General features: G+C 54.4%; 51 protein-coding genes and 4 tRNA genes (1 of these 55 running past the window's edge). 44 read left to right on the top strand and 11 right to left on the bottom strand.

Features of this window, described 5'->3' with window-relative positions; genetic code table 11:
- The 3 genes from xni to queF all read right to left on the bottom strand — a co-directional run.
- Nucleotides 1–27, bottom strand: partial view of a flap endonuclease Xni gene (gene xni / locus AC1MDE_RS24035; RefSeq protein ID WP_058961520.1) — the beginning only. It extends 729 nt beyond the left edge of the window; the window shows 27 of its 756 coding nt (coding positions 1–27); its start codon is at nucleotides 25–27; its stop codon lies beyond the left edge, outside the window.
- 38 nt (nucleotides 28–65) lie between these two features.
- A complete protein-coding gene (gene ppnN / locus AC1MDE_RS24030; protein WP_058961519.1) occupies nucleotides 66–1421 on the bottom strand; it encodes a nucleotide 5'-monophosphate nucleosidase PpnN in 1356 nt (451 codons plus the stop codon).
- Between the two features lie 186 nt (nucleotides 1422–1607).
- A complete protein-coding gene (queF, locus tag AC1MDE_RS24025; protein WP_160833100.1) occupies nucleotides 1608–2453 on the bottom strand; it encodes an NADPH-dependent 7-cyano-7-deazaguanine reductase QueF in 846 nt (281 codons plus the stop codon).
- A gap of 62 nt (nucleotides 2454–2515) precedes the next feature.
- On the opposite strand from queF, the gene syd reads away from it, so the two are divergent.
- The 4 genes from syd to AC1MDE_RS24005 all read left to right on the top strand — a co-directional run bounded on the left by syd (nucleotide 2516) and on the right by AC1MDE_RS24005 (nucleotide 5218).
- On the top strand, nucleotides 2516–3064 hold the full coding sequence (gene syd / locus AC1MDE_RS24020; protein WP_058961517.1) for a SecY-interacting protein: 549 nt from the start codon (nucleotides 2516–2518) through the stop codon (nucleotides 3062–3064).
- 589 nt (nucleotides 3065–3653) lie between these two features.
- Nucleotides 3654–3980, top strand: coding sequence for a YqcC family protein (locus AC1MDE_RS24015; RefSeq protein WP_058961516.1), 327 nt, complete (start codon nucleotides 3654–3656; stop codon nucleotides 3978–3980).
- Nucleotides 3980–4759: a tRNA pseudouridine(65) synthase TruC gene (truC, locus tag AC1MDE_RS24010; protein ID WP_058961515.1), complete on the top strand. Its 780-nt coding sequence runs from the start codon at nucleotides 3980–3982 to the stop codon at nucleotides 4757–4759. The genes AC1MDE_RS24015 and truC overlap by 1 nt, the downstream gene beginning before the upstream one ends.
- A gap of 12 nt (nucleotides 4760–4771) precedes the next feature.
- Nucleotides 4772–5218, top strand: a complete 447-nt coding sequence (locus AC1MDE_RS24005; RefSeq protein ID WP_058961514.1) for a flavodoxin — start codon at nucleotides 4772–4774, stop codon at nucleotides 5216–5218.
- 118 nt (nucleotides 5219–5336) lie between these two features.
- On the opposite strand, the gene garD is transcribed toward AC1MDE_RS24005, so the two are convergent.
- Nucleotides 5337–6896 carry a galactarate dehydratase gene (gene garD / locus AC1MDE_RS24000; protein ID WP_479414366.1) on the bottom strand — a complete coding sequence of 520 codons (1560 nt, stop codon included), beginning with the start codon at nucleotides 6894–6896 and terminating at the stop codon, nucleotides 5337–5339.
- A 506-nt stretch (nucleotides 6897–7402) separates the two neighbouring features.
- Between garD and AC1MDE_RS23995 the strand changes: the two genes are divergently transcribed.
- The 6 genes from AC1MDE_RS23995 to AC1MDE_RS23970 all read left to right on the top strand — a co-directional run bounded on the left by AC1MDE_RS23995 (nucleotide 7403) and on the right by AC1MDE_RS23970 (nucleotide 14396).
- Nucleotides 7403–8749: an MFS transporter gene (locus AC1MDE_RS23995; protein WP_058961512.1), complete on the top strand. Its 1347-nt coding sequence runs from the start codon at nucleotides 7403–7405 to the stop codon at nucleotides 8747–8749.
- 9 nt (nucleotides 8750–8758) lie between these two features.
- Nucleotides 8759–10105 carry an enolase C-terminal domain-like protein gene (locus AC1MDE_RS23990; RefSeq protein WP_058961511.1) on the top strand — a complete coding sequence of 449 codons (1347 nt, stop codon included), beginning with the start codon at nucleotides 8759–8761 and terminating at the stop codon, nucleotides 10103–10105.
- Nucleotides 10106–10115: 10 nt separating this feature from the next.
- The gene (gudD, locus tag AC1MDE_RS23985) at nucleotides 10116–11447 is read left to right on the top strand and encodes a glucarate dehydratase (protein ID WP_058961510.1); all 1332 of its coding nucleotides are present in this window, start codon (nucleotides 10116–10118) and stop codon (nucleotides 11445–11447) included.
- Nucleotides 11448–11499: 52 nt separating this feature from the next.
- Entirely contained in the window at nucleotides 11500–12267 is a 768-nt protein-coding gene (garL, locus tag AC1MDE_RS23980) for a 2-dehydro-3-deoxyglucarate aldolase (RefSeq protein WP_058961509.1), read from the top strand.
- A 19-nt stretch (nucleotides 12268–12286) separates the two neighbouring features.
- Complete coding sequence (gene garR, locus AC1MDE_RS23975; RefSeq protein WP_034823058.1) at nucleotides 12287–13171, top strand: 2-hydroxy-3-oxopropionate reductase; 885 nt, start codon at nucleotides 12287–12289, stop codon at nucleotides 13169–13171.
- A gap of 85 nt (nucleotides 13172–13256) precedes the next feature.
- Entirely contained in the window at nucleotides 13257–14396 is a 1140-nt protein-coding gene (locus AC1MDE_RS23970) for a glycerate kinase (RefSeq protein WP_034823056.1), read from the top strand.
- A gap of 195 nt (nucleotides 14397–14591) precedes the next feature.
- Here the strand turns inward: AC1MDE_RS23970 and barA are convergent, their stop codons facing one another.
- Nucleotides 14592–17321 carry a two-component sensor histidine kinase BarA gene (gene barA / locus AC1MDE_RS23965; RefSeq protein ID WP_283215657.1) on the bottom strand — a complete coding sequence of 910 codons (2730 nt, stop codon included), beginning with the start codon at nucleotides 17319–17321 and terminating at the stop codon, nucleotides 14592–14594.
- Between the two features lie 91 nt (nucleotides 17322–17412).
- On the opposite strand from barA, the gene rlmD reads away from it, so the two are divergent.
- The 6 genes from rlmD (at nucleotide 17413) to queE (ending at nucleotide 26025) form a co-directional block, all read left to right on the top strand.
- Complete coding sequence (gene rlmD / locus AC1MDE_RS23960; protein WP_058961507.1) at nucleotides 17413–18729, top strand: 23S rRNA (uracil(1939)-C(5))-methyltransferase RlmD; 1317 nt, start codon at nucleotides 17413–17415, stop codon at nucleotides 18727–18729.
- A 32-nt stretch (nucleotides 18730–18761) separates the two neighbouring features.
- The gene (gene relA / locus AC1MDE_RS23955; protein ID WP_034823050.1) at nucleotides 18762–20996 is read left to right on the top strand and encodes a GTP diphosphokinase; all 2235 of its coding nucleotides are present in this window, start codon (nucleotides 18762–18764) and stop codon (nucleotides 20994–20996) included.
- Nucleotides 20997–21147: 151 nt separating this feature from the next.
- Nucleotides 21148–21939: a nucleoside triphosphate pyrophosphohydrolase gene (gene mazG, locus AC1MDE_RS23950; RefSeq protein ID WP_058961506.1), complete on the top strand. Its 792-nt coding sequence runs from the start codon at nucleotides 21148–21150 to the stop codon at nucleotides 21937–21939.
- A 251-nt stretch (nucleotides 21940–22190) separates the two neighbouring features.
- A complete protein-coding gene (pyrG, locus tag AC1MDE_RS23945) occupies nucleotides 22191–23828 on the top strand; it encodes a glutamine hydrolyzing CTP synthase (RefSeq protein WP_034823046.1) in 1638 nt (545 codons plus the stop codon).
- Between the two features lie 77 nt (nucleotides 23829–23905).
- Entirely contained in the window at nucleotides 23906–25201 is a 1296-nt protein-coding gene (gene eno, locus AC1MDE_RS23940; protein WP_034823037.1) for a phosphopyruvate hydratase, read from the top strand.
- A 149-nt stretch (nucleotides 25202–25350) separates the two neighbouring features.
- Nucleotides 25351–26025, top strand: a complete 675-nt coding sequence (gene queE / locus AC1MDE_RS23935) for a 7-carboxy-7-deazaguanine synthase QueE (protein WP_097117966.1) — start codon at nucleotides 25351–25353, stop codon at nucleotides 26023–26025.
- A gap of 142 nt (nucleotides 26026–26167) precedes the next feature.
- On the opposite strand, the gene AC1MDE_RS23930 is transcribed toward queE, so the two are convergent.
- On the bottom strand, nucleotides 26168–26767 hold the full coding sequence (locus AC1MDE_RS23930; RefSeq protein WP_479402465.1) for an inorganic diphosphatase: 600 nt from the start codon (nucleotides 26765–26767) through the stop codon (nucleotides 26168–26170).
- Between the two features lie 129 nt (nucleotides 26768–26896).
- Nucleotides 26897–27259, bottom strand: a complete 363-nt coding sequence (gene queD, locus AC1MDE_RS23925; RefSeq protein WP_176505758.1) for a 6-carboxytetrahydropterin synthase QueD — start codon at nucleotides 27257–27259, stop codon at nucleotides 26897–26899.
- A 294-nt stretch (nucleotides 27260–27553) separates the two neighbouring features.
- On the opposite strand from queD, the gene cysJ reads away from it, so the two are divergent.
- From cysJ to AC1MDE_RS23910, 3 genes are read left to right on the top strand one after another with little or no spacing between them, the layout of a single operon-like run.
- Nucleotides 27554–29359, top strand: a complete 1806-nt coding sequence (gene cysJ / locus AC1MDE_RS23920; protein ID WP_058961503.1) for an NADPH-dependent assimilatory sulfite reductase flavoprotein subunit — start codon at nucleotides 27554–27556, stop codon at nucleotides 29357–29359.
- Entirely contained in the window at nucleotides 29359–31083 is a 1725-nt protein-coding gene (gene cysI / locus AC1MDE_RS23915) for an assimilatory sulfite reductase (NADPH) hemoprotein subunit (protein WP_058961502.1), read from the top strand. Before cysJ ends, cysI begins: the two co-directional genes overlap by 1 nt.
- Nucleotides 31080–31814 carry a phosphoadenylyl-sulfate reductase gene (locus AC1MDE_RS23910; RefSeq protein ID WP_479402466.1) on the top strand — a complete coding sequence of 245 codons (735 nt, stop codon included), beginning with the start codon at nucleotides 31080–31082 and terminating at the stop codon, nucleotides 31812–31814. The genes cysI and AC1MDE_RS23910 overlap by 4 nt, the downstream gene beginning before the upstream one ends.
- A 100-nt stretch (nucleotides 31815–31914) precedes the next feature.
- Here the strand turns inward: AC1MDE_RS23910 and AC1MDE_RS23905 are convergent, their stop codons facing one another.
- The gene (locus AC1MDE_RS23905) at nucleotides 31915–32199 is read right to left on the bottom strand and encodes a YciI family protein (protein ID WP_038645154.1); all 285 of its coding nucleotides are present in this window, start codon (nucleotides 32197–32199) and stop codon (nucleotides 31915–31917) included.
- A gap of 9 nt (nucleotides 32200–32208) precedes the next feature.
- Nucleotides 32209–33228: an aminopeptidase gene (locus AC1MDE_RS23900; protein ID WP_058961499.1), complete on the bottom strand. Its 1020-nt coding sequence runs from the start codon at nucleotides 33226–33228 to the stop codon at nucleotides 32209–32211.
- A 248-nt stretch (nucleotides 33229–33476) separates the two neighbouring features.
- Between AC1MDE_RS23900 and cysG the strand changes: the two genes are divergently transcribed.
- The 13 genes from cysG to rpoS all read left to right on the top strand — a co-directional run bounded on the left by cysG (nucleotide 33477) and on the right by rpoS (nucleotide 44910).
- Entirely contained in the window at nucleotides 33477–34892 is a 1416-nt protein-coding gene (gene cysG, locus AC1MDE_RS23895; protein ID WP_058961498.1) for a siroheme synthase CysG, read from the top strand.
- A gap of 9 nt (nucleotides 34893–34901) precedes the next feature.
- Nucleotides 34902–35810: a sulfate adenylyltransferase subunit CysD gene (gene cysD / locus AC1MDE_RS23890; RefSeq protein WP_034823008.1), complete on the top strand. Its 909-nt coding sequence runs from the start codon at nucleotides 34902–34904 to the stop codon at nucleotides 35808–35810.
- 10 nt (nucleotides 35811–35820) lie between these two features.
- Entirely contained in the window at nucleotides 35821–37248 is a 1428-nt protein-coding gene (cysN, locus tag AC1MDE_RS23885; protein WP_480345146.1) for a sulfate adenylyltransferase subunit CysN, read from the top strand.
- Nucleotides 37248–37853 carry an adenylyl-sulfate kinase gene (gene cysC / locus AC1MDE_RS23880; protein ID WP_058961496.1) on the top strand — a complete coding sequence of 202 codons (606 nt, stop codon included), beginning with the start codon at nucleotides 37248–37250 and terminating at the stop codon, nucleotides 37851–37853. The genes cysN and cysC overlap by 1 nt, the downstream gene beginning before the upstream one ends.
- Nucleotides 37854–37909: 56 nt before the next feature.
- Nucleotides 37910–38230 (top strand): DUF3561 family protein, encoded by a 321-nt coding sequence (locus tag AC1MDE_RS23875; protein WP_058961495.1) that lies wholly within the window; start codon nucleotides 37910–37912, stop codon nucleotides 38228–38230.
- 171 nt (nucleotides 38231–38401) lie between these two features.
- Nucleotides 38402–38719: a cell division protein FtsB gene (gene ftsB, locus AC1MDE_RS23870; protein WP_007893240.1), complete on the top strand. Its 318-nt coding sequence runs from the start codon at nucleotides 38402–38404 to the stop codon at nucleotides 38717–38719.
- Between the two features lie 3 nt (nucleotides 38720–38722).
- Nucleotides 38723–39439, top strand: coding sequence for a 2-C-methyl-D-erythritol 4-phosphate cytidylyltransferase (gene ispD / locus AC1MDE_RS23865; RefSeq protein WP_058961494.1), 717 nt, complete (start codon nucleotides 38723–38725; stop codon nucleotides 39437–39439).
- Nucleotides 39439–39915: a 2-C-methyl-D-erythritol 2,4-cyclodiphosphate synthase gene (ispF, locus tag AC1MDE_RS23860; protein WP_045816453.1), complete on the top strand. Its 477-nt coding sequence runs from the start codon at nucleotides 39439–39441 to the stop codon at nucleotides 39913–39915. Before ispD ends, ispF begins: the two co-directional genes overlap by 1 nt.
- Before the next feature lie 2 nt (nucleotides 39916–39917).
- A complete protein-coding gene (gene truD / locus AC1MDE_RS23855) occupies nucleotides 39918–40961 on the top strand; it encodes a tRNA pseudouridine(13) synthase TruD (protein ID WP_058961493.1) in 1044 nt (347 codons plus the stop codon).
- A 217-nt stretch (nucleotides 40962–41178) separates the two neighbouring features.
- The gene (gene surE, locus AC1MDE_RS23850) at nucleotides 41179–41940 is read left to right on the top strand and encodes a 5'/3'-nucleotidase SurE (protein ID WP_480345148.1); all 762 of its coding nucleotides are present in this window, start codon (nucleotides 41179–41181) and stop codon (nucleotides 41938–41940) included.
- A complete protein-coding gene (locus AC1MDE_RS23845) occupies nucleotides 41934–42560 on the top strand; it encodes a protein-L-isoaspartate(D-aspartate) O-methyltransferase (protein ID WP_058961492.1) in 627 nt (208 codons plus the stop codon). Before surE ends, AC1MDE_RS23845 begins: the two co-directional genes overlap by 7 nt.
- Before the next feature lie 166 nt (nucleotides 42561–42726).
- Complete coding sequence (gene nlpD / locus AC1MDE_RS23840) at nucleotides 42727–43866, top strand: murein hydrolase activator NlpD (RefSeq protein ID WP_480345145.1); 1140 nt, start codon at nucleotides 42727–42729, stop codon at nucleotides 43864–43866.
- 51 nt (nucleotides 43867–43917) lie between these two features.
- A complete protein-coding gene (rpoS, locus tag AC1MDE_RS23835; protein WP_034822992.1) occupies nucleotides 43918–44910 on the top strand; it encodes an RNA polymerase sigma factor RpoS in 993 nt (330 codons plus the stop codon).
- Nucleotides 44911–45022: 112 nt separating this feature from the next.
- Here rpoS and mutS read toward each other — a convergent pair whose 3' ends face one another.
- Nucleotides 45023–47584 (bottom strand): DNA mismatch repair protein MutS, encoded by a 2562-nt coding sequence (gene mutS, locus AC1MDE_RS23830; protein ID WP_479399373.1) that lies wholly within the window; start codon nucleotides 47582–47584, stop codon nucleotides 45023–45025.
- Between the two features lie 348 nt (nucleotides 47585–47932).
- Here mutS and mltB point away from each other — a divergent pair, with 348 nt between their 5' ends.
- Together mltB and AC1MDE_RS23820 are read left to right on the top strand one after the other, a co-directional pair.
- Complete coding sequence (mltB, locus tag AC1MDE_RS23825; protein WP_058961485.1) at nucleotides 47933–49015, top strand: lytic murein transglycosylase B; 1083 nt, start codon at nucleotides 47933–47935, stop codon at nucleotides 49013–49015.
- 86 nt (nucleotides 49016–49101) lie between these two features.
- On the top strand, nucleotides 49102–49437 hold the full coding sequence (locus AC1MDE_RS23820; protein ID WP_034822198.1) for a zinc ribbon domain-containing protein YjdM: 336 nt from the start codon (nucleotides 49102–49104) through the stop codon (nucleotides 49435–49437).
- Between the two features lie 35 nt (nucleotides 49438–49472).
- Here the strand turns inward: AC1MDE_RS23820 and AC1MDE_RS23815 are convergent, their stop codons facing one another.
- The gene (locus tag AC1MDE_RS23815; protein ID WP_058961484.1) at nucleotides 49473–50360 is read right to left on the bottom strand and encodes a dihydrodipicolinate synthase family protein; all 888 of its coding nucleotides are present in this window, start codon (nucleotides 50358–50360) and stop codon (nucleotides 49473–49475) included.
- 167 nt (nucleotides 50361–50527) lie between these two features.
- Here AC1MDE_RS23815 and tam point away from each other — a divergent pair, with 167 nt between their 5' ends.
- The 10 genes from tam to AC1MDE_RS23765 all read left to right on the top strand — a co-directional run bounded on the left by tam (nucleotide 50528) and on the right by AC1MDE_RS23765 (nucleotide 57667).
- Nucleotides 50528–51304 carry a trans-aconitate 2-methyltransferase gene (tam, locus tag AC1MDE_RS23810; protein WP_058961483.1) on the top strand — a complete coding sequence of 259 codons (777 nt, stop codon included), beginning with the start codon at nucleotides 50528–50530 and terminating at the stop codon, nucleotides 51302–51304.
- A 102-nt stretch (nucleotides 51305–51406) separates the two neighbouring features.
- Nucleotides 51407–51901, top strand: coding sequence for a nicotinamide-nucleotide amidase (pncC, locus tag AC1MDE_RS23805; protein WP_058961482.1), 495 nt, complete (start codon nucleotides 51407–51409; stop codon nucleotides 51899–51901).
- 94 nt (nucleotides 51902–51995) lie between these two features.
- Nucleotides 51996–53066, top strand: a complete 1071-nt coding sequence (gene recA, locus AC1MDE_RS23800) for a recombinase RecA (protein WP_034822205.1) — start codon at nucleotides 51996–51998, stop codon at nucleotides 53064–53066.
- A gap of 109 nt (nucleotides 53067–53175) precedes the next feature.
- Nucleotides 53176–53691 (top strand): regulatory protein RecX, encoded by a 516-nt coding sequence (locus AC1MDE_RS23795; RefSeq protein ID WP_176505750.1) that lies wholly within the window; start codon nucleotides 53176–53178, stop codon nucleotides 53689–53691.
- A 134-nt stretch (nucleotides 53692–53825) separates the two neighbouring features.
- Nucleotides 53826–56453: an alanine--tRNA ligase gene (alaS, locus tag AC1MDE_RS23790; RefSeq protein WP_479399364.1), complete on the top strand. Its 2628-nt coding sequence runs from the start codon at nucleotides 53826–53828 to the stop codon at nucleotides 56451–56453.
- Nucleotides 56454–56703: 250 nt separating this feature from the next.
- Nucleotides 56704–56889, top strand: a complete 186-nt coding sequence (gene csrA / locus AC1MDE_RS23785) for a carbon storage regulator CsrA (RefSeq protein ID WP_004155916.1) — start codon at nucleotides 56704–56706, stop codon at nucleotides 56887–56889.
- Between the two features lie 303 nt (nucleotides 56890–57192).
- Nucleotides 57193–57285, top strand: a tRNA-Ser gene (locus AC1MDE_RS23780).
- 8 nt (nucleotides 57286–57293) lie between these two features.
- A tRNA-Arg gene (locus AC1MDE_RS23775) sits at nucleotides 57294–57370 on the top strand.
- A gap of 85 nt (nucleotides 57371–57455) precedes the next feature.
- A tRNA-Arg gene (locus tag AC1MDE_RS23770) sits at nucleotides 57456–57532 on the top strand.
- 58 nt (nucleotides 57533–57590) lie between these two features.
- A tRNA-Arg gene (locus AC1MDE_RS23765) sits at nucleotides 57591–57667 on the top strand.
- Nucleotides 57668–57671 lie beyond the last annotated feature (4 nt).

Below are 57671 nucleotides of genomic sequence, written 5' to 3'. Positions count from 1 at the left end.
ATCAATAATCAGAAGATGAAACGACATAGTGATAATGGCAGCCCGCAGGCTGCCTTCCTGATGGGTTATTTAATGATTTCGTAGCAGGGGATGTAGGCGCTGCCTGGTAACTTCATACGCTGCTGGGCGACGAAGCCCTGCAGCAGTTCATCCATGCGAAGCATAATGTCGGCGTCGCCGTGCAGTTTGTAAGGCCCCTTCTCGCGGATTTCGCGAATGCCGACCTCCTTAACGTTGCCGGCAACAATACCAGAGAAAGCGCGACGCAAATCAGCAGCCAGTTTTTCTGCTGGCTGGTTCGGGAACAGCTTCAAGTTAGCCATGTTTTCGTGCGTCGGTACAAACGGTACCTGCAACTCTGGCGCGATGCGAATCGACCAGTTAAAGCTGTAGGCATCGCCAGTTTCGCGGCGATACTCTTTCACCTGCGGCATGGCTTTCTTCATCAGGCGCGCCACTTCAGCAGCATCATCAATGATGATCTTGTAGTGCTTACGCGCGGTTTCACCCAGCGTATTAACAATGAAATCATCCAGAACGCGGAAGTAGTCGGCGCTCTCTTTCGGGCCGGTGAGAATCAGCGGCAGAACCTGATCGCTGTTGTGTGGATTCATCAGAATCCCCAACAGATACAGCAACTCTTCTGCGGTGCCAACACCACCCGGGAAGATCACGATGCCATGCGCAATACGCACAAACGCCTCAAGACGCTTTTCGATATCTGGCATGATGATCAGTTCATTCACCAGCGGATTTGGTGGCTCAGCCGCGATAATTGACGGTTCGGTCAGGCCAATGAAACGGCTGTCATGATAGCGCTGCTGGGCATGACCCACCGCGGCACCTTTCATCGGCGCTTCCATCACACCAGGCCCACAGCCGGTGCAGATGTTGAGTTCACGCAGGCCCATTTGCGTACCGACATTGCGGCAATACTGATACTCCACCGCGTTAATCGAGTGACCCCCCCAGCACACCACGGTGTTGGGATATTCGCCAATATGCAGCGCACGTGCGTTACGCAGAATCGAAAACACCTGATTCGTGATGTGAGCGGAATCATCAGCGTTTTTCTGATCGCTGCGCTCAAGCTGTCCATTCACAAACAGAATATCGCGCAACACGGCAAACAGGTTGGCCTGCAATGAGCGGATAATACGGCCATCAACAAAGGCTTCTTCCGGAGGATTAATCAGTTCGAGTTTGACGCCGCGTTCACGGCGCAGCACGTTGATGTCGAAATTTTCAAAACGGGAGAGCAGTTCCTGACTACTGTCGGTCTGGCTGCCGGAGTTGAGCACCGCGAGTGAGCAGTTGCGAAAAAGCTGGTAAAGGTCGCTGCTGGCCGTTTGCTTCAGCATGTCGACTTCCAACTGGGAGAGCAGATCCATTGAGCCAAGCGGGCTGATATGTGTAATCAAGAGAACTCCTTTACACGCAAATGCGTGGCGGGTGACGCTGCGCTTAACTTGCTGAACGCAGTGACGAAAATCCTTCGGGACGCAGGTTTAGACCTTAGCGCCTTTGACAGAGTAACGTTGTCCGCAGTGAATGCTCAAGTGGAACCGCGCATCCGTGCTGCGGCCTGCGAGGCGTCTCGCAATCTGTTACTGACGGACCAGGCGGGAAAACCCTGGAGAGAAGGGGACGTTGCTGCGCCACGGATTAATATCCAGTCCACCACGGCGCGTATAACGTGCATATACAGTCAGGGCTTCTGGTCGGCAAAAGCGTTGAATGTCGTTGAAAATGCGCTCAACACACTGTTCATGGAATTCATTGTGCTGACGGAATGAGATCAGGTAACGCAGCAGGGCTTCACGATCGATACGTGGGCCTTTGTAGCGAATCATCACAGAGCCCCAATCGGGCTGATGGGTGATCAGACAGTTGGATTTCAGCAAATGGCTCACCAGCGTTTCTTCCACAACTTCACTGCCCGCAGCCTGCACTAAATAATCGGCGTTAAAAGCATAGTCGTGAATCTCGATATCCTGCTCGTCAATGACATCGCCATTGAAATGGCCGATCGGCTGTCCTTCCACTTCGCCCAGACGGAACAGCGCCACGCTGACCTCGCCATTGGCGCAGGCGCGCAAATCGCGCTCGAGTGTCTGGCGCACTTCGCCCCAGTCAGCGAAACGCGTCTGGTTAAAACTGTTAAGATAGAGCTTAAAGCTCTTGGACTCGATCAGGTTTTCGCTGTCCGCGCGCAGTACCACTTCGCCTACCGCCACCTGCGGCACGCCTTTGCTGTTGAGCCAGGAGAGTTCGTACAGCGTCCAGATATCTGCGCCCTGGAACGGCAGATTATCCGGGTAGAGCCCCAGCGGTTCGCGATTCAGGCTGCGCGGCACCGATTGCAGCAGCGTGTTATCGTAGCGATCAACATAAGCCGTGGGCTTACCTAACGTCAGGCCGCTTAACGCCTGATCGCGGTTTTCAGAAGACATATCGGTTACCACTAAATTCCATCAAAGTGGCTAAGTGTAACCGATCACAAGCGAGAAGAAGAATGATGCAGCAAACCGCAGATGCCCTGCGTGAGTTTACCGCCCGTTATGTGCAACATTGGCAGCAGCAGGCTGGACATCTGCCCGCCAGTTCGGATCTGCTGGGTGTGCCATCCCCTTGTATTGTCAGCACGCTGGATGATTGTGTGCTGTGGCAACCACAGCCCTTCACCTTGCCAGCCACGCTGGAAGCCGTCGAGCGGGCACTGGATATTCAGTTGCAATCGGAAATCAGTGCTTTTTACACCTCGCAGTTTGCCGGCGATATGACCGCAACCTTTCAACAGCAGCCGATAACGTTGTTACAGGTGTGGAGCGAATCAGACTTTACCCGCTTGCAGGAGAATCTGATTGGCCATCTGGTCATGAAGCGCCGCTTAAAACAGAGTCCAACATTATTTATTGCGACTACTGAATCGGAGCAGGATGTGATTGCTCTGTGTAATCTTTCCGGTGAAGTGATTCTGGAACAGCCTGGTAGTAAAAAGCGTCAGGTGCTGGCGGCAAGCATTCAGACATTTCTTAATGATTTACAACCGGTTAAAGCCTGATTAGCAGATTTCACAGGTTAGGTTTGTAAGAGATCTCTCACATCAGGTGTGAGAGATCGCTAGATCATCTTGCAGCTATCCGGAAAACAAAGATGTAAAAATATTGTGAATCATAAGCTTATGGCATCACTCTTAAAATTAGTAGTGTGAGAAATCTATTAACGCGTCTTACTAACTTGTTATTACGATGGTTTCTGACAGAATAGTCACCACTGGCAGGATGCTGGGGATAAAGAGACGTTCAGGAGAATGTCAGCCAGGAGGCAGGAACGTAACGGAGTTTACGGCACATGGAAGGCTTCAGGATGAAGCAGGACACTCAGGATTGAGTCAGGGACACCTCCAGGACGGAGAATGAGAGCCACGTGGATGGTGGTGGGCCAGGATGCTAAGGATAACTGTCACGATGACAGGCAATGGAAAGCAGAGGACAAGTTGTCATGGATGAGCAGGGAGCACAGCGGTGGCGGGAATGCTGCGAACGAAACCGGGAGCACTGTAATCACAGTGCTCCCTTTTTTTATGCCTTTTTTGCACGTTGAACGACTAATGGTATGCTTGCCGCCCAATTTTTCTCTGGAGGTGGCGTATGTCGTCGCAAATGATTATTCAACAGCTGCAGCAGATCGAAGCGGTGATGCGCGAACACGGCCACTGGCAGACGCAATCCCCTGAGCCGGCAGCCTTCGCCAGCACCGAGCCTTTTTGCCTCAATACCATGGAGCCGCTGGAGTGGCTGCAGTGGGTACTCATCCCACGTTTCCATGCGTTAATCGAAGCCGGAGTGCCGCTTCCGCAAAATTTCTCTGTCACGCCTTACTATGAAGTGGCGTTACCTGCCACCACACCCGGCCATGCGGTCCTGTTGCTGACATTAGGCCAGTTTGATGCGCTTTTTCAGGACCCGACCTCTTAATGCTGGAAATCCTTTATCAAGATGAATGGCTGGTCGCCGTCAATAAACCGTCTGGTTGGCTGGTGCATCGTAGCTGGCTCGATCGCGACGAAAAAGTGGTGGTGATGCAAACGGTACGCGATCAAATTGGTCAGCACGTATTTACCGTGCATCGCCTCGATCGTCCCACCTCCGGCGTACTGTTAATGGCGCTCTCCAGCGAAGTGGCGCATTTGCTGTCACAGCAGTTCGAGCAGCATAAAATGCAGAAGACCTATCACGCAGTGGTGCGCGGTTGGCTGGATGGCAGCGCGACGCTCGATTATCCGTTGGTCGAAGAGCTGGATAAGATCGCCGATAAGTTCGCCACTCAGGAACGTACTGCACAGGAAGCCGTCACCGACTATCGCTCACTGGCGCAGGTCGAAATGCCTGTGGCGATCAGCCGTTACGACAGCGCGCGTTATACCCTGGTGGAGATGTCGCCGCATACCGGCCGCAAACATCAGCTGCGTCGTCATATGGTGCATCTACGTCATCCAATTATTGGTGACAGCGCCCATGGTGATTTGCGGCAGAACCGGGGTGCAGCAGAGCACTTTGGTATGAATCGATTGATGCTGCATGCCAGTGCGCTGAGTCTGACGCATCCGGTCACCGGAGAACCTCTGGTGATTCGCGCCGGGCTTGATCGCGTCTGGCAAGGCATGCTGCAACAGTTTGGCTGGCAGGATCAGATCCCTGAGGTTCCCAGGGTTGAGTTTGCCGACGAGGCAGTCCAGGATAAGCCAACAGAATAAAGGAGCGGCAAGATGGCAAAGATTGGCATTTTTACAGGTACGGTTTACGGCAATGCATTGCTGGTGGCGGAAGAAGCGCAGCCGGTACTGGAAGCGCAGGGCCACGAAGTGAAAGTTTTTGAGGATGCGTCACTGGCGGATTGGCAGGCTTACAGCAAGGAGGTCATTCTGATTGTCACCTCCACCACCGGCCAGGGCGACTTCCCGGACAATATTGCCCGCTTGTATGTGCAGATACGCGATGAAGTGGGTTATCAACCAGAGCTTCGCTACGGCGTGATTGCATTGGGTGATAGCAGCTACGATAACTTCTGCGGTGCAGGAAAAACCTTTGATGCCACCTTGCAGGAGCAGAGCGCCAAACGCATCGGTGATGTGCTGCTGGTAGATGCCACTGAAGATCCAGAGCCTGAGTCAGTGACCACGCCGTGGGTTGAGAGCTGGGGTAAGCTGCTTTAATTCTGCCTTCGCTTCATCTTTGGCAAGCGGTAATCTGAACGGCCTGAAAATAAGATGATGATGTTTCAGGCGCGCCAGATTGCACTCTCTCCCTTGTTGGGAGAGGGTGAGATCGCACTCAGGTCACCGGCGCCGGATTAAACACCGCCAGCTGATTGCGAATGCCCCAGCGATCAGACCAGGTTTGTTTGCGACCACTGGCAATCTCCAGTATCAACTCAAACAACCGCCAGCCCACCTGCTCGATACTCTCTTCACCCGTCGCAATGGTGCCTGCATTAATATCCATCAAATCGTGCCAGCGCTCCGCCAGCGCATTGCGCGTCGCCATTTTAATCACCGGAATCGCAGCCAAACCGTAGGGTGTGCCGCGCCCAGTAGTAAACACCTGCAAGGTAATACCTGACGCCATCTGCTGGGTGCCGCAGACAAAATCACTGGCCGGTGTCGCCGCGTAGATTAAACCGCGTTGAGTCGGGCGCTGCCCGGGTGACAGCACTTCTACAATCGGACTGCGTCCTGATTTGGCAATCGATCCCAGCGCTTTCTCCACCACGTTCGCCAGCCCGCCTTTCTTATTACCTGGCGAGGGATTGGCGCTGCGGTCGGTTTGGCCCTGGCTAAGATAATCGTCATACCACGCCATCTCTTCCAGTAGGCGTTTACCCACATTTTCATCGACCACGCGCGGCGTCAGCAGATGTATTGCATCGCGTACTTCGGTGACCTCGGAGAACATCACGGTGGCGCCGCAGCGCACCAGCAAATCAGAAGCAAAGCCGACTGCCGGATTGGCCGTCACGCCGGAAAATGCATCGCTGCCGCCGCATTGCGTGCCAACCACCAGTTCTGATGCCGGGCATGTCTCGCGCTGGCGCAGGTTCAGTTTTCTCAGATGACGTTCGGCGACCTGAAGGATCTCATCCACCATCGCGCCGAAACCAACATGCCGTTCATCCTGCAAACGCACAATGTCATGATCATCCAGCGAGATGGCCTGCACATCCGGCGTGCCGGTCAGCAGACGCTCCGGCTGTAATTTCTCGCAGCCGAGACTGACGATCATCACTTCGCCCCCAAAATTGGGGTTCAGCGCGAGGTTATGGATAGTGCGGATCGGCACCACCGCAGCGGGCGCATTGATCGCCACACCACAGCCATAAAGATGATTCAGTGCCACTACGCCATCAACGTTGGGATAGCGTGGCAGCAGATCGCGCTCGATCATTTGCACCACGTAATCCACGACGCCAGCCACACAGTGCACGCTGGTGGTGATACCGAGCAGATTGCGTGTTCCTACGCTGCCATCGGCGTTGCGATAACCCTCAAAGGTATAACCCTCGAGCGGTGGCAGATCAGGGGGAACATTGTTCGCCAGCGGCAAACTGTTAAGCGGAGGCGCTTCGGGTAGCGCCACCAGCGATTCTTCAATCCAGCTGCCCTGTGCAATCGGGCGCAAGGCGGTGCCAATCACTTCGCCGTAGCGCAGGATGACGCCGTTTTCAGGAATATCCACCAGCGCTACTTTATGTCCTTGCGGCACGTGTTCGGTGAGCTGCAGGCCATCCTCAAAGCGGGTACCCGCAGGCAAACCCTGATTATTCACCACGATCGCCACGTTGTCGGCGTCGTGTACTTTTATATAAAGCGGTTTCTCTGTTAGCGGTCGGTTCATTGCTCACCTTCCAGTTCGTCGCGCTGTACATGGCAGCGCGTTGTAAATGCTTCCGTCACGTCATCATTTTTTGCCAGCCTCAGTATATGCAGGGGTATTGGCCTGCGCATTGTGCAACTGACTGGCTTTTTGGGGTTTTATTACCTGAGTTTGGTTCGTTTATCCAAATACAAGTGAACAGACTCACAAAGCGCGCGTTGGCTGGCTGCTTCTTAATCAATCTACGGGTGAAAAATCAGGTTCCGTGAGCTACGCCGCAGGGATATGTGCAATTGCCATAAAATCAGCATGAATCAATGTTCATCATCATGCGTTCTTCCAATGCCTCGTGGTTTGGCTGTTCCTATACTGATTCTCGTTCTTCAACGTTTGGTTATTCGTCACGACGCATCATCGTTTTGCCATAACAACAATCGCCGTGTTTAACCCGACATCATTCTGATACCCAACGCGATGTGTATGCAGTCAGAGTGAATGTAGCGTTCGCTATATTTCAGGAGTGCATCATGAATAGTTTCAGCCAGACAGCGGAAGCGGTGCAAAAACGCACCAACGCCCGTTACTGGATTGTGGTGATGTTATTTATCGTCACATCATTCAACTACGGTGACCGTGCAACCATTTCGATTGCCGGTTCCGCGATGTCTAAAGATATCGGCCTCGATTCGGTCGGTTTGGGCTATATCTTCTCCGCCTTCTCATGGGCTTACGTTATTGGACAAATACCTGGCGGCTGGCTGCTTGACCGCTTTGGCTCAAAACGCGTTTACTTCTGGAGTATTTTCCTCTGGTCGCTGTTTACCCTGCTGCAAGGCTTTGTTGACCTGTTCAGCGGCTTCGGCATCGTCGTTTCACTGTTCCTGCTGCGCTTTATGGTCGGTCTGGCAGAAGCGCCTTCCTTCCCGGGTAACAGCCGTATTGTTGCGGCCTGGTTCCCGGCACAAGAGCGCGGCACCGCCGTGGCAATCTTCAACTCGGCGCAGTATTTCGCCACGGTGATTTTTGCCCCGATTATGGGCTGGCTGGTGGCCGAAGTGGGCTGGGCGCATGTGTTCTGGTTTATGGGTGGGCTGGGCATCATCCTCAGCTTCGTCTGGCTGAAGTTCATGCACGATCCGAACAACCATCCGGGTGTGAACAAAGCTGAGCTGGAGTACATGGAGCAGGGCGGCGCGCTGATCAATATGGATGCCAAAAAGGCCGACCGCAAAGTGAGCTGGGATGAGAAGTGGTATCAAATCAAACAGCTGCTTTCGACCCGCATGATGTGGGGTATCTATCTCGGACAATATTGCGTTAACGCGCTGACCTACTTCTTTATTACCTGGTTCCCGGTATATCTGGTGCAGGCGCGCGGCATGTCGATTCTTAAAGCGGGGATGATCGCCTCGATTCCGGCCATCTGTGGCTTCCTCGGTGGTGTGTTAGGTGGCGTGATTTCCGATTATCTGATGCGCAAAACTGGCTCGCTGAACGTTGCACGTAAGACCCCCATCGTGGTTGGCATGCTGCTCTCTATCAGCATGGTGATGTGTAACTACACCGAAACTGAGTGGGTAGTGGTGCTCTTTATGGCGCTGGCGTTCTTCGGCAAAGGTATTGGTGCGCTGGGCTGGGCAGTGATGGCGGATACCGCACCGAAAGAGATCAGTGGATTGAGCGGTGGCTTGTTCAACATGTTCGGCAACTTCTCCGGCATCGTGACGCCGATTGCTATCGGTTACATCATCGCCGCTTCTGGCTCTTTCGAAGGTGCGCTGATTTATGTCGGGATCCACGCCTTCGTCGCTGCGTTTAGCTTCCTGTTCATCACGGGTGATATCAAACGTATTGAACTGAAACACCGAGCATAAGGACGAACTATGAATACGCAAAGTAGCCCGGTGATCACCGATATGCAGGTGATTCCGGTTGCCGGTTACGACAGCATGTTGCTGAACATTGGTGGAGCGCACAACGCCTGCTTCACCCGCAACATTGTGGTACTGACCGACAGTGATGGTCATACCGGCGTCGGTGAAGCGCCGGGTGGCGAAACGATCTACCAAACGCTGGTGGAGGCGATTCCACAGGTCAAAGGCCAGCAGGTGGCGCGCATGAACCGCCTGGTGCAGCAGGTGCACAAAGGCAATCAGTCGGCGGATTTCGATACCTTTGGTAAAGGTGCCTGGACCTTCGAACTGCGTGTCAATGCGGTGGCGGCGCTGGAAGCGGCACTGCTGGATTTGCTGGGTCAATGTCTGGGCGTACCGGTAGCCGAGTTGCTCGGTCCGGGACAACAGCGTGATGAAGTCACCGTGCTCGGTTATCTGTTCTATCTCGGCGATCGTCGCAAAACCGATTTACCGTATCTGACGGGCGAAGGCGCCAGCCATGACTGGTATCACCTGCGTCATCAGGAAGCACTGACGCCAGATGCGGTGGTGCGCCTGGCGGAAGCGGCCCAGGACAAATACGGTTTCAAAGATTTCAAATTGAAAGGCGGCGTATTGCCGGGCGAGCAGGAGATGGAATCCGCGGCCGCGCTGAAAAAGCGTTTCCCGGATGCGCGTATCACCGTTGATCCCAACGGCGCCTGGACGCTGGATGAAGCGATTGGCTTGTGCAAAGGCATGGGCGAGGTGCTGACCTATGCTGAAGATCCATGCGGTGCCGAACAGGGCTATTCCGGTCGTGAAGTGATGGCGGAGTTCCGCCGTGCCACCGGCTTGCCGGTCGCCACCAATATGATTGCCACCAACTGGCGCGAGATGAATCACGCGGTGATGCTCAACTCAGTCGATATCCCGCTGGCCGATCCGCACTTCTGGACGCTGAGCGGTGCGGTGCGCGTGGCGCAACTGTGCGACGACTGGGGCTTAACCTGGGGTTGCCACTCTAACAACCACTTCGATATTTCGCTGGCGATGTTTACCCACGTTGGCGCTGCCGCACCGGGCAAACCGACGGCTATCGATACCCACTGGATTTGGCAGGAAGGCGATCAGCGCCTCACCAAAGAGCCGCTGCAAATCCGCAACGGCAAGATTGCCGTACCGGATAAGCCCGGCCTCGGCGTCGAGCTGGATTGGGATCGTCTGCATCAAGCCAATGCCCTCTACAAATCTCTGCCGGCAGGTGCGCGTAACGACGCCACGGCGATGCAGTATCTGGTTCCCGGTTGGTCATTCGACCGTAAGCGTCCGGCCTTCGGTCGCCGTCATGCATAAGGAGCAGGAAATGAGTCAGACACCAAAAATCACATCGCTACAGGTCATTCCGGTGGCCGGTCACGACAGCATGTTGCTGAATCTGAGCGGCGCCCATTCACCGTTCTTCACCCGTAACATCGTCATTATCAAGGATAACGCGGGCCACACCGGCGTGGGTGAAATTCCCGGCGGTGAGAAAATTCGTCAGACGCTGGAAGATGCGGCGGCGCTAGTGGTGCAGAAGACCGTGGGTGAGTACAAAAACATCCTTAACCTGGTTCGCAGTACTTTTGCCGACCGCGATTCCAGCGGACGCGGCAATCAGACCTTCGACCTGCGTACCACCATCCATGTGGTGACTGGCATTGAAGCGGCGCTGCTGGATCTGCTCGGTCAACACCTGGGCGTCAACGTTGCCTCGCTGCTCGGCGATGGCCAACAGCGTGACCGCGTGGAGATGCTGGGTTACCTGTTCTACGTCGGTGACCGCAAGAAAACCTCGCTGCCTTATCAGAGCCAGGAAACAGACAAGTGCGACTGGTATCGCCTGCGTCATGAAGAGGCACTGACGCCGGATACCGTGGTGCGTCTGGCGGAAGCTGCCTATGAAAAATATGGCTTCAACGATTTCAAACTGAAAGGCGGCGTGCTGCGCGGTGGCGAAGAGGCCGAAGCGGTCACGGCACTGGCGAAACGCTTCCCGCAGGCGCGCGTCACTCTCGATCCCAACGGTGCCTGGTCGTTGAACGAGGCGATTCTGCTCGGTAAACAACTCAAAGGCGTGCTGGCCTACGCAGAAGATCCATGCGGGGCCGAGCAGGGCTACTCTGGCCGCGAAGTGATGGCGGAATTCCGTCGCGCAACCGGCTTGCCGACCGCCACCAACATGATCGCCACTGACTGGCGTCAAATGGGCCACACGCTGTCGCTGCAATCGGTGGATATCCCGCTGGCGGATCCACACTTCTGGACCATGCAAGGTTCAGTGCGCGTGGCGCAGATGTGTCATGACTTCGGCCTGACCTGGGGTTCGCACTCTAACAACCACTTCGATATTTCGCTGGCGATGTTCACACATGTCGCCGCTGCCGCGCCGGGCGCGATTACCGCCATCGATACTCACTGGATCTGGCAGGAGGGCAATCAGCGCCTGACCAAAGAGCCGTTCCAGATCAAGGGCGGCATGGTACAGGTACCGCAAAAACCGGGTCTGGGTGTCGAGCTGGATATGGATCAGGTCATGCAGGCCAATGCGCTGTATCAGAAACACGGTTTGGGCGCGCGCGACGATGCGCAGGCGATGCAGTACCTCGTGCCGAACTGGACATTCGATAACAAGCGTCCGTGCCTGGTGCGCTAACGTTTCCGGCGCCCCGTGCGGGCGCCTGTTGTAACAGACAGGAGTAAAGACAATGAGCAATGCCTGGCCGAACCACTTTCGTCGCCGTTTGCAGGCAGGGGAAACCCTGATTGGTAGCTGGTGCGCACTTGCCAGCCCGATTTCCACCGAAGTTCTGGGTCTGGCGGGTTTTGACTGGCTGGTGCTGGATGGCGAACACGCGCCCAACGACATCACCACCTTTATCCCGCAGTTGATGGCGCTGAAGGGCAGCCACAGTGCGCCGGTGGTGCGTCCGCCGTGCAACGAACCCATCATCATCAAACGCCTGCTGGATATCGGTTTCTACAACTTCCTGGTGCCATTTGTGGAGACCGAGGAAGAGGCGATTCGCGCCGTGGCCTCAACGCGCTATCCGCCAGCAGGCATTCGCGGCGTGTCGGTTTCGCATCGCAGCAATATGTACGGCACGCTGCCGGATTACAACGCCACCATCAATGACAACATCACAGTGCTGGTGCAGATCGAAACGCAGCAGGCGGTGGATAACATCGATGCGATTGCTGCCGTTGACGGCGTGGATGGCATTTTTGTCGGACCGGGCGATCTCTCGGCGGCGATGGGCTATCTCGGTCAGCCTGCACATCCTGAAGTGCTGAAAGTAATCAAACACATCTTTGAACGTGCCAAAGCGGCGGGCAAGCCAAGCGGCATTCTGGCGCCGGTGGAAGCCGACGCGCGCCGTTATCTCGAATGGGGCGCCACATTCGTTGCCGTGGGCAGCGATCTCGGTATTTTCCGCAACGCCACGCAGGCGCTGTGTGACAAATTTAAGAAATAACTGACGAAGAGGAAAGGCAATGAAAATTGGATTTATCGGCCTCGGTATTATGGGCAAACCGATGAGTAAAAACCTGGTGAAAGCCGGTTATTCACTGGTGGTACGTGACCACAACGTCAGCAATGAAGCCGAGCTGGTGGAGCTGGGCGCTACCGTGGCGAAAACGCCAAAAGAGGTCGCCGAACAGGTTGATGTGGTGATCACCATGGTGCCGAACTCACCGCAGGTGAAAGAGGTTTGCCTCGGCGCCAACGGGATTATCGAAGGTGCGAAACCTGGACTGATTGTGATCGACATGAGTTCGATTGCGCCGCTGGCCAGCCGTGAAGTGCACGATGCGCTGGCAGAAAAAGGCATCAAGATGCTGGATGCGCCGGTCAGCGGCGGCGAGCCAAAAGCGATTGAGGGCACGCTGTCTGTGATGGTTGGCGGCGATAAAGCGGTATTCGACCAGTGCTATGACATCATGAAAGCCATGGCCGGTTCGGTGGTGCACACCGGCGATATCGGTGCAGGTAACGTCACTAAGCTGGCGAACCAGGTGATTGTGGCGCTGAACATCGCGGCGATGTCCGAAGCGCTGTCGCTGGCAACCAAAGCCGGTGTGAACCCAGAACTGGTTTATCAGGCGATTCGTGGTGGGCTGGCAGGCAGCACGGTACTCGATGCCAAAGCGCCAATGGTGCTGGATCGTAACTTCAAGCCAGGCTTCCGCATCGATCTGCACATCAAGGATTTAGCGAATGCGCTGGACACTTCACACGGCATTGGCGCGCATCTGCCGCTGACGGCTGCGGTGATGGAAATGATGCAAGCGCTGAAAGTCGACGGCAAGGGCACATCTGACCATAGTGCGCTGGCTTGCTATTATGAAAAATTAGCTCAGGTCGAGATCACCCGGTAGTTTGCCTGTCCGGTGTCTGCGGATGCCGGACAGCTTACTGCATTAGCAGGACGGAACTCCGTCATCCATCGCGCTCGGATTGCCTATGAAAATTGTCATCGCACCGGATTCATATAAAGAGAGTTTGTCCGCCCTGGAAGTGGCTGCGGCGATTGAAGCGGGATTTAGCGAAATTTTTCCCGACGCCGAATACGTGAAAATACCGGTCGCCGACGGTGGCGAAGGCACGGTAGAAGCCATGGTGGCGGCGACGCAGGGAAGTATTGTCAGATTGACCGTGACCGGACCGCTCGGCGCGCCGGTTGAGGCATTTTATGGATTATCGGGTGATGAGCGCAGCGCCTTTATTGAAATGGCGGCAGCCAGCGGCCTGGAATTGGTGCCGGCCGCGCAGCGTGACCCGTTGATCACCAACTCTTATGGCACTGGCGAGCTGATTAAAAACGCGCTCGATCGCGGTGTTGACCACATCATTATTGGCATTGGCGGTAGCGCCACCAACGATGGGGGATCCGGCATGATGCAGGCGCTGGGCGCTCGCTTGCTGGACCAGCAGGGCAATGAGATTGCCTTTGGCGGCGGCGCACTGCCGCAGCTGGCGCGGATTGAAATCGATCAGCTGGATAAACGTATTCAGCAGTGCCGCATCGAAGTGGCCTGCGATGTCACCAATCCCCTGACCGGAGAAGAGGGCGCCTCGGCGATTTTTGGTCCTCAAAAAGGGGCCACGCCGGAACTGGTGCAGCAGCTGGATAAAGCGCTGGCGCATTATGCTGAGATTATCCATCGCGATTTAGATATTGATGTGCTGCACATTGCGGGCGGCGGTGCGGCGGGGGGCATGGGCGCGGCACTGCATGCGTTTTGCCAGGCCGAGCTACGTCGCGGTATTGAGATTGTCACGGAAGCCCTTGGGTTAGCGGATCAGGTGCAGGATGCCGATCTGGTGATTACCGGCGAAGGGCGTATTGATAGCCAGACCATTAACGGCAAAGTGCCGATTGGTGTGGCGAAGGTGGCAAAGCAGTTTAACAAGCCGGTGATTGGCATTGCGGGCAGTTTAACCGCAGATGTTGGCGTGGTGCATCAGCACGGGCTGGATGCGGTATTCAGCGTGTTGTTTAGCATTGGCTCACTGGAGGATGCGTTAGCCAATGCGGCGCAGAATGTGCGACTGACCGCGCGCAATGTGGCGGCAACAATCAAGGTAGGGCAGGCCTTATAGATGCGGCTGATCGCGCGCAATGTCGTGGCAGCGAACAATGTGGGGCAGGCCTTACAGGCGCGCCCCTCTCATCCTAACCCTCTCCCGTTATTGGGCGAGGTGACCGTTGGTGGCGATGATTGAGACGACGAGTCATTCTTTAACCATGCTCGATTAGCGCTCTCTTGTGCTTAAGAGAGGGCATGAAACGTTCCGTTATCCCACGCCCAACACTTTCCTGGCCTCACGCGCCACGTTCGCCATCTCATCACTCAACTCCAGCAATTCCGGCTCCAGCGCTTCGATATCACTCTCCTGATGCAGACTCTTTTCCAGCTGCTGACACAGCTGTTTCAGTCTGGGCACGCCGCTGTAGCTGGCACTGCCGTGCAGCTTATGGATGATCTCGCGTAGGCCATTAACATCATTACTGGCCATGGAACCCTCCACGCGCGCTTCCACCTCCGGCAGGAAATCCAGCAGCATCTGCAGCAGATCGCGCGCCAGATCCGGTTTGTTGGCGGCCTGACGCAGTGCCAGCGCCCAGTCGAGCGACGGCGCAACATCCGGCAGTAGTGTGGATGCCGCCGTGGGGTTCGGGGCATAGCGCTGCAACAGCTGGCTCAGTTTGCCTTCGTCTATCGGCTTCGCCAGATAATCATTCATCCCGGCGCCAATCAGCTGCTGGCGCTCGCCATCCAGCGCATGCGCGGTCACCGCGACAATCGGGGTATTGGCATGCAGCGGCAGGCTGCGGATAATTTCACTGGCGCGAATGCCATCGATATCCGGCATCTGGATATCCATCAAAATCACATCCAGCTTGTGTAAACGCGCCTGGCGGATAGCCTGTTCCGCGTTGTCGCACAGAATGATGTGCTGAACCTGCTCCTCCAGCAGCGCACCGATTAACTTCAGATTGGCTGGATTGTCATCCACCGCCATCACCGTCAGCGGCTGACGGGTACTGTGCGGTAAGGCATCATTATGCAAACTGTGCAAATCCAGCAGCATCGGCAACAAGCGCGTCAGTGAGACAGGTTTGGCGATGCAGCCGGCGATGCCTCGTGCGCGCAAATCGTCGGCGAACAGCATCATCTCGCTGGGCAGCGCCAGCAGTACCGAATCGGCATGGGCGCGCAGCCGTTGAATTAAAGCATCTGGCAGTGTGGCGGGGTGAGGATCGTTCACCGGCAATCCCATCAACAACAGCGGGAAGCGGGTATCCGGCAGCGCTTCCAGTGAAGTGAAATGCTGAACCTGCAGCGGCGTGATGCTGAGCATCTCCTGCACTGCTTTCGCCACCGCGGCATGGGGTTCGATATAGGCTAACGGGATGGCGCGCAGATCTTCCAGCATACGCGGAATGGGGGGCGCGTTGGGATTGAGATCGAGATGAACGTGCACCCAGAAAGTGGATCCTTGATTCTGACGGCTGTGGAACGCGATCTCTCCGCCCATCTCCGACACCAGTTTTTGCGTGATCACCAGACCCAAACCAGTGCCGCCGTGGCGGCGGGAAATACTCGCATCGGCCTGACGAAACGCCTGGAACAGCTGTGACTGCTGCTGCTCAGAAATGCCAATGCCGGTGTCGTGTACCTGAATTTCCAGTTCAACGCGCGTGGTGCTCAGGCTACGCAGCTCAACACGCAAATCGATGTGCCCCTGCTCAGTAAACTTAATGGCATTACCAATCAGGTTAATCATGATCTGCTGCAAACGTAGCGGGTCGCCAATCACATTATCCGGCACCTGTTTTTCCAGACAAACGGTGATCTCGAGTCCTTTGTCATGTGCCGAAGGTGCCAGCAGCACCAGCGTTTCATCCAGCGTGGCGCGTAGCGGGAAGGGGATCGATTCCAGCACCAGTTTACCGGCTTCGAGCTTTGAGAAATCCAGCACATCGTTGATGATGCTCAGCAGGTTATTGGCCGAGCGTTCAATGGTACTCATATAATCGCGCTGGTTGGTGCTCAGTCCGGTTTTCAGCATCTGACGGGTAAAGCCAATCACTCCGTTGAGCGGTGTTCGTAACTCATGCGACATATTGGCGAGGAATTCTGATTTAATACGCGCCGCTTCCTGGGCGCGCTTCTTCGCCAAATCCAGCTCGACGTTTTGAATCTCCAGCTGCTCCAGGGTTTCACGCAGATCGTAGGTGGCTTGATCGATATTCTGCTGCATCTCTTCGTGATAAGCGGTGAGCGACATCGCCATGGCATTGATGCCGTTTTTCAGGATGCTCAGTTCGCCCAGCATGTAGCCATCAACGCGGCTGTCGAGTTGGCCGCGACGAATGCGGTCCACGGTGGAAACCATGTTACGAATCGGCCCGGTGACGTCGCGCATCAGACGATAGGCAAACAGCATGGCGATGCACAAACAAAACAGTAAGAGCAAAGTGGCCACAAACACCTCTTTGTACTGCTCCAGCCGCACCGATTGCAGATCGAGTTCAATAGCCACATACCCCAACGGATTACCCGCCGGTTTGGCATCTTCTCCGGGCAGTTCGTCTACGGAATAGCGTTCGGAGATAATCGGGGTTCGCAGCACCATCAAATTGCCGTGGCGCTCGACGGAGACACCCTCTTCCAGCGTCGAGATGTCTTCTTTCTGCAACAACGCCAGATTTTGGTTGTTGTTCGAAGTGACGTAGATGTGATTGTTGTTGTCGAAAACGGTAATGGCACGGACAATATCGGAATGACGACGATGCAGCAGGCTGACCAGCTCGCGAATCGCATCACGATTGTGCCAGGTCATGCCGTATTCGCTGGAGACTGCCAGCGGTTCGATAATGTTCGATCCGGCATCGCGCACCTGATGTTGTAATTCGTTATAACGGTGCACCACGAAGAAGGTACTGAGCAGCAGACCAATCATTAACGTTGGCGCCAGTATCAAAATCATCATTCGCGCCCGCAGGCTATATTTGGTCATAATTGTGGCCTGGCAACTCCTGGCATTGATATCCCTGTGCACAATCCGCTTGCGATGGCACACCCCATTAATTTAGAGAATTCACAACACTATGGCGCAATTTTACTCCGCAAAACAGCGTGTGGCGACAAAGCAGCGTATTACCGTCACTATCGAAGACCTTGACCCCTTTGGACAAGGTGTTGCGCGCCATAATGGCAAAGCGATGTTTGTCAGCGGCGCACTGCCGGGTGAACAGGCCGAAGTTATGGTCGTGGAAGATAAACGTCAGTTCTCGCGGGCCAAAGCCAAAAAGATTATGCAGCCAAGCGCACAGCGGGAAAAACCGCGCTGTGTGCACTTTGGCGTGTGTGGTGGCTGCCAGCAACAGCATGCCGCGATCGCGTTACAGGAGGACAGTAAAGCACGTGCGCTGAGCCGAATGTTGAGCCGGGATGCGCCTTTGCCGGTGCAGGTGAATGAGATCATTAGCGGCAACACCTGGGGTTACCGCCGTCGCGCCCGTCTGGGACTGCAATGGCAGCCTAAACAGCAGCGTTTACAAATGGGGTTCCGCCAGGCGGCCAGCAACGATTTGGTTGAGTTAACTCAATGCCCCATTTTGGTGCCCGAGCTTGAAGCGTTATTGCAGCCGTTGCACCAGTGTCTTAGCAGCTTACAGGCCGCACGGCGACTGGGGCATGTCGAGTTAGTGCTGGCAGATAATGGCCCGGTGATGGTGCTGCGTCATCTTGATGCATTGTCCGCAGGCGATCGTGTAAAACTGGAACGCTTTTCGCATGAGCATCAGCTGATGTTGTATCTGGCGGACGGCAGCGAGCATTTGCAGCCGCTGGGGGATTACGCACCTTTCTACCAATCGTTTGATTTGAAACTGACTTTCAGCCCGCAGGATTTCATCCAGGTGAATGATGGCGTGAATCAGCAGATGGTGACAAAAGCCATTGAATGGCTCGATTTACAGCCCGAAGATCGGGTGCTGGATCTGTTTTGCGGTATGGGTAATTTCACTTTGCCTGTAGGAAAGTTCGTACAAAATGCTGTGGGTGTGGAGGGTGTTGCAGCATTAGTCCACCAGGCAGCGTATAATGCTGAGCTGAATAATCTTAAAAATGTCCGCTTTTTCCAGCACAACCTGGAGGAAGACGTTGCCCACCAGCCTTGGGCAGCGCAGGGATTTAACAAGGTGTTACTGGATCCAGCACGTGCTGGGGCCGCGGGTGTGATGTCGCATATCGTTAAACTTGCGCCGCAACGCGTGGTCTATGTTTCCTGTAACCCAACAACACTTGCGCGCGACAGTCAGGCATTACTGTCGGCGGGCTACCATTTGGAAAGGGTCGCGATGCTGGATATGTTCCCACATACCAGTCATCTCGAGTCCATGGTGCTGTTTAGCAAAGCATAAGCGGCGTTTTCGTCGTTATGGCAGGAGAGGATATGGTTGCGGTTAGAAGTGCGCATTTAAATACGGAAGGGGAATTTGCCCTTGACCAGTGGATCGCCAGTTTAAATATCAATAATCCGCAATCCTGTCAGCGATTGGCGGACACCTGGCGCTACTGTGAAACCGAAACGCACAACCATCCAGATCAGGCTCTGCTGCTGTGGCGCGGTATTGAGATGGTGGAAATACTCACTATGCTCAGTATGGACAACGACAGCCTGCGCGCGGCCTTGCTGTTCCCGCTGGCTAACGCCGACGTGGTCAGTGAAGAAGAGCTGGAAAAGTCTTTCGGCAAAGGCATTGTGTCATTGGTGCACGGCGTGCGCGACATGGACGCGATCCGCCAGCTGAAAGCCATCCACAATGATTCTATGGCCTCCGAGCAGGTGGATAACGTGCGCCGCATGCTGCTGGCGATGGTGGAAGATTTCCGCTGCGTGGTTATCAAGCTGGCAGAGCGTATTGCCCACCTGCGTGAAATGAAGGATGCACCAGAAGACGAACGTGTTCTCGCCGCCAAAGAGAGCACCAACATCTATGCGCCGTTAGCCAATCGTCTGGGTATCGGTCAGCTCAAATGGGAGCTGGAAGATTACTGCTTCCGCTATCTGCACCCCGATGAGTACAAACGCATCGCCAAACTGCTGCATGAACGCCGTATTGACCGCGAAGGTTACATTGATAATTTCGTGAGTAACTTACGTGCAGAGATGCAGAAGGAGGGCGTGCGTGCTGAAGTGTATGGCCGCCCGAAACATATCTACAGCATCTGGCGCAAGATGCAGAAAAAGTCGCTGGCGTTTGATGAGCTGTTCGATGTGCGCGCGGTGCGCATCGTGGCAGAACGTTTGCAGGATTGCTACGGCGCGTTAGGCACCGTGCACACACTGTATCGCCATCTTCCCAGCGAGTTCGACGACTACGTTGCCAATCCAAAACCCAACGGTTATCAATCCATTCACACCGTGGTGCTCGGTCCGCAGGGCAAGACGGTAGAGATCCAGATTCGTACTCGCCAGATGCATGAAGATGCGGAGTTGGGCGTGGCCGCGCACTGGAAGTACAAAGAAGGCCCGACTTCCAGTAACGCGCGCGGTGCGGCAGGGCACGAGGAACGCATTGCGTGGCTGCGTAAGCTGATTACCTGGCAGGAAGAGATGGCGGATTCCGGCGAGATGCTGGAAGAGGTGCGCAGTCAGGTATTTGACGATCGGGTGTACGTGTTTACCCCGAAAGGCGACGTGGTCGATCTGCCATCTGGCTCAACACCGCTGGACTTCGCTTATCACATTCACAGTGATATCGGCCATCGCTGCATTGGTGCCAAAATCAGCGGTCGCATTGTGCCGTTCACCTATCAATTGCAGATGGGCGATCAGATTGAGGTGATTACCCAGAAGCAGCCGAACCCGAGCCGCGACTGGCTGAACCCGAACCTCGGCTATATCACCACCAGCCGTGGCCGTTCAAAAATTCACGCCTGGTTCCGCAAACAAGATCGCGACAAGAACATTCTGGCTGGCCGCCAGATTCTTGAAAGCGAGTTGAGCCAGCTGGATATCAGTTTCCGCGATGCAGAAAAAATTCTGCTGCCGCGTTATAACGTCAGCTCGCAGGATGAGCTGTTGGCGATGATTGGCGGCGGCGATATTCGCCTCAATCAGATGGTCAACTTCCTGCAGGCTAAGCTCAATAAGCCGAGTGCGGAAGAGGAAGATCGTGAAGCATTGCGCCAGCTGACGCAAAAATCACATCAGCCTTCATCTGCGCGCAGAGAAAGTGGACGCGTGGTGGTGGAAGGTGTGGGCAATCTGCTGCACCACATTGCGCGCTGCTGCCAGCCGATTCCGGGTGACGATATCGTGGGCTTTATCACCCAGGGGCGCGGTATTTCCATTCACCGAGCCGACTGTGACCAGTTAAGCGAACTGATCTCCCATGCGCCGGAACGTATTGTCGATGCGGTGTGGGGCGAAGATTATTCGAGCGGCTATTCGCTGGTGGTACGCGTCACCGCCAACGATCGCAGCGGGTTACTGCGCGATATCACTACCATTCTGGCGAATGAGAAGGTTAACGTGCTGGGCGTTTCCAGCCGCAGCGACACCAAAAAGCAGCTGGCAACCATTGATATGGATATCGAAATCTACAACCAGCAGGTGCTGGGTCGCGTGCTGGCGCGTCTTAATCAGGTGCCGGATATCATCGATGCACGCCGTCTGAACTGATGTGGCCAGGCCGCCATGAAAGGGCAGCCTGGCATTTAGTGTACGCCCGAAATGGCACGTCCAGGTTGTTCTGCGCGCCGACCAGATTTCGGTGCGCCTCAGGGTCGCCATTTTGGCGACCTTTTCCATTTTAACCCCTAAGGATTTCCCCATGACAGCCCTGAATCGTCTGCTCACCATCATGCAAACCTTGCGCGACCCGGAACGTGGCTGCCCGTGGGATCGTCAGCAGACCTTCGCCTCCATCGCCCCTTACACGCTGGAAGAGACCTACGAAGTGATCGACGCGATTCAGCGCGAGGACTTTGATGACCTGCGCGGTGAACTCGGCGATCTGCTGTTTCAGGTGGTGTTTTACGCGCAAATGGCGGATGAGCAACAGCGTTTCAACTTCGATGACATCTGCAATGCGATTAGCGACAAGCTGGAGCGCCGTCATCCGCACATCTTCGGAGATGTGCAGGCTGAAACCACGCAGGAAGTACTGAAAAACTGGGAAGCGATCAAACACAGCGAGCGCGCAGAGAAGTCACAGCATTCGGTGCTGGATGACATTCCTAAAGCCTTGCCTGCACTGATGCGTGCTTACAAAATCCAGAAGCGCTGTAGCACGGTGGGATTCGACTGGAACAACCTGGGGCCAGTGCTGGATAAAGTGCATGAAGAGATCGATGAAGTGATGCACGAAGCGCAGCAGGCGGTGGTCGACAATGACAAGCTGGAAGAGGAGATTGGCGATTTGCTGTTTGCCACCGTCAACCTTTCGCGCCATCTGGGCAGCAAAGCCGAAATCGCCTTACAAAAAGCCAATAATAAATTTGAGCGTCGCTTCCGTCAGGTTGAATCCATCATCAGCGGGCAGGGACTGGCGATGCAGGATGCGACCCTGGATCAAATGGAAGCCGCCTGGCAGCAGGTGAAATGCAGTGAGAACAAAGACTAAGCGGTTATTCTTCAAATTGTAGATTATTCCTGCATTGCGCATAAATTGTCCGCTTGAGCTTACTCGATTCAGCCAAGCGGCAACTTTGTGACGCACGTCAACATTTTACCCTCGTCTATTCGCTATGTTATCGGCTGCAATGCGGGGGGGGGTGATGTGATTCATCAATTGTGGCTGAGGACGACTTCGGGTATACTATTTTCCCGTCTTGGTTATTCCACCGTCTTTAAACCTAAACTCTCAGGTTCAGCATGACAACGAATTATATTTTTGTGACCGGCGGGGTCGTATCCTCTCTGGGCAAAGGCATTGCCGCAGCCTCCCTCGCAGCCATCCTTGAAGCACGTGGTCTGAATGTGACCATCATGAAACTCGATCCGTACATCAACGTCGATCCGGGTACCATGAGCCCAACGCAGCACGGTGAAGTGTTTGTTACCGATGATGGGGCCGAAACCGATCTGGACTTGGGTCACTACGAGCGCTTCATCCGTACCAAAATGTCGCGCCGCAACAACTTTACGACCGGTCGTATCTACTCAGAAGTGCTGCGCAAAGAGCGTCGCGGTGACTATTTGGGTGCCACGATTCAGGTTATCCCACACATCACCAACGCCATTAAAGAACGTATTATCGAAGGCGGCGAAGGTCATGATGTCGTACTGGTGGAAATCGGCGGTACCGTAGGTGATATTGAATCCCTGCCGTTCCTCGAAGCGATTCGCCAGATGGCGGTTGATGTGGGCCGTGAACACACCATGTATATGCACCTGACTTTGGTGCCGTATATGGCCGCTGCAGGCGAAGTGAAAACCAAGCCAACCCAGCATTCAGTGAAAGAGCTGCTGTCGATCGGTATCCAGCCTGATGTGCTGATCTGCCGTTCTGACCGCGCTGTGCCGGCCAATGAACGTGCGAAGATCGCCCTGTTCTGTAACGTGCCAGAGAAAGCGGTTATTTCCCTGAAAGATGTGGATTCCATCTACAAGATTCCTGGCCTGTTGAAATCACAGGGTCTGGATGACTATATCTGTAAGCGTTTCAATCTGAGCGCACCGGAAGCGAACCTGGCCGAATGGGAACAGGTTATCTATGAAGAAGCCAATCCGGGCGGCGAAGTGACCATCGGTATGGTCGGCAAATATGTCGAACTGCCAGATGCGTACAAGTCAGTGATTGAAGCACTGAAGCACGGTGGCCTGAAAAATCGTGTAACCGTGAACATCAAGCTGATCGATTCGCAGGATGTGGAATCTCGCGGTGTCGAAATTCTGAAAGATCTGGATGCTATCCTGATCCCGGGCGGCTTCGGTTACCGTGGTGTGGAAGGCAAAATGCTCACGGCGCAATACGCGCGTGAGAACAACATCCCTTACCTCGGTATCTGCCTGGGTATGCAGGTTGCGCTGATGGAATTCGCACGCAACGTGGCCGGGATGGCAGACGCCAACTCAACGGAATTTGTGCCAGACTGTAAGTACCCAGTGGTCGCACTGATCACTGAATGGCGTGATGAAGAAGGCAACGTTGAGCAACGTACTGAGCAGAGCGATCTGGGCGGCACCATGCGTCTGGGTAGCCAGCAGTGCCAGCTGACGCCGGAAAGTAAAGTGCGCCAGCTATACGGTTCTGACGTGATTACTGAACGTCACCGTCATCGTTATGAAGTGAACAATCTGCTGTTGAAGCCGATTGAAGCGGCGGGTCTGCATATTGCGGGCCGTTCCGGCGACGACCAGCTGGTGGAGATCATCGAACTCCCGAACCATCCGTGGTTTGTAGCTTGTCAGTTCCACCCGGAATTCACGTCGACCCCGCGTGATGGTCATCCGCTGTTCGCTGGCTTTGTTAAAGCCGCGCAGGAGCACCAGAAGCGGTTAGCGAAGTAAGAGTTTAACGAACAGCGCGCGAACTTTTCGCGCGTTGTTTGTCTTAGGATTGACTAACTTGTACTGAGGAAAATCGAATGTCCAAAATCGTAAAAGTCATCGGTCGCGAAATCATCGACTCCCGTGGCAACCCGACTGTAGAAGCAGAAGTGCATCTGGAAGGCGGTTTCGTTGGTCTGGCTGCAGCGCCATCAGGTGCTTCAACCGGTTCTCGCGAAGCACTGGAGCTGCGTGACGGTGACAAATCTCGTTTCCTGGGCAAAGGCGTGACCAAAGCGGTTGCCGCTGTTAACGGTCCTATCGCTGCAGCGGTAACCGGTAAAGATGCCAAAGACCAGGCGAACATCGATAAGATCATGATCGAGCTGGACGGTACTGAGAACAAATCCAACTTCGGCGCTAACGCCATTCTGGCGGTTTCGCTGGCTGCGGCTAAAGCGGCTGCGGCTTCTAAAGGCCTGCCACTGTACGCGCACATCGCTGAACTGAACGGCACCCCAGGCAAATTCTCTATGCCACTGCCGATGATGAACATCATCAACGGTGGTGAGCACGCGGATAACAACGTTGATATCCAGGAATTCATGATCCAGCCTGTTGGCGCGAAAAACGTGAAAGAAGCCATTCGTATGGGTTCTGAAGTTTTCCACAACCTGGCAAAAGTGCTGAAAGCCAAAGGCATGAGCACTGCGGTCGGTGACGAAGGTGGCTATGCGCCAAACCTGGGTTCTAACGCCGAAGCGCTGGCTGTTATCGCTGAAGCGGTAAAAGCAGCAGGCTACGAGCTGGGCAAAGACATCACCCTGGCGATGGACTGTGCAGCGTCTGAATTCTACAAAGACGGCAAATATGTGCTGGCTGGCGAAGGCAACAAAGCTTTCACCTCTGAAGAGTTCACGCACTTCCTGGAAGACCTGACCAAACAGTACCCAATCGTCTCTATTGAAGATGGTTTGGACGAGTCTGACTGGGCGGGCTTCGCTTACCAGACCAAAGTACTGGGCGACAAAATTCAGCTGGTAGGTGACGACCTGTTCGTGACCAACACCAAGATCCTGAAAGAAGGTATCGATAAAGGTATCGCTAACTCCATCCTGATCAAATTCAACCAGATCGGTTCTCTGACCGAAACTCTGGCTGCAATCAAGATGGCAAAAGATGCAGGTTACACCGCGGTGATTTCACACCGTTCAGGTGAAACTGAAGATGCGACCATCGCTGACCTGGCGGTCGGTACTGCTGCTGGCCAGATCAAAACCGGTTCTATGAGCCGTTCTGACCGTGTTGCTAAGTACAACCAGCTGATTCGTATCGAAGAAGCGCTGGGCGACAAAGCTCCGTTCAACGGTCTGAAAGAAGTTAAAGGCCAGTAAGGCTCTGTTGATGTGTCCCGATGGGCCGCATCATCGCTGATAAAGCCCCGCCTCGTGCGGGGCTTTTGTTTTTTTGGCACGAAGCAGCTGTGAACCGATGGTGAAAATCTGCCATAATCTGCGCCTCGAATTTAAGACGTGAGTAAAAAATGTTCTACCCGATTAACGAAATGTTCCAGACCCTGCAGGGCGAAGGATTTTACACCGGTGTTCCGGCGCTGTTCATCCGCTTACAAGGATGTCCGGTGGGCTGTAGCTGGTGTGATACCAAGCATACGTGGGAAAAACTGGCCGATCGGGAGACCTCGCTGGGCGACATTCTGGTGAAAACCGTGGAGAGTGACGCCTGGGGCAGTGCCGATGCAGCAATGCTGATCGAGACCATTCAACGTCAGGGCTGGACCGCGCGCCATGTGGTGATCACCGGCGGTGAACCGGCTATTTTTGATTTGCGCCCGTTGACCGAGGCGTTGGAAGCGGCCGGATTTGAGTGCCAGATTGAGACCAGCGGTACACATGAAGTGCACTGTTCTGACAGCACCTGGGTGACGGTTTCACCGAAGGTCAATATGCGCGGCGGTTACGATGTGCTGCCGCAGGCGTTGCAGCGTGCGGATGAGATTAAACATCCGGTGGCGCGTGAGCGTGATGTCGAAGCGTTAGATGTGCTGCTGGCGGGTCTGCATGATGATGATAAGAAGCGCATTGTGGCGCTGCAACCGATCAGTCGTGGCGATGCCGCCACCAAACTGTGCATTGAGACCTGCATTGCGCGTAACTGGCGCCTTTCGATGCAGACACATAAGTATCTGAATATCGCCTGATTCATCAGGTGTGCATCCCTGCGGCACCTGACTCAAACCTGTTTGAAGGGTCGCCATTGATGGCGACCTTGTTCATTACCGCGCCGGCTAAACGATATGGATAGCGACTTTTTCCATTACCCCGCCGACGCATGCTTAGGTTTTATTGCTTTGCTTTATACGCGTCGAAGGCCTGTTTGATCTCAGTTTTGGCTTTCGCCGCATCTTCAAAACCATTCAGCTCCACTTTCTTACGGCCATCTGGCAACTGCTTATACACGCGGAAGAAAGCTTCCAGACGTTCCTGCTCCATTTTCGGCAGGTCTTTCATCTCTTTGATGTCATCATAAGTCGGATCGATTTTGCTGGTCGGCACTGCGACGATCTTGTCATCGACTTCGCCACCGTCGATCATCTTCAGTACACCAATCGGACGCAGTTTGATCAGCGTACCCGGCTGCAGCGGTGCACGAGTATAGAAGATCACATCCAGCGGATCGCCATCACCGCCCAGTGACTGGGTCAGTGAGCCGTAGTTTGCGGGATAGGCAACCGGCATCGACTGGAAACGGTCAGCCACGATAAAACCGGTTTTTGCATCGGTTTCATATTTGATCATGCCGCCCGCCGGAATTTCAGTCACGGCATAGAACTCATCCGGTACTTTTTCAGGCTGCGGAAAATCGAGGACGTTTTGCGCCTGAACGGCGGCAGAGGCGGAAACCAGCAAAGCGATAACAAAAAGGCGTTTAACGAAGTTCATTGTTGATTCTCTTGATCTTTAATGAAGGAGACAACAACGTAGAGGGGGCGGATGACAGGGAGATGAAGTGAACGTAAAGAAGCGTATAGCTGAAAGTCAGGCTGCACAGCGGCAGCCCGTCAACAGTGATTAACCTTTATAAGTACAACCTGCGGTACAGGTTTCCTTGATCATCACTGCACTCAGTTCTGGCAGGATCGGTTTCATCTGATCCCAAATCCATTTTGCCAGCACTTCGCTGGTTGGATTTTCCAGGCCTGGAATATCATTCAGATAGTGATGATCGAGACGATCATAAATCGGCATAAACGCCGCCTTCAGTTCGGCAAAATCCATGACCCAACCGGTATGCGCATCCACTTCACCGGTAATTTCTAATCGCACCAGGAACGAATGGCCATGCAGACGACCACATTTATGCCCTTCAGGCACATGCGGCAGACGGTGGGCAGATTCGAACTGGAACTCTTTAAACAGCGTGGTAGACATAATGGCTCTCAGACTTAAAAACCGCCGAATTCTACCTGAATCACAGATTTTTCGCACCCGCTTACGATGAAAAGGGCATTTGGCGCACGCCTATACCGCAACATGGTGATTAACGTATTGAATAAAGGCGACTTTATTTACCACTTTTGCCGATTAACATTACCCGAAAAACCACTTAGTCATTTTGGTTATTAATTATGTCGAAGGCGTATTTAATCGTTAATATACAGCCCGGTAACCTACCCACTCTTCCGCCATTTATCGGTCCGGACTTCAGACACTGGAATTTTTAACGCGATGACGACTCAGGCACCAGGTTCAATGCTCCCGCTTAATCCGGAGCAACTCGCGCGCTTACAGGCAGCGACCACGGATTTCAACACCACGCAGATGGCCTGGCTTTCCGGCTACTTCTGGGGCATGGTCAATCAGACGCCGGGCGCCGTTGCCGCACCTGCACCGGTGCAGGCCGAGGTGCCAACCATCACGCTGATTTCCGCGTCACAAACCGGTAATGCTCGTCGTCTGGCGGAACAGCTGCGCGATGATCTGCTGGCCGCCAAACTGAGCGTCAATCTGGTCAACGCCGGTGACTACAAGTTTAAGCAAATCGGTCAGGAGAAATTACTGGTTGTTGTCACTTCGACGCAAGGTGAAGGTGAGCCACCGGAAGAAGCCGTGGCGCTGCACAAATTCCTGCTGTCGAAGAAGGCGCCGAAATTTGCGTCTGGCTCCGCGTTTGCGGTGTTCGGCCTCGGCGATACCTCTTACGAATTCTTCAGCAAAGCTGGTAAAGACTTTGATGAGCGTCTGGCGGAACTGGGTGCGGAACGTCTGCTGGATCGTGTTGATGCCGACGTGGAGTACAAAGAGCAGGCTACGGCCTGGCGTCAACAGCTGACCGAGATTCTAAAAGCACGCGTGCCGAGTGAATCCTCAGTGGTCGCGGCTGTGACGGCTTCTGGCGTGGTGAACGATATCCACAGCAGCCCTTACACCAAAGAAGCGCCGCTGACCGCCAGTTTTGCCGCTAATCAAAAAATCACCGGTCGTGATTCGGATAAAGATGTTCGCCATATCGAAATCGATCTGGGCGATTCTGGTCTGCGCTATCAGCCCGGCGATGCGCTGGGCGTGTGGTTTGAAAACGACGCGGAACTGGTACAGGAACTGCTGCAACTGGTGTGGCTGAAGGGCGATGAGCCGGTTGATGTTAACGGTGAAAACCTGCCGCTCGCAGAAGCCTTGCAAAAGCATTATGAGTTGACGGTGAACACGCCGCAAATCGTTGAACAGTATGCTGCACTGTCACGCAATGATGCGCTGCTGGCGCTGTCGGGTGATAAGCCGAAATTACAGAGCTATGCGCAGAGCTTCCCGATTGTCGATATGGTGCGTCAGGCACCCACTGAACTCAATGCAGAACAGCTCACTGGCCTGTTGCGTCCTTTAACACCGCGCCTCTATTCGATTGCTTCATCGCAAGCGGAAACGGATACCGAAGTACATATTACTGTCGGTGCGGTGCGTTATGAGATTGATGGTCGTCAGCGCGGCGGCGGTGCGTCAACCTGGCTGGCGGATCGCATCGAAGAAGACGGCGAAATCCGCGTGTTTATCGAACACAACGACAACTTCCGCTTGCCGGCGAATCCGGAAACGCCGGTGATCATGGTCGGCCCAGGCACCGGTATCGCGCCGTTCCGCTCCTTTATGCAGCAGCGTGATAACGACGGAGCAGGCGGTAAAAACTGGCTGTTCTTTGGTAACCCACACTTCACCGATGATTTCCTCTATCAGGTGGAATGGCAGAAATACGTCAAAGACGGCTTGCTGACCAACATTGATTTAGCGTGGTCACGTGACCAGGCTGAGAAAATATACGTACAAGATAAAATCCGCGCCAAAGGGGCGGAAGTGTGGCGCTGGATTGAAGAAGGCGCGCACCTTTACGTCTGCGGCGACGCTAATCGCATGGCGAAAGACGTTGAGCAGGCATTACTGGATGTGGTGGTCGAACACGGCGGCATGGATCGTGAAACGGCTGACGAATTTTTAAGTGAGCTGCGCATTGAGCGCCGTTATCAGCGAGACGTTTACTAATGAGCGAAAAACATCCTGGACCGCTGGTCGTTGAAGGCAAGCTGACCGACGCCGAGCGTTTGAAAAAACAGAGTAACTACCTGCGCGGCACCATTCTCGAGGATCTCGATGATGGCCTGACCGGCGGCTTCACTGGCGATAATTTCCTGTTGATCCGTTTCCACGGCATGTACCAGCAGGACGACCGCGATATTCGTGCGGAGCGTGCGGCGCAGAAACTGGAACCGCGCCACGCGATGATGCTGCGTTGCCGTCTGCCGGGCGGGATTATCACGCCAACGCAATGGCTGGCGATTGATAAGTTTGCGACCGATAAAACCATTTATGGCAGCATCCGTCTGACTAACCGTCAGACCTTCCAGTTCCACGGCATTCTGAAAAAGAACGTGAAGCCGACGCACCAAATGCTGCATGAAGTGGGTCTCGACGCGCTGGCCACCGCCAACGACGTGAACCGTAACGTGTTGTGCACTTCGAATCCAGTCGAGTCGGAACTGCATCAGGAAGCCTACGAGTGGGCGAAAAAACTCTCCGAGCACCTGCTGCCGCAAACCCGCGCATACGCTGAGATTTGGTGGGATAAAGAGAAGGTTGCCACAACGGATAAAGAACCAATTCTGGGCGAAACCTATCTACCGCGTAAGTTCAAAACTACCGTGGTGGTGCCACCGCATAACGATGTCGACCTGCATGCGAATGACCTGAACTTTATCGCCATTGCGGAGAACGGCAAGCTGATTGGCTTTAACCTGTTGGTTGGCGGTGGGTTGTCGATCGACCACGGTAATAAAGCGACTTATGCGCGTACTGCGAGTGAGTTTGGCTTCCTGCCGGTAGAGAAGATCCTTGATGTGGCGGCTGCGGTAGTGACTACGCAGCGCGACTGGGGTAACCGTACCGATCGTAAAAACGCCAAAACCAAGTACACGCTGGAACGTGTTGGCGTTGAAACCTTTAAAGCGGAAGTGGAAAAGCGTGCTGGCCTGACGTTTGAACCGATTCGTCCTTACGCGTTTACCACGCGTGGCGACCGCGTGGGCTGGGTGAAAGGCATTGATAAGAAATGGCATCTGACGCTGTTTATCGAAAATGGTCGTCTGCTGGATTATCCGGGACGTCCGTTGAAGCGCGGCATCGCTGAAATCGCAAAAATCCATCAGGGTGATTTCCGTTTAACCGCCAACCAAAACCTGATCGTAGCCGGTGTGCCAGAGAAGCAAAAAGCGCAGATCGAAGCCATCGCCCGTGAACACGGTTTGATGGAAGCGGTGACGCCACAGCGTGAAAACTCCATGGCCTGCGTGGCCTTCCCAACCTGCCCATTAGCGATGGCCGAAGCCGAACGCTTCCTGCCTTCGTTTGTCACCAAGGTGGAAGAGATCATGCATAAGCACGGCGTCGGTGAAGAGCACATCGTGCTACGCGTTACCGGTTGCCCGAACGGCTGTGGCCGTGCTTTGCTGGCAGAGTTGGGTCTGGTGGGTAAAGCACCAGGTCGCTACAACTTACACATTGGCGGCAACCGCATGGGTACACGCATTCCGCGTATGTACCGCGAGAACATCAACGAAGGCGAAATTCTGGCCAGCATCGACGAATTAGTGGCGCGCTGGGCAACCGAGCGTCAGGCTGATGAAGGCTTCGGTGACTTCGTGATTCGCGCTGGCATCATCAAAGCCGTGGTGGATCCCGCCCGTGATTTTTGGGACTCGGAGGCAGTATGACGGTACTTGATCTCGCAGCACTGAATAGTGGCAGCAAAGTCGATCGCATCATGGCACTGGCCGAAAGCAACGTGCAGCTGGAGAAACTCTCCGCTGAGCAACGCGTGAGCTGGGCGCTGGAAAACATGCCAGGCGCGTTTGTGCTGTCATCCAGTTTTGGTATTCAGGCGGCGGTTCTGCTGCATATGGTGACGCAGCAGAAACGGGATACGCCGGTGATCCTGACCGATACCGGCTATCTGTTCCCGGAAACTTATCGCTTTATTGACGAGCTGACCGAGAAGCTCAATCTCAATCTGCAAATCTTCCGTGCTGAGACCTCTCCAGCATGGCAGGAAGCGCGCTACGGCAAACTGTGGGAGCAGGGCGTCGAGGGGATTGAGCAGTACAACCAAATCAACAAGGTCGAACCGATGAATCGCGCGCTGCAAACCCTGGGTGCGCAGACCTGGTTTGCGGGTCTACGCCGTGACCAGTCAGGCAGCCGCGCCAGTTTGCCTGTGCTGGCGGTACAGCGCGGTGTGTTCAAGATTCTGCCGATCATTGACTGGGATAACCGTCAGGTGCACCAGTACCTGAAACAACATGGCCTCAAGTATCATCCGCTGTGGGATGAAGGCTATTTGTCAGTGGGCGATACGCACACCACCAAAAAGTGGGAACCGGGCATGGCAGAAGAAGAGACACGCTTCTTTGGCCTGAAGCGCGAGTGTGGATTGCACGAAGGTTGATACATCAATAAAAGGGTTGCGGCGTGATTTATCGCGCCTCCCTGCAGCGCCTCTAACGCTGACAGGTGCACGATAAATCGTGCCGCGACCCAATTGTCCTTTAAATCCCTTTTAGCCCTTCAAACGCCTCCGCTGCACGCGTCACGTTCACTTTGGTCACGTCATAGTGCGCCACCGCGACAAAAGGATCTTCCGCGAGGATAGTATCCAAACGGGCGCGATCCATCTCCTTCACCAGCACCATACCGCCAGTGCGCGGATCTTTACGGCCTGCGGCAATGAAGTCACCGCTGTCAAAGTAACGATCCAGCCACTCAATGTGTGGCGCCAGCAGCGCATCGGCTTCTTCTGCCGGACGGAAATAGTTGAGATACACCACGTACATCGCAAATCCTTAAGTTGTTGGGTTAGCCAGCTCAGTGACCAGTGGCAGTAAGATCTTCACGCTATCACGCGTGCGTTGCGTAATCCGGCCCGGTAGCCAGCGATCCAGATAATTGAGGTTATCCCGGTCGGTTTGATGGCGTACGTTGCCCTCCGGGAAGTGGCTGCTGTGCGCCCGTTGCTGCTGTCCATCTTTATTACCCAGCGCCCAGTTGGCGGCGGTGACATCCAGCAGCGGCATGCCGGCTTTATCAAACGGATTCACGCCCGGATAGTCGCGTGCCGTCAGCGTGTGGCTGGCGGCGGAAATACCGTAGCGATGCGCGAGCTGCACGGCGCGCGCGCTGGTCTGCTTGCGTACCGCTGAGGGCGTATTGGCACCACTGTTAAAATAGAGGTGATCGCCGACGATCAGACTGTTGAGATCAATCACCAGCAGCGTGTTCTTTTTCTCCTGCGCACTCATCCGCGACAGGTAGTCATCCATCCCGTGCAGCCCGGCTTCACCAGCGCTAAGCGCGACAAAGCGCACGCCATAATGCAGTGGGGTTTTACTCAGCTGTTGCGCCAGTTCCAGCATCACACCCAGACCGGACGCATTGTCGTCCACACCTTGTAAACGCAGGCCGCCCAGATTGTTATCCGCTTCATGACGGCTGAGTGGCGTCCAGGTGTCGAGATGCGTGACGATCAGGATCTCTTGCGGTACCGCACCGCTGCGCGCGGCGATCACCGACGTGGCGGAGACTTTACGTGCGCGGGTTTCACCCTTGCGCTCTAACCAGTTGTAGCTGGTATTGAACTGGCGGGTATTACTCTTGTAACCCAGCTCGGTGAATTGCTGTTGCAGATAATCGGCCGTCATCAGCTCAGCAGGGCTGCCGCTCATACGGCCAGGAAAATAGGTGGCGATGTGGCGCAGCTGCTGTTCGGCAAAATGCCCCGGTGCATAGGTTGCGGCTTGGGCAAAGAGAGGCAAACCGCCCGCTATCAGTGCAGCCAGCACGGTGCGGCGGAGGGTGGCAAACATAGTTAAGGTCCTTTTGTGACATCCCGTCAGGCTAAAAAAATTCTGGATTAGTATGAAACTGTGACCGCGATTGCACAATTTGAATTGCTCCGAAACACCAGCAATATCATCTGTTAAGCACAAATTGTTATCAGCAATCCTGGGGCGTTATTCCATTCGGTAACTACTAATGCCAATTCGTAATTTCATCTGCCAGAAGGTGGGAAAGTATAGTCGCGTTAACTTATTGTAAAACTAACAAGGTTAACGTGGATTATCTGCCTCTCTTTGCCGATCTCAAAAACCGTCCGGTGCTGGTTGTTGGCGGTGGTGAAATCGCGGCGCGTAAAATCGAACTGCTGCGACGTGCCGGTGCGCGCGTGCGGGTAGCAGCGCGCGACCTCGGCCATGAGTTGCAGGCGCTGCTGGAAATCGATGCCATCGAGTGGATTGCACATCACTTCGATCCGGTTCAGCTGGATGGCGTCTTTTTAGTCATCGCTGCCACTGACGATAACGCGCTCAATGCGCAAGTCTTTGACGCCGCCAATGCCCGCCACAAGCTGGTCAACGTTGTCGACGATCAGCCCAAGTGCAGTTTTATCTTCCCCTCTATTGTCGATCGCTCCCCCTTGGTGGTGGCGATCTCCTCTAGTGGTACGGCGCCAGTGCTGGCCCGCTTATTACGTGAAAAAATTGAGTCGCTGTTACCTGCCAACCTCGGTCAGATGGCTGAAGTGGCAGGACAGTGGCGTGACAAAGTTAAACAGCGCTATCACAGCATGTCGGAACGTCGTCGTTTTTGGGAGCGAGCGTTTAACGGTTTGTTCGCCAGCCAGATGTCAGCCGGTAACGTCAATGAGGCCCGCCGCACGCTGGATCGCGAGTTAGAGAACAGCAGCGACAATCAGGGTGAAATCACCCTGGTGGGTGCGGGTCCAGGTGACAGCGGTTTACTGACGTTACGTGGCCTGCAGGTGATGCAGCTGGCGGATGTGGTGCTGTATGACCATCTGGTGAGTGACGAAGTGCTGGAGCTGGTGCGCCGTGATGCTGACCGCATCTGCGTCGGTAAACGTGCTGGAGCACACTCCGTATCCCAGGAAGAGACCAATGCGATGCTGGTTGAGCTGGCGCAGCAGGGTAAACGCGTGGTGCGTCTGAAAGGCGGCGATCCGTTCATCTTCGGTCGCGGCGGCGAAGAGCTGCAGGCGGCGAAAGCGGCGGGCATTCCTTTCCAGGTGGTGCCGGGCATTACTGCGGCAGCGGGAGCCACTGCTTATGCCGGGATTCCGTTAACTCATCGCGATTACGCGCAGAGCGTGCTGTTTGTCACCGGCCACTTACGCAGTGATAGCGAAGGCATTGACTGGCCGACGCTGGCGCGTGCGCGTCAGACCTTAGCGATTTATATGGGCACGTTGAAAGCGGCAGAAATCGCTGCGGGCCTTATCGAACATGGACGCGCAGCATCAACGCCGGTAGCCGTGATTGGCTGCGGCACGCGTCAGAATCAACAAGTGCTGACCGGTACCTTAGATCAGCTCGAGGCGCTGGCGGTTGCCGCGCCCACACCGGCCCTGATTGTGGTGGGTGAAGTGGTGAATTTGCACGGGCAATTAGCCTGGTTCCAACATTCGGCACAGCAGGGGGCTCGCGAGTCCGCCGTTGTCAATTTGGCTTGAGGAAAAATTATGGACCAAAATCGTCTTACTCATCTGCGCCAACTGGAGGCAGAGAGTATCCATATCATCCGCGAGGTGGCGGCCGAGTTCAGCAATCCGGTGATGATGTACTCCATCGGTAAAGACTCCTCGGTGATGCTGCATCTGGCGCGTAAAGCCTTTTATCCGGGCACGCTGCCATTTCCGCTGCTGCACGTTGATACCGGCTGGAAATTCCGTGAAATGTACGAGTTTCGCGATCGCACCGTGAAAAACATGGGCGCGGAACTGCTGGTTCACCGCAACCCGGAAGGCGTGGCGATGGGCATCAATCCGTTTGTCCACGGTAGCGCCAAACACACCGACATCATGAAAACCGAGGGCCTGAAGCAGGCGCTGAATAAGTACGGGTTTGATGCCGCTTTCGGTGGTGCGCGTCGTGACGAAGAGAAGTCACGCGCCAAAGAGCGTATTTACTCGTTCCGTGACCGTTTCCATCGTTGGGATCCGAAAAATCAGCGTCCAGAGCTGTGGCATAACTACAACGGCCAGATCAACAAAGGCGAGAGCATTCGCGTGTTCCCGCTCTCCAACTGGACCGAGCTGGATATCTGGCAGTACATCTTCCTGGAAAACATCGAGATCGTTCCGCTGTACCTCGCGGCACCGCGTCCGGTGCTGGAGCGTGATGGCATGCTGATGATGATTGATGACGATCGCATTGATCTGCAGCCTGGCGAAGTGATCAAACAGCGCATGGTGCGTTTCCGTACCCTCGGCTGCTGGCCGCTGACCGGTGCGGTGGAATCCGAAGCGCAAACGCTGCCGGAAATTATTGAAGAGATGCTGGTCTCCACCACCAGTGAACGCCAGGGCCGTGTGATTGACCGCGACCAGGCCGGTTCGATGGAAATGAAGAAACGTCAGGGCTATTTCTAAGGAGACGCAGATGAATACCGTAATTGCACAACAGATTGCCGATCAGGGCGGTGTAGAAGCCTGGCTGACCGCGCAACAACACAAAAGCCTGCTGCGTTTCCTGACCTGCGGTAGCGTCGACGACGGCAAAAGTACGCTGATTGGTCGCCTGCTGCACGATACCCGTCAGATTTATGAAGATCAGCTCTCTTCGCTGCACAACGACAGCAAGCGTCATGGCACCCAGGGCGAGAAACTCGATCTGGCGCTGCTGGTGGATGGCTTGCAGGCCGAGCGTGAGCAGGGCATCACCATCGACGTGGCATATCGCTACTTCTCCACCGAGAAGCGCAAATTTATCATCGCCGACACGCCGGGACACGAGCAGTACACCCGCAACATGGCGACCGGCGCATCCACTTGTGATCTGGCGATTCTGCTGATCGATGCGCGTAAAGGCGTGCTGGATCAGACGCGTCGTCACAGCTTTATCTCTACGCTGCTGGGTATCAAACACCTGGTGGTCGCCATCAACAAGATGGATTTGGTGGAGTATAAACAGGAGACGTTTGAACAGATCAAACAGTCTTACCTCGATTTTGCTGGCCAACTCCCTGAAGATCTGGATATTCGCTTTGTGCCGATGTCTGCGCTGGAAGGCGATAACGTGGCGACGCCAAGTGTGACCATGCCATGGTACAGCGGCCCTACGCTGCTCGACGTGCTGGAAACCGTGGAACTGAACCGCGTGGTGGATCATCAGCCGATGCGCTTCCCGGTGCAGTATGTGAACCGTCCAAACCTCGATTTCCGTGGTTATGCCGGTACGCTGGCCTCCGGTACGGTGCAGGTCGGACAGCGCGTGAAAGTATTGCCTTCAGGCGTCGAGTCTTCGGTTTCACGTATCGTCACTTTCGATGGCGATCTGCAGGAAGCAGCAGCGGGTGAAGCGATTACGCTGGTGCTGAAAGATGAGATCGACATCAGCCGTGGCGATCTGCTGGTGGATGCGGCTGCAGAATTGCAGGCAGTGCAATCTGCCACCGTGGATGTGGTATGGATGGCAGAACAGCCGCTGCAGCCGGGTCAGAGCTATGAAGTGAAGATCGCCGGTAAGAAAGCGCGTGGCCGCGTGGAAAAGATCATTCATCAGGTGGAGATCAACACGCTGGAGAAACGTGCGGTGGAAAGTCTGCCGCTGAACGGCATCGGCTTAGTCGAGATGACGTTTGATGAGCCGATGGTACTGGATGCCTATCAGCAGAACCCGGTCACAGGCGGCATGATCTTTATCGATCGCCTGAGCAATGTCACGGTCGGTGCGGGGATGATCAATCAGCCGCTGAGTGATGTGCGTGGGCAGGCTGGCCAGTTCAGTGAATTCGAGCTGGAGTTGAATGCGCTGGTGCGTCGTCACTTCCCACACTGGAATGCACGCGATCTGCTGGGTGGCAAGTAATGGCCCAACACGACGAAAACGTGGTGTGGCACGATCATCCGGTAACGCGTGAAGAGCGGGAACAGCAGCACGGCCATCAGGGCGTGGTGCTGTGGTTTACCGGGCTATCAGGCTCGGGTAAATCCACGGTGGCCGGTGCGCTGGAGCAGGCGCTGCATCGCGCGGGCGTCAGCACCTATCTGCTGGATGGCGATAACGTGCGTCACGGTCTGTGCCGTGACCTCGGCTTCAGCGATGACGATCGCAAAGAGAACATCCGGCGCGTGGGAGAAGTGGCGAAACTGATGGTGGATGCCGGTTTAGTGGTATTAACTGCCTTTATTTCGCCGCATCGCACGGAGCGTCAGATGGTGCGTGATTTGCTCGGCACCGGGCAGTTTGTCGAAGTGTTTGTCGATACGCCGCTGGCCGTGTGTGAAGCGCGTGACCCCAAAGGTTTGTATAAAAAAGCGCGTGCCGGTGAGCTGCGCAATTTTACCGGTATCGACGGTGTTTATGAGGCGCCAGACGCGCCGGAAATTCACTTAGATGGCGAACAATTAGTTACAAACTTGACCGCCCAATTGTTAGACCTCCTGCGTCACCGCGATATCATCAGATCCTGAACCGACAGCGGCAAATCTCGATTGGTTTGCCGCTTTTTAGCGTCAACAGGATCTCTATGCAGAACGTTACCCCCATGCTGGCACGCAAAGATGAACGCACCCCGGATGAGTCCCGCTCATCACTGCCGGGCGGCGTGATTGGCTTTCTCTCATACTGGTGCGCGCTGGCGATTCCGTTCATGCTCTACGGTTCCAACACGCTATTCTTCTTCCTCTACACCTGGCCGTTCTTTTTGGCGCTGCTACCGGTTTCGGTGCTGATTGGCATCGTACTGAGCTTAATGATTCGCGGACGCCTGTTCTGGAGTGGGGTGATCACCGCCATTGTGGTGGTGTGCCTGTTCTGGCTGCTGTTCTCATTTCTCTCGGGTTGGTAATCCGATCCTGATGTGCAAACGCATCGGCAGGTTACAAAACTTTACCTGCCGTCCCGCTTTTAGCCTTGCCGTTTTTTGTACAGACAATCGTCTGCTGCTGGCATTTTCGCTGTCGCTGTGGAGTCCTGTGCGAAGTTATGGGATGATTAGGCCGTTTTTCAGGGGGCGGGGATGGGAAAACTGACGTTACTGTTGCTCGTGCTGCTGGGATGGCTCCAATATTCCTTGTGGCTGGGTAAGAACGGTATTCATGACTATACGCGCGTCAATGAAGACGTCGCGTCGCAACAGGCGAATAACGCCAAACTCAAAGCACGTAACGATCAGTTGTTTGCCGAAATTGATGACCTCAATGGCGGTTCAGAAGCAATTGAGGAACGTGCACGTAATGAACTGGGTATGATTAAGCCCGGTGAGACTTTCTATCGTCTGGTGCCAGACCAGAATAAACGTAACGCGCAACAAGCTGCGCAAAATCAACAACGATAAACCATGAACAACCTCTCTTCCCTTGCGGATGTGATTGCCGTGGTGCCTGCCGCAGGCGTGGGCAGCCGTATGCAGGCTGCCTGCCCAAAACAGTATCTGACCATTGGTCAATTTACCCTTCTTGAACACAGCGTTGCGCGCTTGCTGGCTCATCCAGCCGTTAAACAAGTGATCGTGCCCATCAGTCCTGATGATGGCTGGTTTGATTCGCTGCCACTGGCGCAGGATTCACGCGTACTGCGCGTGACAGGTGGCGACACGCGTGCTGAGTCGGTGCTGGCAGGTTTGCAGGCGATTAAGCATAGCGAATGGGTACTGGTGCACGATGCCGCGCGGCCATGCTTGCACCCGGATGATCTGGCACGCCTGCTGGCAGTTCGTGAGCACAGCAAAGTGGGTGCGATTCTGGCGGCACCGGTGCGTGACACCATGAAGCGTGCTGAACCTCGTAAAACGGCGATTGCGCATACCGTTGAACGCGAAGATCTCTGGCACGCACTCACGCCACAATTTTTCCCGCATCAACTGCTGACGGCGTGTTTAACCCGTGCACTCCATGAAGGCGCTACCATTACCGATGAAGCGTCGGCGCTGGAATACTGCGGCTATCATCCAGAGCTCGTCAGCGGACGCAGCGACAACATTAAGGTGACGCGGCCAGAAGACCTGGCGCTGGCGGCCTTCTATCTCACCCAGATTCAGTTAAAGGAGAGCGCATGATGCGTATCGGTCACGGTTTTGACGTTCACGCTTTTGGCGGCGAAGGTCCGTTAGTGATTGGCGGGGTGCGTATTCCCTTCGAACACGGTTTTATTGCCCATTCAGATGGCGATGTGGCACTGCATGCATTAACGGATGCGCTGCTGGGCGCGGTGGCGATGGGCGATATCGGCAAGCTATTCCCGGACACCGATCCCGCCTTCAAAGGGGCGGACAGCCGTGGCTTGCTGCGTGAAGCCTGGCGTCGTATTCAGCAGAAAGGTTATCGCATTGGTAATGTCGACGTGACCATCATCGCGCAAGCGCCGAAAATGCTACCGCATGTGCCGCAGATGCGCGTCAACATCGCTGAAGATCTCGGTTGCCATATGGATGATGTCAACGTCAAAGCGACCACGACTGAGAAGCTTGGCTTTACCGGCCGTGGCGAAGGCATTGCCTGTGAAGCCGTGGCGCTGCTGGTGAAGGCCGATTAAGTATGAGTGAACTGCTTTACCTGCACGGCGTTCCGAGCGCCACCGGCGTGATCAAGGCCAATCCCGAAGATTTCGTGGTGATTGAAGACCTCGGCTATCCCTATGATGGCGAAGGCGAACAGGTGCTGGTGCGCATCCGTAAAATCGGCTGCAACACGCGCTTTGTTGCTGAAGCCATCGCTAAATTCCTCGGCGTGCATCAGCGCGATATGAGCTATGCCGGGATGAAAGACCGTCATGCGGTGACCGAGCAGACGCTGTGTTTCCGCGTGCCGGGCAACGCGATGCCGAATTTGGCCGGTTTCCAGCTGGAAGGCGTGGAAATTCTGCAGGTGATCCGCCATAAGCGCAAATTGCGCACTGGCGCGCTAGCAGGTAATGCGTTCCGTTTGGTTGTGCGTCAGATTTCGGATCGTGCAGAAGTGGAAGCGCGCTTGCAGCATATCCAGCAAAGCGGCGTGCCTAACTACTTTGGTGAACAACGCTTTGGCCGCGGCGGCAATAACCTGACGCAGGCAAAATTGTGGGCAGAAGATAAGTTCCGCCCGCGCGATCGCAGCATGAAAGGTATTTTGCTGTCTGCTGCGCGCAGCCAACTGTTTAATCAGGTCACCAGTGCGCGTTTGCAGCGTGATGGCGTGTTGGATCAGGTACAAGCGGGTGATGCACTGCAGCTGGCCGGTCGCGGCAGTTGGTTTGTGGCGCAGGCGGAAGAGCTGGAGGAATTGCAGCAGCGTGTGAATCATCATGAACTGCGCATCACCGCGCCGCTCGCAGGGCGAGGTGATCTGGGCCCTCAGGGTGACGCGCTGGCCTTTGAGCAAGCTAATCTGGCACCTGCTGCGGATTTGCTGGCGCTGCTGGAGCGTGAGCGCGTTGATGCGGCACGCCGCGCCATGCTGGTGGTGCCAAAAGATCTGCGCTGGAACTGGTGGGATGACGTCACGCTGGAGATGCAGTTCTGGCTGCCAGCCGGGAGTTTCGCCACCAGCGTGGTGCGCGAACTGCTGAGTAACGGTGCCGCTGCGCCTATCAGCGATGAATAACCCCACTTTACCCGGCCTCAACGCCGGGTAAATATCTGCTCCGGCTGCATAATGTTGCGGCAAACGCCGGAAGTTCCGTGATTTACGCCTACCACTTCCCGCGCCTCACCGCTAGAATGCAAACATCTTCGTCTCGCCAGATCTTCTTTATTCGGCACCCCAACAGCGGATGCCTGGCGAGTTGAGGACCCGTTGAATGAACAAAGGTCAGGAACAGATGCGGATATTGCTCAGCAACGACGATGGAATTCATGCCCCCGGCATTCAGACGCTGGCTCGCGCACTGCGTGAGTTTGCGGAGGTGCAGGTTGTCGCGCCCGATCGCAATCGAAGTGGCGCATCAAATTCTCTGACGTTAGAAACCCCGCTGCGTACTTTTACCCATGAGAATGGTGACATCGCTGTACAGATGGGCACGCCGACGGATTGCGTGTTTCTTGGAGTTAACAAACTGATGCAGCCGCGTCCGGACATTGTGGTTTCAGGCATCAACGCTGGCCCCAATCTGGGTGATGACGTGATTTACTCTGGCACCGTGGCCGCCGCGATGGAAGGGCGCCATCTTGGACTGCCTGCGCTGGCGGTTTCACTCGATGGCCATCAACACTATGTCACCGCTGCGGCGGTGACCTGTACTCTGTTACGTGCTTTGTCCCGCGCACCGCTGCGCACCGGGCGTATCCTGAACATCAATGTGCCTGATCTACCGCTAGCGGAAATCAAAGGTTTCCGTGTGACGCGTTGTGGCAGCCGCCATCCGGCCGATCAGGTGATTTGCACGGAAGATCCGCGCGGCCATACCCTGTACTGGATTGGCCCGCCGGGGGACAAACTGGATGCGGGCCCCGACACCGATTTCGCTGCGGTAGATGCAGGTTACGTGTCGCTGACGGCATTGCATGTCGATCTTACGGCACATGCGGCGCAGGAAGTATTAAGCGACTGGTTGATCGAGGCTGAGGTAAATCTCGCATGGTGAACCGGCGCATCGAAACGCTGTTAGAGCAACTGCGTGCGCAGGGTATCCACGATGAGCACCTGTTAAAAGCCATCGCTGATGTCCCGCGTGAACGCTTTATCGATGAGGCGTTTGAGCATAAAGCCTGGGAAAACGTTGCGCTGCCGATTGGCAGTGGGCAGACGATTTCACAGCCCTACATGGTAGCGCGGATGACCGCGTTACTTGAACTGAACCCGGAATCGCGCGTGCTGGAAATCGGCACCGGTTCAGGCTATCAGACCGCTATTCTGGCCCATCTGGTCAATCACGTTTATTCCGTTGAACGCATTAAAGGGTTGCAATGGCAGGCTAAGCGTCGCCTGAAACAACTCGACCTGCACAATATTTCGACTCGTCATGGTGACGGTTGGCAAGGTTGGGCCGCACGTGGCCCGTTTGATGCCATCATTGTCACCGCTGCACCCCCTGAAATTCCGACTGCGCTGATAGCGCAATTAGGTGAGGGTGGCAAAATGGTGCTGCCAGTCGGCGAAGATCAGCAGGTTTTAAAGCGTTTGCGTCGTCAGGGTGGTGAATTAATTGAAGAAATCATCGAACCCGTCCGCTTTGTGCCGTTAGTTCAGGGCGATCTGGCCTGAGCCATTGCTACGTAAATCTTCACAACTGTTACATGGCATGGCGCAGTTGATATTGTTACTATCCTTGTTAATCAATGTGAAAGACCGTATTCCGCCTGTTGCGCAGTGAATCATGCGGTCACAACCACGACACAGTTACATCCAGGATTGCCATAACGGGGGATCAATGAGCACGGGAAGCACAGTATTTCAATTACGCCGTTTGGCGGCACTCTCACTGGTAGGTTTTTGGCTGGCGGGCTGTAGCTCAGGCGACAACACGCAGGCTCCGATTAGCCAGATTGGCGGCGGTGGCGACAGCGGTATGATGTCCTCTGGCGGCGGCATGACCTCCTCACCGAGCAGCGGTGGCATGCTCTCATCGCAGAACAGTACCGTACCAGCTATGCCACACGGCGGAATGTTAAGCGGTGGTACACCATCAGCTGCACCCTCCGGGGAAATGGTTAGTGGCAATAATAATGTTGTCACGCAAAATGGTCGTATTGTGTACAACCGTAATTATGGGAATATTCCTAAAGGTAGTTACGGTGGTGAGACTTACACCGTTAAACGTGGAGATACCCTGTTCTACATTGCCTGGATTACCGGCAATGACTTCCGCGATCTGGCGCAACGCAATAACGTCCCGGCCCCGTATGGCCTGGTAGCGGGGCAAGTCCTGCAGGTTGGCAACGGTAATGGCCAGACCATCACCGGTGGCAATGCGATAACCGCAGCGGATGCGACACAGGGCGGCGTGCCGGTGGCATCCAACCAAACGCAAATTAAATCGGCCCCTGTTGCACAGCAACCTGTTATTACGTATTCTGATGATTCGGGTTCGACAGGCGGTAAAATGCTGCCGTCGAAAGGGGCAAATAATGTGGCAACGACCACAGCTCCGGTTACCGCACCGCCTACAGTCAGCAGCACGACTAACAGCACAACCCCAGTGGGAAGCTGGCGTTGGCCGACTGATGGGAAGATTATCGATAACTTCTCCGCTGCGGAAGGCGGAAACAAAGGGATCGATATCGCCGGTTCGCGTGGACAACCTGTTGTCGCCACTGCTTCAGGAAGGGTGGTATACGCAGGCAACGCGCTCCGTGGGTACGGTAATTTAATCATCATCAAACACAATGATGATTATCTGAGTGCTTACGCCCATAACGATTCCATGCTGGTCCGGGAACAACAGGAAGTTAAGGCGGGGCAAAAAATCGCTACCATGGGTAGTACCGGAACCAGTTCGGTAAGATTACATTTTGAAATTCGTTACAAGGGGAAATCCGTAAACCCGTTGCGTTATTTACCGCAGCGATAATCCGGCAGAACCTTAGGTGTTCTGCCCTTGGATCACGGGTAGGAGCCGCTTATGAACCAGAATACGCTGAAAGTTAACGAGTTACATGAAGATGCGGAATTCGAGGAGAACGGAGCTGAGGTTTTTGATGAGAAGGCTCTCGTTGAGAACGAACCTGGTGATAACGAAGTAGCTGAAGAAGAGCTGTTGTCACAGGGTGCGACGCAACGCGTTTTGGATGCGACGCAGCTTTACCTTGGTGAGATCGGTTACTCTCCACTACTGACAGCAGAAGAAGAAGTGTTCTTCGCTCGTCGTGCACTACGTGGTGACATTCCTTCTCGCCGCCGCATGATTGAAAGTAATTTACGCCTGGTGGTGAAAATTGCCCGTCGTTATAGCAATCGTGGTCTGGCACTGCTGGATCTGATTGAAGAGGGTAATCTCGGCCTGATTCGTGCCGTGGAGAAGTTTGACCCAGAACGTGGGTTCCGTTTCTCAACCTATGCCACCTGGTGGATTCGTCAGACTATTGAACGGGCGATCATGAATCAAACCCGTACTATTCGTCTGCCGATCCACATCGTTAAAGAGTTGAATGTTTATCTGCGTACCGCGCGCGAACTTTCGCATAAGCTTGACCATGAGCCGAGTGCTGAAGAGATTGCCGAGCAGTTAGACAAGCCGGTTGATGATGTAAGCCGTATGCTGCGTCTCAACGAGCGTATTACCTCGGTTGACACACCGCTGGGTGGAGATTCCGAAAAAGCGCTGCTGGATATCCTGGCCGATGAAAAAGACAACGGCCCGGAAGACACCACGCAGGACGATGATATGAAACAAAGCATCGTTAAGTGGTTGTTTGAATTGAATGCCAAGCAGCGTGAAGTGCTGGCGCGTCGTTTCGGCCTGCTAGGCTATGAAGCGGCAACGCTGGAAGATGTGGGCCGTGAGATCGGGTTGACCCGTGAGCGCGTCCGTCAGATTCAGGTTGAAGGTCTGCGCCGTCTGCGTGAAATCCTGCAGACTCAGGGCCTCAACATTGAAGCACTGTTTCGCGAATAAGCCGTAACCGGCAATAAAAAACGGTGACCCTTGGGTCACCGTTTTTTTATGTGCGTTATCAGGCCGTTACGCTAATGAGCGACGTCATTACCCGCCGCTCATTAAAATTGAACTAGACCAATGTTTTAAGGCGGTAAATCCACTCCAGCGCCTGTTTTGGCGTGAGACTATCAGGGTCCAACGCTTCCAGTGCGTCTACGGCTGGCGATGTTTCTGCCACCAGCAGCTGCATTTGCGATCCTTCTACCGTAGATGCTGCAGAACTGCCGGAGAGCGCTTCCAGCTCTTTCAGCTTGTTGCGCGCACGTTTGATCACGTCTTTCGGCACACCCGCTAATGCAGCAACTGCTAAACCATAGCTTTTGCTGGCTGCACCATCTTGTACGCTGTGCATAAATGCAATGGTATCGCCATGCTCCATGGCATCAAGATGCACATTCACTACGCCTTCCATTTTTTCCGGCAGGGTCGTAAGTTCGAAGTAGTGGGTGGCAAACAGTGTCATCGCTTTGATGCGGTTTGCCAGGCTCTCCGCACAAGCCCATGCCAGCGACAGCCCATCGTAGGTCGATGTGCCGCGACCGATTTCATCCATCAACACCAGGCTGTTCTCCGTGGCGTTATGCAGGATATTGGCCGTTTCCGTCATCTCAACCATAAAAGTTGAACGCCCAGAAGCCAGGTCATCAGCCGCACCGACACGAGTAAAGATACGATCGATAGGGCCCATTATGGTTTCTTCGGCTGGCACATAGCTGCCAATCCACGCCATCAGCGCGATCAATGCAGTCTGACGCATGTAAGTACTCTTACCGCCCATATTCGGACCGGTGATGATCAACATGCGGCGTTGATTCGACAATGATAGCGGATTAGCAATAAACGGCTCTTTCAGAACCTGCTCCACGACAGGGTGGCGACCCGCGGTGATGCGGATACCGGCTTTTTCCTGCAGTACCGGGCGGCAGTAATTCAGTGTCCAGGCGCGTTCTGCCAGGTTAGCCAACACATCCAGTTCAGCCAGCGCCGCGGCACTGATCTGCAGTGCTTCAAGATGTGGCAGCAACTGATCGAGTAACGCTTCGTACAGGCCTTTTTCCAGCGCCAGCGCTTTGCCTTTTGAGGTCAGTACCTTGTCTTCATACTCTTTCAATTCAGGAATGATGTAGCGCTCGGCGTTCTTCAGCGTCTGGCGGCGGACATAGTGAATCGGCACCAGGTGGCTTTGGCCGCGGCTGACCTGAATGTAGTAACCATGAATTGCGTTAAAACCCACCTTTAAAGTATCCAGCCCTAGCTTCTCTCGTTCGCGAATTTCCAGGCGGTCGAGATAATCAGTGGCACCGTCGGCCAGCGCACGCCATTCATCTAATTCAGCGTTATAGCCGGGCGCAATCACACCACCGTCACGCACCAGCACGGGAGGAGATTCAATGACGGCTAGTTCCAGCAGCTCGCGCAATTCATTAAATTCACCCATCTGCGAACGCAGATTGACCAGTTGAGTCGCCTCGACACCTTCCAGCTGCTGGTTCAACTCCGGCAACTGCTGGAAGGCATGCCGCATGCGAGCTAAATCACGCGGGCGCGCGGTGCGCAGTGCCAGACGCGCCAGGATGCGTTCCAAATCGCCCACCTGGCGCAGTACCGGCTGTAATGCTTCACTCAGAGATTGCAGTTCGGCAATCGATTCCTGGCGACGACTGATGGTGGTGACATCGCGCAGCGGCATATGCAGCCAGCGCTTCAGCATACGGCTGCCCATCGGGGTAACGGTTTTATCCAACACTGCCGCCAGGGTATTTTCGGTGCCCCCGGCCAGGTTCTGCGTGATTTCCAGGTTGCGGCGAGTGGCTGCATCCATGATGACGCTGTCCTGCTGGCGCTCCATACTTAACGAGCGAATATGTGGCAGGGAGGTGCGTTGGGTATCCTTAACATATTGAAGCAGACAACCCGCAGCGCGTAGCGCCAGATGAGCCTGTTCAACACCAAAGCCGCTAAGATCACGCGTGCCGAATTGCAGGTTTAATTGCTGGCGTGCGGTGTCGATTTCATATTCCCATAGCGGACGACGGCGCAGACCACGACGCTGATCGATCAGCGCCATGGCCTGGAAATCTTCGGGATAGAGCAGTTCAGCAGGATTAGTGCGCTGGAGTTCTGCCGCCATGGTCTCCTGGTCGACAGGTTCGCTCAGGCGAAAACGCCCCGAGCTGATATCGAGGGTGGCATAACCAAATCCGCGCTGGCTCTGGAAGATGGCCGCCAGTAAGTTGTCCTGACGCTCCTGCAGCAGCGCTTCATCACTGATGGTGCCTGGTGTCACAATGCGCACGACTTTACGCTCAACCGGTCCTTTGCTCAGTGCCGGGTCGCCAATCTGTTCGCAGATCGCCACGGATTCACCGAGCTGGACCAGTTTTGCCAGATAACCTTCAACAGCATGATAGGGCACGCCCGCCATCGGGATGGGTTCACCCGCTGACGCGCCGCGTTTCGTGAGTGAAATCTCCAGCAGTTGGGAGGCTCGCCTGGCGTCGTCGTAGAACAGCTCGTAAAAATCGCCCATGCGATAAAACAGCAGGATTTCGGGATGGTCAGCCTTCAGGCGCAGGTATTGCTGCATCATGGGCGTGTGGCCAGTAAAGTCCATTTGCGCTGCTCCTTTCATCTCGTTTTCGCTCAAAATTCACTCGTTCAATCATGGCTGCCCGATATGAGCAGGCCAGTGTGGTGCGTTATCTCACAGACGGATAACCAAGGCGCAGATATTAACATTTTGCCCTGCGCGCATCATCCGGCTGCAATGGATTCTGGCTGCCGACCTTAACAAATTGCGATAAGCAGTAAAAAGTAAAATTGGGCGATAAAGATAAAGTGTGGAGCTGTTCCGCAAATTTTCGCTGCAACCCACTGAAACCAGGGAATAGCGGCGTAAATTTAAGATATTGCTCTGTATCCCGCTTTGATGAACGATTACCATGTTGGCTTCCGGTTTCATCTGGCTTATGGATATCTAATGCGTTTTAAGGTTGCTTTTCTTCCACTTATCGCCTTGCTTGCTGCCTGCAGCAGTAAGCCTGCAACCCAGCAGCAAACCGCCGTTGTGCCTGCACCAAAAGGTGGTTTTTTACTGGAACCTTCACACGCCGTTCAGCCGATGTTTGGTGATTTCGCAGGGAATCCAGCGGCTGAGCAGTTTATTGATCAAATGGTGGCAAAACACGGTTTTAACCGTGATCAACTGCACGCCGTGATTGGCCAGGCGAAGCGTCTCGATTACGTGCTGCGCCTGATGGATCAACAAGCACCAAGCTACACGCCTCCGACGGGGCCAAACGGCGCCTGGATCCGCTACCGTAATAAATTCATCACGCCAGATAATGTGCAAAATGGTGTGGCGTTCTGGGATCAATATCAGCACGCGCTGCAACGCGCTCAGCAGGTTTATGGTGTGCCGCCTGAGATCATTGTCGGAATCATTGGTGTGGAAACACGCTGGGGTCGGGTGATGGGCAAAACGCGTCTGCTGGATGCGCTGGCCACCTTATCCTTTAGCTATCCTCGTCGCGCGGCCTACTTCAGCGGCGAACTGGAAACCTTCCTGCTGATGGCGCGCACTGAACAGGATGATCCGCTGGATCTGCGCGGTTCCTTTGCGGGTGCAATGGGGTACGGCCAGTTTATGCCGTCTTCCTATAAAGAGTATGCGGTCGACTTCAATGGTGATGGCCACATTAACCTGTGGGATCCTGTGGATGCGATTGGTAGCGTAGCAAATTACTTTAAAGAGCACGGCTGGCGGGCAGGGCAGAATGTTGCCGTACCGGCAAGCGGGCAGGCTCCTGCGCTGGAAAATGGGTTTAAAACGCTCTATCCGGTGAATACGCTGATGGCGAGTGGCCTGACGCCGCAAGGATCGCTGGATGGTAATAACCAGGCGAGTCTGCTGCGCCTTGATCTTGGCACCAGTTATCAATATTGGTATGGCCTGCCTAACTTCTATGTCATCACGCGTTATAACCACAGCACACACTATGCCATGGCGGTATGGCAATTGGGTCAGGCAGTGGCGAAAGCGCGTCAGGGCAACATGCTTTAATGCTGTCCTTATAAAGAGTGAGGGTATAAGATGGCGCCCCTTTTGCGGTGCCATCTTCACCGCCTTTCGACTTCTGAGGAATGCTCATGACAACATTACCTGCTTGCCCAGTGTGCCAGGCTGATTATACCTGGCAGGATGGTGAGAACCTGAACTGCCCATCTTGTGGCCATATCTGGTCACCGAGTGCTGATGCAGCATCGGATGGTTTGGTGGTGCGGGATGCCAATGGCAATCTGCTGGCTGATGGGGACAGCGTTACCGTGGTTAAGGATCTCAAGGTGAAAGGCAGTTCTTCAACCCTGAAGATTGGCACCAAAGTGAAAAGCATTCGTCTGGTTGAAGGCGACCACAACATTGATTGCAAAATCGATGGTTTTGGCCCGATGAAACTCAAATCTGAGTTTGTTAAAAAGAACTGAGAACAGGACGGCTGCCCGGCCGTCCCTTATTGTGATCACATCAGCAAACGATCCAGCTCTGCGCACTGCTCAACCGTGAGTTCACCGCCATAATTACGTGAATGACTGCTCATAGAATCATATTTGCGCGCCACTGCGGTTTTGATGGTCGTGACAAAGTCATCGCCGATGGTGTAAATCGCCATCAGCTTACCAATACGCTGTTGAATCTGTGCCAACTGCGCTAACTCTCCCGCTCGCCATGCGTGCATCGTCTCCGCAAACAACTCCGGTACTATGTTGTTTAAGCCGGAAATCACCCCGGCACCGCCTGCCAGCAAATTAGGCAGAAGATATTCGTCATACCCTGAAAGCACGGTGAAATCAGGGCGAACCTTTTTGGTTTCTTCAATCAGGGCCCGATTGTGTGAAAGACAATCCATGGTGTCTTTAATGCCGATAAACTGCGGCAGTTCAGCGGCTAATTCTGCTACCAATGCCGGCGTTAAATCGCAACCGGTACGCGCCGGAAAGTTGTAGGCAAACCACTTGCCGCCTAACTGTTTATCCAGTGCTTTAAAGTAGCTCAACAGCTGTTTCTGCGTTTGCCCATAGTAGTAGGGCGGCAAAACCATCACGGCGTCATAACCGTTTTTCCAGGCGGCTTCAGTGAGCTGCAACATGTCGGGAACGCAGGTACTTGAGATATTCGCGACCATGGTCAGTGGCGAAAGCTGACGAGCTTCGCGAATCAGCATCAGCCGTTCCTGTTGGGTCAGCGAAGCAAACTCCCCGATACTGCCCATCAGCAACAGCGTATCAATCCCCGAGGCGTTCAGGCGCGCAAAGTGGCGGCCCAGCGCATCAATATCGAGCTTATTATGTTGATCGAAAGGGGTAACTGAAGGACACCAGACGCCGGTTAATTCAGGTTGTGAAGCCATAACGCGATCCTCGTTTTTTAAAAATGAAACATCGTTTTAACTTAGTGCTCGTGACTCACATTAACCAGTGACAAAGGGTAAAAAGGTGAGACATCGCACTTTTCTCTTCGCTTAGCGATTGAGAAAACAGGTAGTGTGATGCTCTTCAGCCAGACAGGAGCGTTGCCATGCAAGACTGGAATCCACAGCTGTATCGTCAATTTGAATCGGAACGCACGCGCCCTGCGCGTGAACTCTTAGAACGTATTCCACTAACCGACGTGCATCTCGCGACTGACCTCGGATGCGGTCCCGGCAACAGCACTGAGCTACTGGCGCAAGCGTGGCCAGGCGCGGTGATTACAGGCATCGATAGCTCTGCAGCCATGCTGGAACAAGCGCAAGAGCGGTTACCTGCCTGCACTTTTCTGCAGGCGGATATTCGTACCTGGCAGGCGAGCCAGCCACAGCAGGTCATCTATGCGAATGCTTCGCTGCAGTGGTTAACCGATCACTACACGCTGCTGCCGCATTTGGTTGAACAGCTGGATATCGGTGGCGCTCTGGCGATACAGATGCCGGACAATCTTGAAGAAGCCTCTCACAGCTTGATGCGTAAAGTGGCGGCCAGTGAACGCTGGCAGGCACATATCTCGCCACAGGCCGCGGATCGCAAACGCCTGCTGAGCACGGAACAGTATTATGACTTGCTGAGTGATGCAGGCTGTCAGGTGGATATCTGGCGTACCACGTACTATCACCCGATGGCCGATGCGCAGGCCATCATTACCTGGCTCCGTGCCACGGGCTTGCGTCCTTTCCTCGCTGGATTGACCGAACAGCAACAAGCGGATTTTCTGCATGACTATCATCAGGCATTAATGCCGGCTTATCCCCCACGCAGCAATGGTCAGGTTTTGCTGGCTTTCCCGCGTTTATTTATGGTGGCAGTGAGAACGCGTTAAAATTGCTGGAAGCGGTTGCGCAAATTGGTGCGACAGAGGTTGAAAAGGGCGCTCTGTTGCACCATTTATGGCTAACGCGCAGCGCCAAAACAGGAGAGGGCGATGAACGACCAACAGTTGCAGCAGCTCAGCCAGCGTATTGGTGAACAGCTCAAGAAACGCAAGGCAACGGTGACCGCGGCGGAATCTTGCACCGGTGGCTGGATCGCCAAAGTGTTTACCGATATCAGTGGCAGCTCTGCCTGGTTTGAGCGGGGGTTCGTGACCTACAGCAACGAAGCCAAACAGCAGATGGTGGGCGTGCAGGCAGCGACTCTGGCGCAGTATGGCGCGGTCAGTGAGCAAACTGTGCGTGAGATGGCTCAAGGTGCCTGCAATGCCGCCGGCGCCGAGTTTGGCATTGCTGTGAGCGGGATTGCGGGGCCAGATGGTGGTTCGGCAGAAAAGCCAGTGGGTACAGTGTGGTTTGCCATTGCCGGACCTGGCGATCGTGTTCTGGCGCAGCGGCAGATCTTTGCCGGAGACCGTGACGCGGTGCGTCGGCAATCCGTCAGCTGGGCGCTGCAAACACTGCTTGATGAATTTCTGACAAATTAAACTTGATACTGTATGGTCATACAGTATAATTACCGGCAACAGAACGAGCAGGCACACAATGATGTCGGCTTACCCAGCATGATTAGGAGTGGAAATGGCGATTGACGAGAACAAACAGAAAGCTTTAGCTGCCGCGCTGGGCCAGATTGAGAAACAATTTGGCAAAGGCTCAATCATGCGCCTGGGTGAAGACCGCTCAATGGACGTAGAGACCATCTCAACCGGTTCACTGTCACTGGATATCGCGTTGGGTGCTGGTGGCTTGCCGATGGGGCGTATCGTTGAGATCTACGGACCAGAATCTTCCGGTAAAACCACGCTGACGCTGCAGGTGATTGCCGCTGCACAGCGTAAAGGTAAAACCTGTGCCTTTATCGATGCTGAACATGCGCTTGATCCGGTGTATGCCAAAAAACTCGGCGTTGATATCGACAATCTGCTGTGTTCGCAGCCGGACACCGGTGAACAAGCGCTGGAGATTTGTGATGCGTTAGCTCGCTCCGGTGCCGTTGATGTGATCATCGTGGACTCCGTTGCGGCACTGACGCCGAAAGCGGAAATCGAAGGTGAAATCGGTGATTCGCACATGGGTCTGGCCGCACGTATGATGAGCCAGGCGATGCGTAAGTTAGCGGGTAACCTGAAGCAGTCCAACACGCTGCTGATCTTCATCAACCAGATTCGTATGAAAATTGGTGTGATGTTTGGTAACCCAGAAACCACCACCGGTGGTAACGCGCTGAAATTCTATGCCTCTGTTCGTCTTGATATCCGCCGTATCGGTGCGATTAAAGAGGGCGATGAAGTGGTCGGTAGCGAAACCCGCGTAAAAGTGGTGAAGAACAAAATTGCTGCGCCATTTAAGCAGGCTGAATTCCAGATTATGTACGGTGAAGGCATCAACACCTTTGGCGAGCTGGTGGATCTCGGCGTGAAACACAAACTGGTTGAGAAAGCCGGTGCGTGGTACAGCTACAACGGCGAAAAGATTGGTCAAGGTAAAGCGAACTCGACCAACTTCCTGAAAGAGAACCCAGCGATTGCTAACGAGATCGATAAGAAGTTACGCGATCTGCTGCTGACGGGTGCAACGGCTGGAGCGGGTGCAGCAGAAATCTCTGCTGATGACTACGAAGAAGCTAGCGAAACCAACGAAGATTTCTAAGATACCCCCCACGGGAGCAGCGATGCTCCCGTTTGCTTTTCCCCGTCAACACTTCCCCTGATCGTCTTCTTGCTTTACCCTGCGCAACAGTCAGAACAAGGTCAAATTCATGTCATCATCACCCTCAACGGCTTCGGTGCCGACATTTTCCCGTTTGCTGGATCGTGCCATGCGTGTGCTATCGCAGCGTGACCACAGCCGTGACGAATTGAAGCGTAAGCTGCAACTCTCTTCTCAGCGTGCGGCTTATCTGAAGCAAGAAGAAAATGTGCCGATACCGGATGAGCTGCTGGAAAAGGTGCTCGACTGGTGCCAGGAGAGTGGCTGGCTCAACGATCAGCGCTTCACCGAACGCTTTATCCAAAGTCGCGCACGGAAAGGTTACGGCTCACAGCGCGTGCGTATGGAATTGCAGCAGAAGGGCATCAGCCGCGATGAGATCAATCAGGCGATGATGGATACTGAAGTGGACTGGAGCCAATGCGCGGCCGATTTGGCTAAGCGTAAGTTTGGTGATCCTCTGCCGCAAACCTGGGCTGAGAAAAGCAAAGTACAGCGCTTTTTAATGTCTAAAGGCTTTATGATGGAAGATATTCAGGCAGTTTTCAGAAATATTGACGACTGAAAGGCGATGGGATTTTACTTCCCACTGAAGAAAATTTATCTTATTCCCACTTTTTGTTCCTCAATCAGCGGTAAACCTGCAGATGTGGTTTGCCCGCGAAAGGGAACGTTCGTTAGCGTGATTCCAGGAATTATATGAGCAAGAGCACTGCTGAGATCCGTCAAGCGTTTCTCGACTTTTTTCATAGCAAGGGACATCAGGTTGTAGCCAGCAGCTCCCTCGTACCGAACAACGACCCAACGTTGCTGTTTACCAATGCGGGAATGGTGCAGTTTAAAGACGTTTTCCTCGGTCAGGATAAACGCGATTATGCACGCGCAACCACGTCTCAACGTTGTGTACGCGCCGGTGGTAAGCACAACGATCTTGAGAACGTTGGTTACACCGCTCGTCACCACACCTTCTTTGAAATGCTGGGTAACTTCAGCTTTGGCGACTACTTCAAGAAAGAAGCGATTGCTTATGCCTGGGAACTGCTGACGGGTGAACAGTGGTTCAAGCTGCCGAAAGAACGTCTGTGGGTCACCGTTTATGAAACCGATGATGAAGCCTTCGAAATCTGGGCTAACGATGTCGGTGTGCCGCGCGAACGTATTATTCGCATCGGCGATAACAAGGGCAGCGCCTACGCGTCTGATAACTTCTGGCAGATGGGTGATACCGGCCCTTGTGGTCCGTGCACCGAAATTTTCTACGATCATGGCGACCATATCTGGGGTGGCCCACCGGGCAGCCCGGAAGAAGATGGCGATCGCTATATTGAGATCTGGAACATCGTCTTCATGCAGTTCAACCGTCAGGCCGACGGCACCATGGAACCTCTGCCGAAGCCTTCTGTTGATACTGGTATGGGCCTGGAGCGCATCGCCGCGGTGCTGCAGCACGTTAACTCAAACTATGAAATCGATCTGTTTGCCAAGCTGATCAAGGCTGTTGCTCAGGTAACCGGTGCGACCGACCTCAACAATAAATCGTTGCGCGTCATCGCAGACCACATCCGTTCCTGTGCATTCCTGATCGCTGATGGCGTCATCCCGTCGAATGAAAACCGTGGCTACGTGCTGCGCCGTATCATTCGTCGTGCAGTGCGTCATGGCAATATGTTGGGAGCTAAAGAAGCCTTCTTCTACAAGCTGGTCGCGCCATTGATTGATGTCATGGGCGATGCCGGTGAAGACCTGAAACGCCAGCAAAAGCATGTTGAAAATGCCCTGAAAAATGAAGAAGAGCAGTTCGCTAAAACGCTGGAACGCGGCCTGGCTTTACTGGATGAAGAGTTAGCCAATCTGCAAGGTGATACGCTGGATGGCGAAACGGTCTTCCGCCTGTATGACACCTTCGGTTTCCCGGCGGATTTGACCGCTGACGTCTGCCGCGAGCGCAATCTGAAGATTGATGAAGCGGGCTTCGAAACAGCCATGGAACAGCAGCGCCAGCGTGCGCGTGAGGCCAGTGGTTTTGGCGCGGACTACAACAGTGTGATTCGCTTTGATGCCGCCACTGACTTCAAAGGCTATGACCAACTGCAGGCTGAAGGCACCGTGCAGGCGCTGTTCGTTGGCGGTCAGCAGGTTGAGCAGATCGCGGCTGGCCAGGAAGCGGTAGTGATTCTGGATCAAACACCATTCTATGGCGAGTCAGGTGGCCAGGTGGGCGATACCGGTGTGCTGACTGGGCAGAATGCTGAATTCAGTGTCCAGGATACACAGAAGTATGGCAAAGCCTTTGGTCATATCGGTAAGCTCAACAGCGGTGAGCTACGTGTGGGTGACCGCCTCAATGCACAAGTGGATGAAGAGCGCCGTGCACGTATTATCCTCAACCACTCCGCAACGCATCTGATGCATGAAGCGTTACGTGAAGTATTGGGCGATCATGTCGGTCAGAAAGGCTCACTGAACAACGATAAATACCTGCGCTTCGACTTCTCTCATACCGAAGCGATGAAGCCAGAGCAGATTCGCACCGTTGAAGATATCGTTAATACCCAGATTCGTCGCAATTTACTCATCCAGACTGAAGTAATGGATCTGGATGAAGCGAAAGCGCGCGGCGCAACGGCGTTGTTTGGTGAGAAATATGAACAGCGTGTGCGCGTGGTCAGCATGGGCGAATATTCCGTTGAGCTGTGCGGTGGTACGCACGCAGCGCGCACTGGCGACATTGGCCTGTTCCGCATTCAGTCTGAATCCGGCACGGCGGCAGGTGTGCGTCGTATTGAAGCGCTGACGGGTGAAGGCGCGATTGCTCAGCTGCATGCGCAGAGCGATCAGATATCTGAGATTGCTCAGGTGGTTAAAGCCAACAGCAGTAATCTGAATGAGAAAGTGCGCGGCCTGGTTGATCATGTTCGCGCGCTGGAAAAAGAACTGCAGCAGCTACGCGATCAGCAAGCGGCGCAAGAGAGTGCCTCGCTGAGCAGTAAAGCGATGGACGTGAAGGGGACAAAACTGCTGGTCAGCGAGCTTAACAACGTTGAGCCGAAGATGCTTCGCACCATGATGGATGACCTGAAGAATCAGCTCGGCTCGGCCATCATTGTGCTGGCAACGGTTGCTGAAGGTAAGGTTTCACTGATTGCTGGGGTGACTAAAGACCTGACTGACCGCGTCAAAGCGGGTGAGCTGGTCGGCGAACTGGCCGCTCAGGTTGGCGGAAAAGGTGGCGGTCGTCCTGATATGGCTCAGGCGGGTGGTACAAACCCTGAGGCACTGGCTGGCGCACTGGCTGGCGTGTCGGAGTGGGTGAGTAACCGACTGTAACGAATTAAAATTCAGCATCGTGAGCAGCGCCAGAATCTCCATGTTCTGGCGCTTTTTAACGCGGTGTGCACCCGATAATGACAAAGTCCGGTTGATGTAGTGTATTTCGGCTAAACTAACTATCAGCAGAATGTATTGGCGTGGCGATGCACAATGGTGTATTTGTCATAGACATTGTTCAGCGTTATATGATGGATATGGCCGGGAGACCGAACAGGCCCGACTCTTTTAATCTTTCAAGGAGCAAAGAATGCTTATTCTAACTCGTCGAGTTGGTGAAACCCTCATGATTGGCGATGAGGTGACTGTAACGGTGCTGGGTGTTAAAGGTAACCAGGTCCGTATTGGCGTCAATGCGCCTAAAGAAGTTTCGGTGCATCGCGAAGAAATCTATCAGCGTATCCAGGCCGAAAAAACTCAGCAAACGAGTTACTAACGGATTCAGCGCCTCGCATCCTGCGAGGCGCTACCGCTTTTATCCTCCCATCTTCATTTTTTCCGCCCTTAACCTCATTTTCTTTCTTCCCATTTTGTTAACTGCAACGTGCTTTCGCTGTTGATTAATCACTCTTTTTGTCGGCAAAACATCCTAATTGCGCGTCATTTGTGCAAACAGAACGATATCCAGAAAAAGTCGGGAAAAATTGTTTGACTTATAAGTGCGGGAAAGTAATATGTGCGCCACGCAGTGCCGATGAGCAGAAACAAGTTCAGAAGCACGGTTCGGAAGAACGCGTAAGGTGAGGTGGCCGAGAGGCTGAAGGCGCTCCCCTGCTAAGGGAGTATGCGGTCAAAAGCTGCATCCGGGGTTCGAATCCCCGCCTCACCGCCATTTCCGATGCATCCATAGCTCAGCTGGATAGAGTACTCGGCTACGAACCGAGCGGTCGGAGGTTCGAATCCTCCTGGATGCACCATTCGGAAAACTGAAGTAAGAGTGAACGAGCAGTTCCTTTCATGGTGAGTTGTCAGCACCCTGCGTTGTACAAGAATTAACTCGATGCATCCATAGCTCAGCTGGATAGAGTACTCGGCTACGAACCGAGCGGTCGGAGGTTCGAATCCTCCTGGATGCACCATTCTTCGTATCATTCCCAGGTTGATTGCAGTAAGTCCATCGTAAGAAAATCTCTCAATGCATCCATAGCTCAGCTGGATAGAGTACTCGGCTACGAACCGAGCGGTCGGAGGTTCGAATCCTCCTGGATGCACCATTCT

Source organism: Pantoea folii (assembly GCF_056678875.1).
Note: the sequence above shows the minus strand (reverse complement) of the source record. Positions and strands in the feature narration are given on the sequence as shown.

Coding starts and splice junctions, on each gene's coding strand:
- AC1MDE_RS24005 (WP_058961514.1), top strand. CDS start 4,772: ATGGCAAAGATTGGCATTTTTACAGGTACGGTTTACGGCAATGCATTG.
- cysJ (WP_058961503.1), top strand. CDS start 27,554: ATGACGACTCAGGCACCAGGTTCAATGCTCCCGCTTAATCCGGAGCAA.
- AC1MDE_RS23930 (WP_479402465.1), bottom strand. CDS start 26,767: ATGAACTTCGTTAAACGCCTTTTTGTTATCGCTTTGCTGGTTTCCGCC.
- AC1MDE_RS23820 (WP_034822198.1), top strand. CDS start 49,102: ATGACAACATTACCTGCTTGCCCAGTGTGCCAGGCTGATTATACCTGG.
- rlmD (WP_058961507.1), top strand. CDS start 17,413: ATGGCGCAATTTTACTCCGCAAAACAGCGTGTGGCGACAAAGCAGCGT.
- cysD (WP_034823008.1), top strand. CDS start 34,902: ATGGACCAAAATCGTCTTACTCATCTGCGCCAACTGGAGGCAGAGAGT.
- AC1MDE_RS23970 (WP_034823056.1), top strand. CDS start 13,257: ATGAAAATTGTCATCGCACCGGATTCATATAAAGAGAGTTTGTCCGCC.
- pyrG (WP_034823046.1), top strand. CDS start 22,191: ATGACAACGAATTATATTTTTGTGACCGGCGGGGTCGTATCCTCTCTG.
- AC1MDE_RS23815 (WP_058961484.1), bottom strand. CDS start 50,360: ATGGCTTCACAACCTGAATTAACCGGCGTCTGGTGTCCTTCAGTTACC.
- mutS (WP_479399373.1), bottom strand. CDS start 47,584: ATGAAAGGAGCAGCGCAAATGGACTTTACTGGCCACACGCCCATGATG.
- garR (WP_034823058.1), top strand. CDS start 12,287: ATGAAAATTGGATTTATCGGCCTCGGTATTATGGGCAAACCGATGAGT.
- nlpD (WP_480345145.1), top strand. CDS start 42,727: ATGAGCACGGGAAGCACAGTATTTCAATTACGCCGTTTGGCGGCACTC.
- surE (WP_480345148.1), top strand. CDS start 41,179: ATGCGGATATTGCTCAGCAACGACGATGGAATTCATGCCCCCGGCATT.
- AC1MDE_RS23845 (WP_058961492.1), top strand. CDS start 41,934: ATGGTGAACCGGCGCATCGAAACGCTGTTAGAGCAACTGCGTGCGCAG.
- AC1MDE_RS24015 (WP_058961516.1), top strand. CDS start 3,654: ATGTCGTCGCAAATGATTATTCAACAGCTGCAGCAGATCGAAGCGGTG.
- AC1MDE_RS23905 (WP_038645154.1), bottom strand. CDS start 32,199: ATGTACGTGGTGTATCTCAACTATTTCCGTCCGGCAGAAGAAGCCGAT.
- mazG (WP_058961506.1), top strand. CDS start 21,148: ATGACAGCCCTGAATCGTCTGCTCACCATCATGCAAACCTTGCGCGAC.
- barA (WP_283215657.1), bottom strand. CDS start 17,321: ATGACCAAATATAGCCTGCGGGCGCGAATGATGATTTTGATACTGGCG.
- garD (WP_479414366.1), bottom strand. CDS start 6,896: ATGAACCGACCGCTAACAGAGAAACCGCTTTATATAAAAGTACACGAC.
- alaS (WP_479399364.1), top strand. CDS start 53,826: ATGAGCAAGAGCACTGCTGAGATCCGTCAAGCGTTTCTCGACTTTTTT.
- syd (WP_058961517.1), top strand. CDS start 2,516: ATGATGCAGCAAACCGCAGATGCCCTGCGTGAGTTTACCGCCCGTTAT.
- AC1MDE_RS23990 (WP_058961511.1), top strand. CDS start 8,759: ATGAATACGCAAAGTAGCCCGGTGATCACCGATATGCAGGTGATTCCG.
- queF (WP_160833100.1), bottom strand. CDS start 2,453: ATGTCTTCTGAAAACCGCGATCAGGCGTTAAGCGGCCTGACGTTAGGT.
- tam (WP_058961483.1), top strand. CDS start 50,528: ATGCAAGACTGGAATCCACAGCTGTATCGTCAATTTGAATCGGAACGC.
- relA (WP_034823050.1), top strand. CDS start 18,762: ATGGTTGCGGTTAGAAGTGCGCATTTAAATACGGAAGGGGAATTTGCC.
- truD (WP_058961493.1), top strand. CDS start 39,918: ATGAGTGAACTGCTTTACCTGCACGGCGTTCCGAGCGCCACCGGCGTG.
- ispF (WP_045816453.1), top strand. CDS start 39,439: ATGCGTATCGGTCACGGTTTTGACGTTCACGCTTTTGGCGGCGAAGGT.
- AC1MDE_RS23795 (WP_176505750.1), top strand. CDS start 53,176: ATGTCATCATCACCCTCAACGGCTTCGGTGCCGACATTTTCCCGTTTG.
- recA (WP_034822205.1), top strand. CDS start 51,996: ATGGCGATTGACGAGAACAAACAGAAAGCTTTAGCTGCCGCGCTGGGC.
- garL (WP_058961509.1), top strand. CDS start 11,500: ATGAGCAATGCCTGGCCGAACCACTTTCGTCGCCGTTTGCAGGCAGGG.
- queE (WP_097117966.1), top strand. CDS start 25,351: ATGTTCTACCCGATTAACGAAATGTTCCAGACCCTGCAGGGCGAAGGA.
- AC1MDE_RS23910 (WP_479402466.1), top strand. CDS start 31,080: ATGACGGTACTTGATCTCGCAGCACTGAATAGTGGCAGCAAAGTCGAT.
- rpoS (WP_034822992.1), top strand. CDS start 43,918: ATGAACCAGAATACGCTGAAAGTTAACGAGTTACATGAAGATGCGGAA.
- AC1MDE_RS23875 (WP_058961495.1), top strand. CDS start 37,910: ATGCAGAACGTTACCCCCATGCTGGCACGCAAAGATGAACGCACCCCG.
- AC1MDE_RS23995 (WP_058961512.1), top strand. CDS start 7,403: ATGAATAGTTTCAGCCAGACAGCGGAAGCGGTGCAAAAACGCACCAAC.
- cysI (WP_058961502.1), top strand. CDS start 29,359: ATGAGCGAAAAACATCCTGGACCGCTGGTCGTTGAAGGCAAGCTGACC.
- mltB (WP_058961485.1), top strand. CDS start 47,933: ATGCGTTTTAAGGTTGCTTTTCTTCCACTTATCGCCTTGCTTGCTGCC.
- cysN (WP_480345146.1), top strand. CDS start 35,821: ATGAATACCGTAATTGCACAACAGATTGCCGATCAGGGCGGTGTAGAA.
- eno (WP_034823037.1), top strand. CDS start 23,906: ATGTCCAAAATCGTAAAAGTCATCGGTCGCGAAATCATCGACTCCCGT.
- csrA (WP_004155916.1), top strand. CDS start 56,704: ATGCTTATTCTAACTCGTCGAGTTGGTGAAACCCTCATGATTGGCGAT.
- pncC (WP_058961482.1), top strand. CDS start 51,407: ATGAACGACCAACAGTTGCAGCAGCTCAGCCAGCGTATTGGTGAACAG.
- ftsB (WP_007893240.1), top strand. CDS start 38,402: ATGGGAAAACTGACGTTACTGTTGCTCGTGCTGCTGGGATGGCTCCAA.
- cysC (WP_058961496.1), top strand. CDS start 37,248: ATGGCCCAACACGACGAAAACGTGGTGTGGCACGATCATCCGGTAACG.
- gudD (WP_058961510.1), top strand. CDS start 10,116: ATGAGTCAGACACCAAAAATCACATCGCTACAGGTCATTCCGGTGGCC.
- truC (WP_058961515.1), top strand. CDS start 3,980: ATGCTGGAAATCCTTTATCAAGATGAATGGCTGGTCGCCGTCAATAAA.
- AC1MDE_RS23900 (WP_058961499.1), bottom strand. CDS start 33,228: ATGTTTGCCACCCTCCGCCGCACCGTGCTGGCTGCACTGATAGCGGGC.
- ispD (WP_058961494.1), top strand. CDS start 38,723: ATGAACAACCTCTCTTCCCTTGCGGATGTGATTGCCGTGGTGCCTGCC.